This is a genomic window from Bradyrhizobium sp. LeoA1Lang (assembly GCF_055413685.1).
This window is the reverse complement of sequence record NZ_JBVAPG010000071.1, coordinates 1-43741: the sequence shown is the minus strand read 5'-3', so window position 1 is coordinate 43741 and position 43741 is coordinate 1. Positions and strand designations below refer to the sequence as shown.

39 protein-coding genes and 1 pseudogene are annotated in these 43741 nt (G+C 62.0%); 14 read left to right on the top strand and 26 right to left on the bottom strand.

From position 1 onward, the window contains the following. The first annotated feature begins 354 nt into the window (after nucleotides 1-354). Nucleotides 355-1341: a LysR family transcriptional regulator gene (locus ACZYOF_RS23295; RefSeq protein WP_130577877.1), complete on the top strand. Its 987-nt coding sequence runs from the start codon at nucleotides 355-357 to the stop codon at nucleotides 1339-1341. A 36-nt stretch (nucleotides 1342-1377) separates the two neighbouring features. Here the strand turns inward: ACZYOF_RS23295 and ACZYOF_RS23290 are convergent, their stop codons facing one another. Beyond that, a complete protein-coding gene (locus tag ACZYOF_RS23290; RefSeq protein ID WP_463717246.1) occupies nucleotides 1378-1554 on the bottom strand; it encodes a hypothetical protein in 177 nt (58 codons plus the stop codon). On the opposite strand from ACZYOF_RS23290, the gene ACZYOF_RS23285 reads away from it, so the two are divergent. Further along, nucleotides 1471-2289: a LysR substrate-binding domain-containing protein gene (locus ACZYOF_RS23285; RefSeq protein ID WP_463717245.1), complete on the top strand. Its 819-nt coding sequence runs from the start codon at nucleotides 1471-1473 to the stop codon at nucleotides 2287-2289. The genes ACZYOF_RS23290 and ACZYOF_RS23285 overlap by 84 nt on opposite strands. Nucleotides 2290-2376: 87 nt before the next feature. Here the strand turns inward: ACZYOF_RS23285 and ACZYOF_RS23280 are convergent, their stop codons facing one another. Continuing rightward, nucleotides 2377-3075, bottom strand: a complete 699-nt coding sequence (locus ACZYOF_RS23280) for a Crp/Fnr family transcriptional regulator (RefSeq protein ID WP_463717243.1) — start codon at nucleotides 3073-3075, stop codon at nucleotides 2377-2379. Between ACZYOF_RS23280 and ACZYOF_RS23275 the strand changes: the two genes are divergently transcribed. Then, nucleotides 3074-3187, top strand: a complete 114-nt coding sequence (locus ACZYOF_RS23275; RefSeq protein WP_130577874.1) for a helix-turn-helix domain-containing protein — start codon at nucleotides 3074-3076, stop codon at nucleotides 3185-3187. The two genes, ACZYOF_RS23280 and ACZYOF_RS23275, sit on opposite strands and share 2 nt — an antisense overlap. Before the next feature lie 1081 nt (nucleotides 3188-4268). Here the strand turns inward: ACZYOF_RS23275 and ACZYOF_RS23270 are convergent. The 5 genes from ACZYOF_RS23270 to ACZYOF_RS23250 are packed head-to-tail and all read right to left on the bottom strand — an operon-like array spanning nucleotide 4269 to nucleotide 9321. Beyond that, nucleotides 4269-5294 (bottom strand): aromatic ring-hydroxylating dioxygenase subunit alpha, encoded by a 1026-nt coding sequence (locus ACZYOF_RS23270; protein ID WP_130577872.1) that lies wholly within the window; start codon nucleotides 5292-5294, stop codon nucleotides 4269-4271. A gap of 14 nt (nucleotides 5295-5308) precedes the next feature. After that, nucleotides 5309-6670, bottom strand: coding sequence for an amidohydrolase family protein (locus ACZYOF_RS23265; protein ID WP_463717242.1), 1362 nt, complete (start codon nucleotides 6668-6670; stop codon nucleotides 5309-5311). Next, nucleotides 6667-7467 carry an ABC transporter permease gene (locus ACZYOF_RS23260; RefSeq protein WP_463717241.1) on the bottom strand — a complete coding sequence of 267 codons (801 nt, stop codon included), beginning with the start codon at nucleotides 7465-7467 and terminating at the stop codon, nucleotides 6667-6669. The genes ACZYOF_RS23265 and ACZYOF_RS23260 overlap by 4 nt, the downstream gene beginning before the upstream one ends. Next, on the bottom strand, nucleotides 7464-8270 hold the full coding sequence (locus tag ACZYOF_RS23255; RefSeq protein ID WP_463717244.1) for an ABC transporter ATP-binding protein: 807 nt from the start codon (nucleotides 8268-8270) through the stop codon (nucleotides 7464-7466). Before ACZYOF_RS23255 ends, ACZYOF_RS23260 begins: the two co-directional genes overlap by 4 nt. Nucleotides 8271-8325: 55 nt before the next feature. Next, complete coding sequence (locus ACZYOF_RS23250) at nucleotides 8326-9321, bottom strand: ABC transporter substrate-binding protein (protein ID WP_463717240.1); 996 nt, start codon at nucleotides 9319-9321, stop codon at nucleotides 8326-8328. A 255-nt stretch (nucleotides 9322-9576) separates the two neighbouring features. Between ACZYOF_RS23250 and ACZYOF_RS23245 the strand changes: the two genes are divergently transcribed. Then, nucleotides 9577-9975, top strand: coding sequence for a RidA family protein (locus tag ACZYOF_RS23245; protein ID WP_463717239.1), 399 nt, complete (start codon nucleotides 9577-9579; stop codon nucleotides 9973-9975). On the opposite strand, the gene ACZYOF_RS23240 is transcribed toward ACZYOF_RS23245, so the two are convergent. From ACZYOF_RS23240 to ACZYOF_RS23220, 5 genes are read right to left on the bottom strand one after another with little or no spacing between them, the layout of a single operon-like run. Beyond that, nucleotides 9972-10556 carry an NAD(P)H-dependent oxidoreductase gene (locus ACZYOF_RS23240; protein ID WP_463717238.1) on the bottom strand — a complete coding sequence of 195 codons (585 nt, stop codon included), beginning with the start codon at nucleotides 10554-10556 and terminating at the stop codon, nucleotides 9972-9974. The genes ACZYOF_RS23245 and ACZYOF_RS23240 overlap by 4 nt on opposite strands. A gap of 1 nt (nucleotide 10557) precedes the next feature. Then, nucleotides 10558-11913 carry an FAD-binding oxidoreductase gene (locus ACZYOF_RS23235; protein WP_463717237.1) on the bottom strand — a complete coding sequence of 452 codons (1356 nt, stop codon included), beginning with the start codon at nucleotides 11911-11913 and terminating at the stop codon, nucleotides 10558-10560. Continuing rightward, nucleotides 11910-12740: a cysteine hydrolase family protein gene (locus ACZYOF_RS23230; protein ID WP_463717236.1), complete on the bottom strand. Its 831-nt coding sequence runs from the start codon at nucleotides 12738-12740 to the stop codon at nucleotides 11910-11912. The genes ACZYOF_RS23235 and ACZYOF_RS23230 overlap by 4 nt, the downstream gene beginning before the upstream one ends. A gap of 3 nt (nucleotides 12741-12743) precedes the next feature. Further along, nucleotides 12744-13163: a cupin domain-containing protein gene (locus ACZYOF_RS23225; protein WP_463717235.1), complete on the bottom strand. Its 420-nt coding sequence runs from the start codon at nucleotides 13161-13163 to the stop codon at nucleotides 12744-12746. Between the two features lie 19 nt (nucleotides 13164-13182). Next, nucleotides 13183-14010, bottom strand: a complete 828-nt coding sequence (locus tag ACZYOF_RS23220) for a creatininase family protein (protein ID WP_463717234.1) — start codon at nucleotides 14008-14010, stop codon at nucleotides 13183-13185. Between the two features lie 188 nt (nucleotides 14011-14198). On the opposite strand from ACZYOF_RS23220, the gene ACZYOF_RS23215 reads away from it, so the two are divergent. Continuing rightward, entirely contained in the window at nucleotides 14199-15101 is a 903-nt protein-coding gene (locus ACZYOF_RS23215; RefSeq protein ID WP_463717233.1) for a LysR family transcriptional regulator, read from the top strand. 131 nt (nucleotides 15102-15232) lie between these two features. Here the strand turns inward: ACZYOF_RS23215 and ACZYOF_RS23210 are convergent, their stop codons facing one another. The 4 genes from ACZYOF_RS23210 to ACZYOF_RS23195 all read right to left on the bottom strand — a co-directional run bounded on the left by ACZYOF_RS23210 (nucleotide 15233) and on the right by ACZYOF_RS23195 (nucleotide 19971). Then, nucleotides 15233-16300, bottom strand: a complete 1068-nt coding sequence (locus tag ACZYOF_RS23210) for a BMP family ABC transporter substrate-binding protein (RefSeq protein ID WP_207234420.1) — start codon at nucleotides 16298-16300, stop codon at nucleotides 15233-15235. An 80-nt stretch (nucleotides 16301-16380) separates the two neighbouring features. Beyond that, on the bottom strand, nucleotides 16381-17301 hold the full coding sequence (locus ACZYOF_RS23205; RefSeq protein ID WP_463717232.1) for an ABC transporter permease: 921 nt from the start codon (nucleotides 17299-17301) through the stop codon (nucleotides 16381-16383). Next, nucleotides 17298-18404, bottom strand: a complete 1107-nt coding sequence (locus ACZYOF_RS23200) for an ABC transporter permease (RefSeq protein ID WP_130577860.1) — start codon at nucleotides 18402-18404, stop codon at nucleotides 17298-17300. The genes ACZYOF_RS23205 and ACZYOF_RS23200 overlap by 4 nt, the downstream gene beginning before the upstream one ends. Further along, nucleotides 18391-19971 (bottom strand): ABC transporter ATP-binding protein, encoded by a 1581-nt coding sequence (locus tag ACZYOF_RS23195; RefSeq protein WP_463717231.1) that lies wholly within the window; start codon nucleotides 19969-19971, stop codon nucleotides 18391-18393. The genes ACZYOF_RS23200 and ACZYOF_RS23195 overlap by 14 nt, the downstream gene beginning before the upstream one ends. A gap of 379 nt (nucleotides 19972-20350) precedes the next feature. On the opposite strand from ACZYOF_RS23195, the gene ACZYOF_RS23190 reads away from it, so the two are divergent. The 8 genes from ACZYOF_RS23190 to ACZYOF_RS23155 all read left to right on the top strand — a co-directional run bounded on the left by ACZYOF_RS23190 (nucleotide 20351) and on the right by ACZYOF_RS23155 (nucleotide 30571). Beyond that, the gene (locus ACZYOF_RS23190) at nucleotides 20351-21691 is read left to right on the top strand and encodes an 8-oxoguanine deaminase (RefSeq protein WP_463699594.1); all 1341 of its coding nucleotides are present in this window, start codon (nucleotides 20351-20353) and stop codon (nucleotides 21689-21691) included. Between the two features lie 246 nt (nucleotides 21692-21937). After that, nucleotides 21938-23422, top strand: a complete 1485-nt coding sequence (locus tag ACZYOF_RS23185; RefSeq protein ID WP_463717230.1) for a 4-hydroxyphenylacetate 3-hydroxylase family protein — start codon at nucleotides 21938-21940, stop codon at nucleotides 23420-23422. A gap of 17 nt (nucleotides 23423-23439) precedes the next feature. Next, the gene (locus ACZYOF_RS23180) at nucleotides 23440-24633 is read left to right on the top strand and encodes an amidase (RefSeq protein WP_463717229.1); all 1194 of its coding nucleotides are present in this window, start codon (nucleotides 23440-23442) and stop codon (nucleotides 24631-24633) included. Continuing rightward, nucleotides 24630-25547 (top strand): polysaccharide deacetylase family protein, encoded by a 918-nt coding sequence (locus tag ACZYOF_RS23175; RefSeq protein WP_463717228.1) that lies wholly within the window; start codon nucleotides 24630-24632, stop codon nucleotides 25545-25547. The genes ACZYOF_RS23180 and ACZYOF_RS23175 overlap by 4 nt, the downstream gene beginning before the upstream one ends. Then, complete coding sequence (locus ACZYOF_RS23170) at nucleotides 25544-27049, top strand: amidohydrolase family protein (protein WP_463717227.1); 1506 nt, start codon at nucleotides 25544-25546, stop codon at nucleotides 27047-27049. The genes ACZYOF_RS23175 and ACZYOF_RS23170 overlap by 4 nt, the downstream gene beginning before the upstream one ends. A gap of 4 nt (nucleotides 27050-27053) precedes the next feature. Continuing rightward, nucleotides 27054-28511: a SidA/IucD/PvdA family monooxygenase gene (locus ACZYOF_RS23165; RefSeq protein WP_463717226.1), complete on the top strand. Its 1458-nt coding sequence runs from the start codon at nucleotides 27054-27056 to the stop codon at nucleotides 28509-28511. A 40-nt stretch (nucleotides 28512-28551) separates the two neighbouring features. Next, on the top strand, nucleotides 28552-29613 hold the full coding sequence (locus ACZYOF_RS23160; RefSeq protein WP_463717225.1) for a hypothetical protein: 1062 nt from the start codon (nucleotides 28552-28554) through the stop codon (nucleotides 29611-29613). Next, entirely contained in the window at nucleotides 29594-30571 is a 978-nt protein-coding gene (locus ACZYOF_RS23155) for a substrate-binding domain-containing protein (protein ID WP_463717224.1), read from the top strand. Before ACZYOF_RS23160 ends, ACZYOF_RS23155 begins: the two co-directional genes overlap by 20 nt. A 538-nt stretch (nucleotides 30572-31109) precedes the next feature. Here the strand turns inward: ACZYOF_RS23155 and ACZYOF_RS23150 are convergent. The 3 genes from ACZYOF_RS23150 to ACZYOF_RS23140 are packed head-to-tail and all read right to left on the bottom strand — an operon-like array spanning nucleotide 31110 to nucleotide 34365. After that, nucleotides 31110-31550, bottom strand: a complete 441-nt coding sequence (locus ACZYOF_RS23150) for an SRPBCC family protein (RefSeq protein ID WP_130577857.1) — start codon at nucleotides 31548-31550, stop codon at nucleotides 31110-31112. Nucleotides 31551-31560: 10 nt separating this feature from the next. Continuing rightward, the gene (locus tag ACZYOF_RS23145) at nucleotides 31561-33132 is read right to left on the bottom strand and encodes a 4-hydroxyphenylacetate 3-hydroxylase family protein (protein ID WP_463717223.1); all 1572 of its coding nucleotides are present in this window, start codon (nucleotides 33130-33132) and stop codon (nucleotides 31561-31563) included. 6 nt (nucleotides 33133-33138) lie between these two features. Next, entirely contained in the window at nucleotides 33139-34365 is a 1227-nt protein-coding gene (locus ACZYOF_RS23140) for an ABC transporter substrate-binding protein (RefSeq protein WP_463717222.1), read from the bottom strand. Between the two features lie 182 nt (nucleotides 34366-34547). Between ACZYOF_RS23140 and ACZYOF_RS23135 the strand changes: the two genes are divergently transcribed. Beyond that, the gene (locus tag ACZYOF_RS23135; protein WP_463717221.1) at nucleotides 34548-35606 is read left to right on the top strand and encodes a winged helix-turn-helix transcriptional regulator; all 1059 of its coding nucleotides are present in this window, start codon (nucleotides 34548-34550) and stop codon (nucleotides 35604-35606) included. Between the two features lie 8 nt (nucleotides 35607-35614). Here ACZYOF_RS23135 and ACZYOF_RS23130 read toward each other — a convergent pair whose 3' ends face one another. The 7 genes and pseudogenes from ACZYOF_RS23130 to ACZYOF_RS23100 form a co-directional block, all read right to left on the bottom strand. Beyond that, a complete protein-coding gene (locus tag ACZYOF_RS23130; RefSeq protein ID WP_130577853.1) occupies nucleotides 35615-37156 on the bottom strand; it encodes a class I adenylate-forming enzyme family protein in 1542 nt (513 codons plus the stop codon). Nucleotides 37157-37166: 10 nt separating this feature from the next. Next, nucleotides 37167-37916 carry an SDR family NAD(P)-dependent oxidoreductase gene (locus ACZYOF_RS23125; protein WP_463717220.1) on the bottom strand — a complete coding sequence of 250 codons (750 nt, stop codon included), beginning with the start codon at nucleotides 37914-37916 and terminating at the stop codon, nucleotides 37167-37169. Continuing rightward, nucleotides 37909-40310: pseudogene (locus ACZYOF_RS23120) on the bottom strand (xanthine dehydrogenase family protein molybdopterin-binding subunit). Before ACZYOF_RS23120 ends, ACZYOF_RS23125 begins: the two are co-directional and overlap by 8 nt. Continuing rightward, a complete protein-coding gene (locus tag ACZYOF_RS23115) occupies nucleotides 40303-41064 on the bottom strand; it encodes an N-acyl homoserine lactonase family protein (RefSeq protein ID WP_463717219.1) in 762 nt (253 codons plus the stop codon). The pseudogene ACZYOF_RS23120 and the gene ACZYOF_RS23115 overlap by 8 nt, the downstream one beginning before the upstream one ends. Continuing rightward, the gene (locus tag ACZYOF_RS23110; RefSeq protein WP_130582622.1) at nucleotides 41061-41543 is read right to left on the bottom strand and encodes a (2Fe-2S)-binding protein; all 483 of its coding nucleotides are present in this window, start codon (nucleotides 41541-41543) and stop codon (nucleotides 41061-41063) included. The genes ACZYOF_RS23115 and ACZYOF_RS23110 overlap by 4 nt, the downstream gene beginning before the upstream one ends. Beyond that, nucleotides 41540-42403 (bottom strand): FAD binding domain-containing protein, encoded by an 864-nt coding sequence (locus tag ACZYOF_RS23105; protein ID WP_130582621.1) that lies wholly within the window; start codon nucleotides 42401-42403, stop codon nucleotides 41540-41542. Before ACZYOF_RS23105 ends, ACZYOF_RS23110 begins: the two co-directional genes overlap by 4 nt. 45 nt (nucleotides 42404-42448) lie before the next feature. Beyond that, a complete protein-coding gene (locus ACZYOF_RS23100; protein ID WP_463717218.1) occupies nucleotides 42449-43222 on the bottom strand; it encodes an enoyl-CoA hydratase-related protein in 774 nt (257 codons plus the stop codon). Nucleotides 43223-43741 lie beyond the last annotated feature (519 nt).

The following is a 43741-nucleotide window of genomic DNA, read 5'->3' as shown; positions in this document are numbered from 1 at the left end:
ATGCCTATCCTTATCGCCATCCTTACAACTATCTTTTGACATGGTGACCTCGTGACGAAACAATCCACGAGATCTTCCTAGCCGACCAGATCAGCCCTCAGTGCGTGGTCGCCGGATGACGCTCACGGTGAAATCGTATGTTTTGAGATCCGTGATAAGTTCTGTCGATCGGAGCAGGTCGTATGGCGACGCCATGCAGCTCATTTACAATCAACAGATGAGACGAATTCGCGGGCTTTGGAACGCTTGTAATGCGCGCTTCCGTTGATCTAGCGCAATGTCGGACCGTCCGCTTATGACAAACGTTGCGCTCAAGTTAATTCGTCAGTTTTATGTTCGTGATAACCTTGACAAATGACGGCTTCGTTTGCGTCGGGTTTCTCGTCGCAGAGTGATCTGGGGCCGCAACTCATGAAAATTCGTCAACTCCAGATGTTTCTGGCAGTCGCGGAACATCTGAACTTCCGCAAGGCCGCAGAGGAGTTCGGCCTTACCCAGGCGGCACTGAGCCTCGCAATACAGAATCTGGAGGATGAGATCGGCGTGAGCCTGCTGTTGCGCGGCCGCCAGGAGACGCGGCTCACCTACGCAGGAAATATCTTTCGCGCCGAGATCAGCGAGATGCTGGCAACGGCACAGCACGCGGCGGAGCACACCCGTCGCGCCTCTACCGGCATCCTGCAGCAACTCAAAGTTGGCTTTATTTCAACCGCGATCACCGGGCACTTCCTTCCCAAGCTCGTTGCCGAGTTTCGCCAATCTTTCCCGCAGGTCGAGCTGAGGCTGCAAAATCACATCAATACCGAGCAGCTCACCCTGGTCGAAGCCGGCGCCCTCGACGTCGGCTTCATTCGTTTGCCGCTGCTGTTTCCGCACGATGTCGAGATGCTCACGGTTCATAGCGAAGACCATGCCGTGGTTGTATCCAAGGACAATCCATTGGCACAGCAGACGATGATCCGGCCGCGCGATATCGAAGGAAATTCCTTCATCATGTATTCGCGACGCAACGCGCCGGGGTATCACGACATAATCATGCGAACGCTGAACAATAACGGAATCAATCCAGACGTCGTCCAGGAGGTCGGAGAAATGTACACCCTGGTATCATTGGTTTCGGTCGGCATCGGCATCGCCATCGCCCCGATCTCCGCGCGTAACTACAACTTGCCAGGCCTCGCTTTTCTGAGAGCGGACTGGTTACCGGCGGCCGAGATCGGCGTCATCTTGCGCAAGCACACGACACAGACTGAGACCCGTCTGTTCATCGATATGGCCCTTCGCGCCCGCGAAAGTCTGACGTGTGAGCCGGCTGACCTTCGTCATCGAACCAACGGCTAATGACGCCGTCTTTCGCACGATTCAAGGTTACAGACCTCACCCCAAGGACCTGTGTAGATGGAAATCGTTCAACTGCGGTGCTTCCTCGCCGTCGCCGAGGCGCTCCATTTCAGCCGAGCGGCCGAGCATATGCATCTGAGCCAGCCGGCTCTCAGCACGCAGATCGACAAGCTCGAGCAGGAGCTCGGTGTTCTGCTCTTCGAGCGTTCGCACCAGAAGACGACATTGACCGATGCTGGAAGGATCTACCTCAAGGAGGCCCGGGATATCCTGGACATTGGAACGCGCGCTGTCGAGCGGGCAAGGCTGGCAGCCGAGGGCAAGATCGGTCGATTGCGGATCGGGTTCATCTCGACCGCCGCAGCCTATGTGATTCCACCCCTGATCGCCGCTTTTCGCAAGGATTACCCGCGCGTTGAACTCGATCTGCGCCATCATCTGACAGCCGAGCAGCTCGGCCTGATCAGGAGTGGGATGCTCGACGTCGGCTTTTTGCGTCTTCCGCTGCTCGAGCCACGAGGATTGCACACCATCCTCATTCACAAGGAGCCATTCAAGCTGTTCCTGCCAGCGTCGCACCGGCTGGCGACGCAACCGGATCTCGAGCTGTGTCATCTCGACGGCGCAGAGTTCGTCACTTATTCAAAGCGTAACGCACCCGGATACGCCGCAGCGCAATCGCTTGTTCTGAGCGATGCCGGCATTCGCCCTGCGGCCATCCACGAAGCCAGCGACATGTATACGCTGAGCCTGCTCGTGGCAGCGGGGGTCGGCATCGCGATTGCACCAGCGTCGCTGAAAAATTATCGCCTGCCTGGCGTGATCATTCGGGATTTGCCAGGCCTGCAGCCATCCGAGGTGGCGATCGTGCATAGGGAGGGCATCGATCACCCAGCTGCGTTGGCCTTCATACGCTCGGCGCGTTCCATGACTGATTTTTTCAGCTGATGCGAGCGAAAAAGCGTCACGGCGACGCCAATCCTCGGGACCATATGCCGCGAGCCAGGTCAGAGTCGGCGTGAGCGCCCAGGCTTACTATTCTTCTTCGTCTGCGACGGCCGCGAGAGCATACGGCTTGCACAGGACTACGCGGCGCCGCCCGGAGCTGACGATGCCCCGCTCCTCCCACACGCTGACGATTCTGCTGACGGTATACAGGGTGATTCCGACCATTTCGGCGAGGTCACGGCGGGACAGTGGAAACGCGATCTCGATGCCGCGCGCCGTCCGGCGCCCCGACTGATGCGCCAGACGAAGAAGGGTATGACCAATCCGACGCTCGACCCGTTCGGTCGAGACTTCACGCAGACGAATCTGCATCTCGTGGTATCGCCGGCACAGCAGCGCGACGGCATTGATGGCAATAACGGGATAACGCTCCATGATCCGACTGAGGCTGGCACTCGTCCAGCCGATCAAATGACTGTCGTCCACAGCGGTCACGGTGCCGGGATGGGTATCGTTTCCCACAAACGCCGCGCAGCCTGCGACCTCTCCCGGACCAATATAACGGATGATAATCTGCTGACCGCCCTGGGCCATCTGCGAAGCCCGTAGCCGGCCCGCGATCACCAGAAAAAGAGACGTCGTGCGGTCGCCCTGTTGAAACAGGATGTCGCCAGCGGCAAGACGCCTTCGTCCCGCCCAAGCTTGAAGGACCCGGAGCGCGTCCGGAGGAGTCCCCTGGAGCAGTTCGGTCCGAGCGAAGAGATCGAGGTCCGGATAGTAGTCCATGCCGACGACTTTCAGGATCTACGCCGACGACGCCGAGGAAGAACTGTTTCTGCGGACAATCGGTTGCTGCCGGTGGGGTCTACAATCTCTGCCTGGATCAGAGGATCCTTGAGCACGAGCGCGGCGAGCCGAGGAAGCTCTCTCAATTCGATTCGATCAAGGAACTGATCGGCCTGACGGAGCACTCTGACTTCCTTTACGAAGTTCCGCACCACCCGCTGACGCAGGCGGCGATGGACCCGCACAAGGCGTCCTTCGACTTCTTCAAAGGCCGTGCTAGATTCCCGACCTTCCTCAAGAAGTGTCAAAACGATAGCTTCGGCTATCCGGACCCCAAGCAGATCAACTGCGTTTTGCCTTTTCGCCATTGCGCGCTTTCTGTTAGATTTCGGTCCCGCGGCACGGACGGTCCGAGCCACCAGACTCTCAATGCCCGGCCCGCCGCCCATGATGCCTGCGAAGGCGATTCGCTGCGACCTCGCCGAGCAACCAGCCTTGGCGGATCCTTTGCACCGTGCAGGCCCTCGCCTGAGAACAGACCCACGTCTGGCACGCTTATCTTTCCCTCTTTCAGGAGCGGCCTGGCCATCACCGAGTGGCTCGAAATTTCGTGCTCCTACATATCTTCCTTCACATCAACGCGCAGATTTTGTTGACGCGCATTGATGCAACGCAAAACGACTGCCCGCGATGTGTGAGAAACGACAATGTTTACTTCACAGACGGAAGTAAGAACACGAAATTCATGCAGCGACATATATCGACTCTGACGATGAATGAACGCTCACCCGATAAGCAAGAGTAATGTTCTTAGTGGCTACAACGGGGCTGCGTGTACCGAAAACCCTATCCGAGTTGCTGACGTGATAGAATCGCCTAAGCTGGCGGAATGTTCGGGCGCCTGTGTTTCGTCGTGGCGGTCTTGGCCTGTCCATTCAAGTCGAAAATCCGGCTTGTGGCTGAGAACGTAGCGCTTCGACATCAGTTGATTGTCTTGAGGCGCATCGGTCGTTGGATAAGGATGCGCCGGTCTCTCGTCCGGTTCAGCCGACCGGCAGCATCAAATCGACGGCGATCCTTGGCGGACTCCATCACCACTACGTCCGGGTTTAGGTTTTCGGTACACACAGGTCGAGCTATCGTTAAGATAGACCATCTGCACCTAGCTGCAATCGTATTCTCTGAACCTTGCTTTAAGCCAGTTGGGGCTTAGGCTGCTCCTCCTCATCATGCGCTCGCAGGAGTTCAAGTAGTCGCTTGCGCATGATCATGCCCGGCCGGTCCGATGGCATGTGCATTTCGATCTTCCGGCTCATATCCACTATAGCGTCGGGGTCGGTCGATTCGAGCATGTCGCGGTCCTCAGCGATGATCGCGGCATCCCAGTCGATCAATTCCTGGGTCGAGCAGTCGGCCTCGGTGTCGTTACGGAAGAGGATCTGAACGACCTGTATTTGGCCGTCGGAGATCGGCGTCGCGCAATTGAAGATGATATGCCGGATGCCCGATGGATACTCCATGTCGAGCCGCCTGCAGAACGGCATGAACCATTTGTTACGCTGGTGTCGCTTCGTGACCGGATCAGTCGTGCCGCTGATCCGATGGGCACTCGGCGGATTGCGAACGGTGATGACGGTCTCGGCGTCGAAGCCTTCGTCGGTCTCGACGATCTCGTATTTCTCTGGCTTGGGCTGATTGATGTTGCCGAAAGTGCCCTTGTGCACGAAAGCGAAGTGGGCGTTGTCGAAGGAGTTCTCCATCAGCCGCAGCGCAGCGGTATTCCATTTTTCGTAGAACTGGTGGATGCGGCGATAATCCGGACGACCATCCTCGGGAACTTCGGGAATGTCGCGCAACGGTTCATCCAGCGCGATCCAAACATAGCCGTATCGCGCCCGCGCCCGAAATGACTGCGCTCGCGCCTCAGGAACGGGCTGCTCGAACGGGAACTGCGGGATCATCACGAGCTTGCCGTCACGATCATACTCCCAACCATGGTAGCCGCAGACGATGTTGCCGTTTTTGCACCAGCCCTTCGACAGTTTCGCGGTGCGATGACAGCAGCGGTCTTCGAGCGCCGCCGGCTGTCCCTCTGCATCGAGGAACAGCACGATCGGTTCACCGAGCAGGGTGAATGGCTTTGGACCATCCTTGAGATGCTCGAGCGGCACGGTCGCATACCAGAAGCGGCGAAGTACCGGCTGTTTGGTGCTGAGCATGATTTCCTCCGCTATCAGGCCGCCATCCGCTCGACCACGCGGAGGGCATCGGATCTGAGTTTTGCGATATCGAGGCCTGGAATGGCGCCGTCCTCGACCACGATGCGGCCACCGACCAAAAGGTAACGCACATGCGCGCTGCCGGCGCAGGTGACCGGCGCGATCATCGGATCGTGCATGCCGAAGTGCCGCGGCTGGTTCAGATCGAAGATCGCGATGTCGGCCTGCTGTCCCGGCGCAAGCGTGCCGATCTCCGGGAAACCGAGGACGCGGGCGCCGCCGGCGGTCGCCCAGTGCACGACGTCTTCGGCCGTCACGGCATGCGCGCCCTTCACGGCGCGATGCGTGTGCCAGCAGCTATGCATCTCGCTGATCATGTCGGCCGCCTCGTTGGAGGCCGCGCCGTCGACACCGAGCGAGACCGCGCCGCCAAGCCGCGCCATGTGATCGGCCGGCGCGACACCGGAGCCGAGGCGGCAGTTGGATTGCGGGCAATGCGCCATGCCGGTCCCCGTGCTTGCGAGCATCTCGACCTCCCCGGGATCGAGATGGACGAGATGTGCAAACCAGATGTCGGGCCCCAGCCAGTCGTGGTCGGCGAGCCATTCCACCGGACGCTTGCCGTGGACCGAGAGGCAGAAGTCGACATAATCAGCGGTCTCGGAGAGGTGGCTGTGCAGCCTGAGCTTCATCCGCCGCGCCGCCGCGATCACCTCTTTCAGTTCGCCGGGGTCGAGTGACCAGGTCGGGGTGGTTGGCGCCAGCGCCACGCGCGTCATGCTGCGCGGCGATGGATCGTGGAAGCGCTGAGCGCAGGCTTCGACGGATTTCAGCATGGAGTCAAGCGTTTCCACCGGCATCGGCGGAAAGTCGTCGGCGTTCATGTGGCGCCCCTTGGTGGCACCGCCGCGGCAAAACACCAGGCGGATGCCCAGGTTGCGCGCGACCTCGAAGATCACATGCGCGGGATCGAACCTGAAGGTGTCGCTGAAGAGATAGTGGTGATCGGCGGCCGTTGTCGTTCCCGACAACAGCAGTTCGGACAGCGCGATTCTTGCGGCGACCGCCAGCGCCTCCTCGTCAAGCTTCGACCAGAGCCTGTAGGGCGCCGCGCGCAGCCAGCCCGCGAGCGGAAGGTTGATGCCGGCTATGACGCCCTTCATCACGCTCTGGAACATGTGATGATGGGTGGAGATCAGGCCTGGATAGATGACGCAACCGCGCACATCGAGCCGCTGCTCATCCGGCTGCGGCTCGAGCGCGCCGATCTCGGCAATGACGCCGTCGCGGATGCGGATGGCGCCCGTCGCGCGCATCGCGGCGCCCGGCAGGCCGGTGAAGATCCCGACGGCGTTCTCGATCAGCATCGCAGTCATGTCTCGGTCCTTATTTCGCTTTCGTGCCAGTTCGACAAAGCGAGTCTAGAGAGCACCACCATCGCGGCGAACAGCACGACGCCGGTCAGTGTGATTAGGAACAGCGCCGCGAACATGCGGGGAATATCGAGCGTGAAGCCTGCATCGAGGATTTCGTAGGCAAGCCCCGACGAGCGGCCGCCGGTGCCGGCGACGAATTCGGCGACCACAGCGCCGATCAAGGCGAGCCCGCTGGAGATTCGCAAACCGCCGAAGAAATAGGGCAAGGCCCCGGGGATTCGCAGCTTGAGCAGGGTCTTGAACCGGCTGGCGCGGTTCATCCGGAAATAATTGGCGAGCCCTGGATCGACGCTGCGCAAGCCGAGCGTGGTGTTGGAGATGATCGGGAACAGCGCCACCAGCGTGGCGCAGATCGTGAGCGAGAGCTGCGTGTTCTTGACGAGAATGATGACGAGCGGCGCGATCGCGACGACCGGCGTCACCTGCAGCAGCACCGCATAGGGGAACAGGCTGATCTCGATCGCGCGGCTTTGCACGAACATGAACGCAACCAGCGTTCCGATGATGACCGCCGCGGCAAACGCCTGCAATGTCACGCGCAACGTGACCAGCAATGCACGGAACAATGACGGTCCATTGTTGACGAAGCTTGTGAAGATGTCGCTCGGCTTCGGAAACAGATAGACGGGAACGGATGCGAGCCGGAAGCCGACCTCCCACAGCACGAACAGCGCGATCCCCACCCCAAGCGGAGCGGCGATCCGCACAAAAGCCTCGGACTGCAGCAACGGCTTCATGAGACACCTGCCGATGCGGAAGGCAGCGACGCCTCGGCGAGCCAGGTCGAAAGCTCCCGGCAATAGGCGGCGAATTTCGGGCTATCGCGAAAGCCCTCGCCACGCGGCTGCGGCTCGTCGATGGTCATGGTGCGGAAGATGCGGCCGGGATTTGCCGCCATCACGATGATGCGGGTCGACAGGAACACAGCTTCATAGATCGAGTGGGTCACGAACACCGTCGTCAGCTTGCCTTCCCACCACAGGCGGATCAGGTCGGCGTCGAGCTTGTTACGCGTGAACTCGTCCAGCGCGCCGAACGGCTCATCCATCAGCAGCAGATTTGGCTTCGTCACCAGCGCACGCGCGATCGAGACCCGCATCTTCATGCCGCCGGAGAGCTGGCGCGGGAAATGCCTGGTGAAAGCCGAAAGGCCTACCTGTTCGAGCGCTTCGGCCACCAGCGGCGCTGCCTTGGTCTTGGTAACGTTGGACAGCTCCAGCGGAAGCCGAACATTGGCCTCGACCCGCGCCCAGGGCATCAAGGTCGGCTCCTGAAAGACGAAGGCGAACCGCCTGCCCTCCTGCCCGACCTGCGAGAAATTTCCGCGCCACCACAACAGCCGGCCGTCCGATGGCTCGATCAGGTTGGCGATCAGTTTCAGCAGCGTGCTCTTGCCGCAGCCGGATGGGCCGATCAGCGTCAGGAACTCGCCGTCAGCGATCGACAGATTGATCGGCGCCAGTCCGCGCGTGCCGTTCGAGAACACTTTCTCGGCCGACAGCACTTCGACCGCCGGCGGACGTTCGCCGCCCGTCACCATCCGCTGTCCGCCTTCATCAAGCGGCTTGCCCGGCAAGAGAGCGTTCATCGGCCCACTATTGCACTCCGATCTTCAGGTCCTTAACGAAGCGATCGTCATAGGCCTTGTGCCAGTCCACCTTGGGATCGAGCAGGCCGCCCGCGACCAGGAAATCGTAGATCTGCTTGTAGCGATCCTGAGTGATCACGCCGATGCCGAGCTTTGCGGCATCACCGCCGTCGATGGCCTTGTTCTCCTTCAGCTTCTCGAGCGCGAACGCGATCTGTCCGTCGGTCATCTTCGGGTTGTCGGCCTTGATCAGCGCATTGGCCGGCGCCGGATTCTTCAGATAGTCGCGCCAGCCCTCGAGCGAGGCCTTGACGAAGCGCGCCACGACGTCGGGCTTCTCGGCAATCATCTTCTCGGTGGTGACGATCGTCGAACCATAGGGCGGATAGCCGCCGTCGGCGAGCAGGAAGAACTTCACCTTCTCGTGCTGCTGCTCGGCCTGGTAGGGCTCGGACGACGGATAGGCTTGCTGGGCCATGCTCTTGTCGGCGAAGAAAGGCTGCAGGTTGAACGTGTAAGGTCGGATCTGGTCGTCGGTGAATCCGTATTTGGCCTTGAGCCAGGGCCAGAACGTAACGCGAGAGGAACCTGCGATCAGGATCGGCTTGCCCTTGAGCGCCGCGATGTTGGCGACATCGTCATGCGTCATCAGTCCCTGGAGGTCGAATTGAAAGGACGAGGCGACTGCGACCAGCGGCAGGTTCTGCTCCCGTCCCTTCAGTACCTGGATGTCGTAGCCCATCAGGAAATCAGTCTCGCCGGCGAGCAGGAGCTGCGAGCCGTTGACCTGCGGACCACCCATCTTGATGGTCACGTCGAGGCCGGCTTTCTCGTACAGCCCGGTCGCCTTTGCTTCATAGAAGCCGCCATGTTCGGCCTGCGCGAACCAGCTCGTCAGGAACGTCACTTTGTCCGCGGCGAACGTCGATCCCATCGAGCCGAACAACGCGCCGGCGCCGACCAGGGCGATTGCGACCGTTCGCGGCAAGAACTTCATGGCCATTGCGGCTCCCCGTTATGGCCGGCGTTGCGCCCGGCCCATGATCCCAAACCGGCATTGCCACGTGACAATCCGCCCTCAATGGAGGCCAAGGATGCACAGCCGCCTGTCGCCTGAAAGCATTTTTATTCGAGCAATCCGTTGCCTTTGAAGCAACAGCGTCGATCGTCGAGTTCTAGGAGGGAGCGCAGCGTATGTGGTGGAAGTAGCGGGCAATCGGCGTTACGCTTTGCGTTCTGCTAACAGTCGTCTCCGGGGGTGACCTTGCGTCCGCTTTCTCCAGCTTCGATCAGGCCGCCCTTTGCGCGCTACAGCCACGGCATTTCCGTTGCACCAAACCATCGCCTCGTCGTCACCTCGGGCCAGCTCGGCATTGCCACCGACGAGACGATCCCGTCGCAGTGCGAGCAGCAGGCTGATCTGTGCTTTGCCAATATCGCGGCCATCCTCGCCGAGGACGGCATGACGCTCGCAAACGTCATCCGGCTCAATGCATACGTGACCGCCCGCGAGCACATGCAGGGTTATATGCGCTCACGCGACCGGCATTTTCAGGGAATCCCGCCGACTTCGACCCTGGTGATCGTGTCCGGCTTCACGCGTCCGGAATTCTTCGTCGAGATCGAGGCGATCGCCGCGGCGCCCGAGCGCAGTTAGAACCGCGCCATCTCGCGCCGTATCTTGGCGAGGAAGCGGCCGCGCCGTGCATCCGTCGCGACATTCATGTGATAGAGCGCGTAGTAACTCACCGACGCTTTCGAGCCGGTGAACCAGCGCAGGTAGCGCTTGATGATCCGGCGCGGCGGGTCAGCCATGCCGATCGCCTGCCAGCGCGGGCGGCCGTAGGTCGAGATGCCGGTGATACGGCGGATATGCATCAGCATCGGCTTGGCATGCGACGGTTCCGACAGATCGAGCGCAATGCCGGGACCGAACATGCGGTCGAACCAGCCCTTCAGCATCGCCGGCGGCCCGAAGGACCAAGTAGGGAACTGCACGACCAGCGCATCCGCGGCCATCAGGCGGTCGGCATAGGCCTGGTTGTTGGCGCGGTTGCGCGCGGGGTCGTGATAGTCGCGCCGGCGCTCCGCCGTCAGCACCGGATCGAAGCCTTCAGCGTAGAGATCGAGCAGGTCGACGGCGTGGCCCGCCTCGGCCAGCCCGGCCAGCGCCTCTTTCCGGATCGCCGCATGGAAGCTTTCGCTCAGCGGATGGCAATAGACATAGAGCACCTGCATCTCACGGCCGCTCCGGCACGAAGCTGCGCATCTTGCCGGGGTTGAGCAGGCCGTAAGGATCGACCTCGTACTTGAAGCCGAGCTGATCGGCATCGGCGCGCTTATAGCGGCTGCCGTCCTCCACCGTGAAGACATGCGGATTGGCGATATGGACGCCGCGCGCCTCGTGCAGGCTGATGATCTCGCTCAGCCTGTCCGCATTGGTGTAGCGCACGACAGGCAGCCCGCTGCAGGTGACGCGGCCGCCGAAGCGGATGAACTCCAGATGCTGCAGCACCTCGTCCGGAAACAGCTTGCGCATCTCGACCACCTTCTCCATCAGCCGGTCATGCGGATAAAGACATTGTAGATAGGTGACCGAACGGTCGGTCTTCAGGACCTGCAGCGTGGTGTGGTTCCAAGTGTATTCATAGAGCGGCACCTGGCCCGGGCTCTCGTCGGTCGGCGTCTCCAGCGTGACGGCGCCACGGCCGGCCAGCAGCGACTTGAAACTCTCGAGCGACGGTTCTGCGATCATCGCGATCAGGATGCTCTTGCCGTCGGGACAGTACGCCTTCAGCGCACCGAAATAGGACGGCAGCGGTGCGGTGATCGGCGACAGCAGCTTCTTGACGATCCCATCCGCCAGCGCGGCCTCGTAGCCGAACGCCGCAGCGTCGACGAAATCGTCGAACGCAACGACGACATCGATCCATCGCCAGGCGGGCGCGAGCGGCATCTCGAGTTCGGTGATGATGCCGGTGGTGCCGTAGGCGCGGTTGATCTTCTGCGCCGCGTCGCCACGCAACTCGATGACGCGCGGCTCTTCCTCGACCGTGACCACGCGCGCGGCGAGGATATTGCCGGGCTCGCGCAGGCCACCATGAACGACCGAGCCGATGCCGCCCGATCCGCCCGCCACGAAGCCGCCGATCGTCGCTGTGCGCTTGGTGGAGGGATGCATGCGCAGCTCCCAGCCGCGGGGCTGCAGCTCGGCATCGATCGTGTTCAGCTTCGCGCCAGCGCCGACCCGGATCACGCCGGGCTTGACCCATTTGGTACTGTCGAGCGCTAAGACGTCGAGCAGCACGCCGCCGCGCAGCGGCACCGCCTGGCCGTAATTGCCGGTGCCACCCGCGCGCACTGTGACCGGCACGCGATGACGCGCGCAGGCGGCGGCGACGCGGATGACGTCGGCTTCGTCCCGCGGCGAGGCGACGAGATCGGCCGACATGCCGTTCAACTGCTCGTTCAGCACCGGGCTGTACCAGAAGAAATCGCGCGAGCGCCGGCGCACGACCTTGGGATCGGTAACGACAGGTACGTCACCGAGATCGTCGATGAGTCGTGCGAGGGTGTCGGACGAAAGCTCGTTCATGGCATGATCTTCGCTGCTTGCTGCCCGCCTTCGCCGAGCCCCGCGACGATCGTCTGCGAGCTCAGGACGAAGCCGAAGCATTGGCGCACATTGTAGAGGGTCGCCGCGAGGCAATAGTCCGGCGATGTGGTGGCCACGCAATCTTCCAACAGCAGGCAGTCATAGCCGCGGAAGTTGGCGTCCTGTAGGGTACACAACACGCACTGGTCGGCATTGACGCCGGCAAACATCAGCGTGGTGACGCCGAGATTGCGCAGGATGCTGTCGAGTTCGGTGTCCTGGAAGCCAGACATCCGATACTTCGCAACCTGGATATCGGACGGATCGGTCTCGAGTTCATCGACAATCGCCGCCGACCAGCTTCCGCGCTCGAGCACCTTTGCGCCGGAGCCAGGCAAGGGATCACCGAGACCGACGCTGCGACCATCGGGGTTATAAACGTGCAGAAGCGCCGGGCTGAGATTAAGCCGGTCGGGCCTATTGCCCCAGTTGACCCAGATCACCGGCACATCATGGTCGCGCAGCAGTGGCAGCAGCCGGCGCAGCGGGGCGATCGGCCGGCGCGCCGAGGCGACATCCACGCCGATATGCGCCAGCCAGCCGTTCGGGTGGCAGAAGTCGTTCTGCATGTCGACCACGATCATCGCGGTGCGCGCGAGATCAATGGTGATCAGCTTGCCGTCTGCCTGCAGGGTGACCGGCTTTGGCGGCGTGGGATCGCGCACCAGGTCGGCGCGGGCCGCTGACACGCGCCAGCGATTGTGCGCGCTTGATCCGAGCGGCCAAAGCGCGTCGTCCTCGCCAGCGTGGCGTGGCGCCGAACTCATCGGCTATTGCCCTTGCAGGATGCGGATGTCCTCGGCTTCGAGCTCGACGCGCTCGCCGCCGCGGATCAGCTCGGCAAAACCCTGATTCGGCGTCATCACCGTGAGCGTGTAGAGCTTGCCGACGCCGGTGTTCTCGATCACATGCTCGGAGCCCGGATGCAGCAGCAGCGAGTCGCCCTTCTTGATCGCCACGGTCTTGCCGTCGCAATGCGCAACACCCTCCCCGTGCAGGACGTGGAAGAATTCATGCGCCCGGCTATGCTCGTTCGGCGGCGTGGCGCCGCCGACCTTGAATATCTCTATGACGAAGATGTTGTCGATCCGGTCGGTCTCCTGATCGAACAGCATTACGAAGTAATTGGTGTCCTTCGGTGAAATCCGGAAAGCTTTCGCCTGTGCAAGGTCTACGGCGCTGAATGCCATACGTTAAAGCTCCTTATGGTCATCCGCGCCGCGACCCATCGAATGCCGTATGGGTCGCGATGCGCGACAATGGATAGCGGCTGATCTCCTCGATCAGCTTGATAAGCCGCGCAGCAGAGCGCTCGACGACCAGCCGGCCAAGCTCGGCAGTAGCCTTGGTGGCGTCGCCGCAGGCGCCCTTGGGATGCAGGTCCTGCGCCTGCCACCCGAACCTGGCGCCGGCTTCCGGACCGAGCATTTCCGACTCGCGTTCGATCTCGACCGACAGCGGGACGAAGTTCTCAGCGTGATGCATCTCTACGAGTTCGGGATGCAGATGCAGCATCACACTGGTCTCGCTCTGACCGCCATGAATGCCATGCCGATTTTCCTCGGGCGGAAACAGGGCATCCAGGTCGATCAGCCGCGGCCACATCACGCTGACGGCGAACATGTCCAGCTTGACGCGCAGATCGCGGCAGACGATCTCGAGTAGCTGCGGCTGCCCGCCGTGCGAATTCACGAACAGAATCTTACGGACGCCAGCGCGATGGACGCACTCGCCCAGTTCGTACCAGACGCGCCCGAGTGTTTCGTGCGACAATGTCAGCGTGCCGGGAAATGCCAGATGCTCGTCGGACTTGCCGACCGGCATCATCGGCAACACCAGTGCCATCAAATCCGGCGGCATCAGTTCAACGGCTCGGGCCACGATGCCCGCATTGATGGCGGCATCGACCCTGACGGGCAGATGCGGCCCATGCTGCTCGACGGCGCCGACGGGCAGGATCGCGACCACCCTCTCCGCGTCGAGTTCGGCGAAATCCTTCGTGCTCAGATCCGACCACCAATGCGACTTCAGCTTCATTCTTTCATTCGGCTCCAACGGCTGGTCGTCCGGAGGCCTGCAAAAGAGCCCGGCGCAGTTTGCCTGCTATTCAGGCTTGCGATTGTGCACGCGCCACGATCACTTGAAAGCGCTTTAATTCGGCAAGTCCGTTGCCTTTTAGGCAACGCGAGTCATCTGCTCCGAAGGCGCAACAAGGTAGAAGGGAAATGCTTCACGGTCGGCTGTTGAACTATATCGACGAGGTTGCGCGGACGGGCTCGATCCGCAAGGCCGCCAATCATCTGAACGTCGCGGCTTCCGCCATCAGCCGCCAGATCCTGGCGCTGGAAAGCCAATTGGGCACGCCAATTTTTCAACGGCTCCCAAAGAAGCTGGTCCTGACCGCTGCAGGAGAAGTTCTGATCGGCCACGTCAGGCAAACCCTGAAAGAACTGACGCGCGCGCAAACCAAGATCGAGGAACTCAAGGGGCTGCGGCGCGGCGAGATCACCATGGCGATGATGAGCGGGCTCGCGTCGAACCTGGTCCCTGGAACGGTAAAGGCGTTCCGGATCGCCAATCCAAGGGTCAAGCTCAACCTGATGCTGTTCAACACGGGCGAGGAGATTCAGTTCGCTGTCGCCAACGGCGAAGCCGATCTCGGCATCGGATTCGACTTTAGCAAGGACGGCAATCTGAAAGTCCTGGCGCGCGCCGGCGCCAAGCTCGGTGCCGTCATGGCACCGAACCATCCGCTTGCGAAGCGAACCGGTATCCGGCTGAGCGACTGCATCGACTATCCACTCGTCGTTGCCGACGACACGAGCGCGATCAGGCCTTACTTGAACACCGCGTTTACGCGCGTCTCACTGGATCTGCAGCCGATCATCGAGACCAATGCCATCGAGATCATGAGGCACTCCGCGATGGTCGACAACGGGATCACCTTTCTCACGCCGTTCGATATCGAGTTTGAGCGGCGGGCGGGGCGCCTCGTCTACCTGCCGGTCCGCGAACTCTCGCACGAGTCCCAGACTTTGATGCTGATCGGTCACGAACGGGGAAGCAGCGCGATCGCAAGCGTGCTGGCGGAATTGCTCAAGACGATGATGCACGAGGCGAGCGGATGAAGGCTGTCTACGCCGGCCCATCGAGGACGAATTGGTCCTATCGGCCGCCCTACAGCGCAAAGTGCAGGTGGTCTTGCCGCGAGACACCCGCACTTCGTTCGCTGACTTGTCGCCCGCCCGACGGTTAAGCCCTATTTTGGAACGGTACCCTCGACCCCTTCAACGTACCAATTGAGCGAGCTGAAAGTGGCCTCGGACATCTTGCCGCCGGCGGGAACCATTTCCTTGCCGGTGTTGTCCTTGATCGGTCCGGCAAATGGATTAAGCGTGCCCGCGATGATCGCCGCCTTCTTTTCCTCAAACACCTTCACAACTTCTGGCGGGATATCGGGATTGAGCGGAGCCATCACCACCAATCCTTCCTTGAGACCCCAACGGATGCGCCGATTACCGGTCCAGGTGCCATCGAGCACCTTCTTGGTTTCGTCGATGTAATAACCGCTCCAGTCCTCCGTCGAACCAGAGAGCTGGGCTTTCTTGCCGAAGCTCGACATATCGGCATCGATGCTGAACGCATAGGTGCCCTTCTCCTGCGCTGCCTGGATCGAGGCCGGCGAGTCCGTGTTCTGAGCGACGTTGTCCGCACCCTGCGCAATCAACGTGTCTGCCGCCTGGCGCTCCTTGCCGGGATCATACCAGGTGTTGACCCAGATCGGCTTTACCTTGATCTTCGGATTCACGGCTTGAGCACCAAGGGCCATCGCGTTGATATTGCGCATGACGCTCGGGATCGGGAACGAACCGATGAAGCCAAGCGTGTTCGTCTTCGTCATAAGCCCGGCGATCGTGCCGATCAGGTAGAAGCCTTCCTCGAAGCGCGGCTCGTAGACCGTGATATTGGCCGCCGTCTTGAAGCCGTTGACGTGCTCGAACTTGACGTCCGGGAACAGCTTGGCGACCTTCTGAAGCGGCTCCATGTAGCCGAACGAAGTCGCAAAGATCAGCTTGTTGCCGTCGGCTGCGAGCTGACGGAAGACGCGTTCGGAGTCCGCGGTTTCCGGGACGTTTTCCACGAAGGTGGTCTTGATCGCAGAGCCCATCGCCTTCTCAAGCGCCAGCCGGGCCAGATCGTGTTGCTGCGTCCAGCCTCCGTCGCTACGCGGTCCCAAATAGACGAAAGCGACCTTCAGCGGCTCGGCAGCCGGAGCCGCAACGGGTGCGGCCATCGCCAAACCCACGGCCGTGGCCATGGACCACATTTTCAAGAACGTTCTTCGTTGCATAACGCCTACCTTTGTCTGGAGCTTGAATTGCTGAAGCCGCACCGCGAGGCCCCTGATCACGCGGCCGAATGGAAACTCCGGCCAAGGGAAGCCGGTTGGTTCAACAAGATGGTCTTGGGATCGCGGCAGATGATCACCAGCACGATGATCGTCGCCGCGTAAGGCAGCATCGACAGGAACTCGGTCGGGATCGGCAGACCGAAGCCCTGCGCGAACAGTTGGAATTGCGTGACACCACCAAAGAGATACGCACCGACAACGATGCGTGTCGGCTTCCACGTGCCGAAAACCACGAGCGCAAGCGCGATCCAGCCCTTGCCGGCGGACATGCCCTCGACCCACATCGGGGTCTGGACCAGCGACAGATACGCACCCGCGATGCCAGCCATCGCCCCGCCGAACATCACAGCCAGGTAGCGCGTCTTCAGGACGGACTTGCCGATCGAATGCGCGACGCTCGGCGACTCGCCGATCGCCCGCAGCGTCAGGCCGGTGCGCGACTTCGTCAGAAACCACTGCACACCGACGAACAGTGCAATGGAGAGATAGACCATGATGTCGTAGTGAAACAGGAGATCGCCCACCACGGGAATGGCGGTCAGCCCGGGAATGGTGATCGGCGTCAGCCGGTTCACCGGCAGGCCGGCGTAGTTGTAGCCAACGAAGGCCGACAGGCCGATGCCGAACAAGGTGAGCGCGAGGCCGGTGGCGACCTGATTGGTCTGCAGGTTGAGCGTGAGAAAGCCGAAAAGCAGGGACAACGCGACAGCGGCGCAGGCCGCAGCGACGAAACCAAGCGCAGCGCTGCCGGTCGCATATGTCGTGGCGAAGCCGGTCACCGCACCGATCAGCATCATGCCCTCGATGCCGAGATTGAGGACGCCGGACCGTTCGACGACGGTTTCGCCAAGAGCCGCGTAGATCAGCGGCGTGGCCGCGACCACGGTGCTGGCGATCATCGGGACAATGGGATTCATGCGGCGGTCTCCGCCTGTACCGGTGGTTTCAAGGTATTGGCCTCGACCGGCGCAACGCGTTTCAGCCGGAACGTGATGAACAGATCGGCGGCCAGGAGGTAGAACAGCAACAAGCCTTGGAAGAGACCAGTGATCGCGGACGGCAAGCCCATTCCCATCTGTGCCGCCTCGCCGCCGAGATAAAGCAGCGACATCAACAGCGCGCCGAACACGACGCCGATCGGATGCAGCCGGCCGATCCAGGCCACGATGATGGCGGCGAAGCCATAGCCGGGCGATATCTGCTGTTGCAGCCGGCCGATGGGACCGGCGACTTCGCACACGCCGGCGAGCCCGGCGGTGGCGCCACAGATCATCAGCGCAATCCAGATGTTGCGCTTTTCCGAGAAGCCGGCATAGGCCGCCGCGGCAGGAGCCAGCCCCGCGACCTGCATCCGGAAGCCGGCAAAGGTCTTCTGCGAGAATATCCAGGCCACCAGTGCCAGCCCGAGCGCATAGACAATGCCCCAGGTCACCCGTGTTCCGCTGATGAGGATCGACATCGTCTCGGCATCGCCGAAGCCTTGCGACTGCGGATAGTTCAGCCCCTGCGGATCGCGCCATGGCCCGTGCACGAGCCACGACAGCACCAACTGGGAAATGTAGACCAGCATCAACGTGACGAGAATTTCGTTGGTGTTGAACCGGGTTCGAAGAAAGGCGGGAATCGCGGCCCAGGCCATCCCGCCGAGCACTCCGGCCAGTAGCATCAATGGCATCGCAAACGCAGATTCGCTGTCGCCGAACCAGAGTGCGACGCCGCCGCCGGCGATCGCTCCCATGGTGAGCTGTCCTTCGGCGCCGATGTTCCAAACATTGGCTCTGAAGCCCAAGGCGAGACCCAATCCGCAGAGCAGCAAGGGCGTCGTTTTCAGGAGCAATTCCCCGATGCCGTAGGTGGTCGACACCGGCTTGACGAAGAACAGATAGAACGCCTCCACCGGATCCTTGCCTAAGACCTTGAACAGCACGAATCCGGTTACGAGCATACCGACCGCCGCCAGCAGCGGCGAAGCGACGCTCATGATGGACGACGGCGTCGCGCGCCGCTCAAGCTTGAGCATCGGCCGTCTCCAGATGCGCGTTTGCGGAAGCTCCTTGGCTCTCCGCCCGATCGCCGAACTTGCCGCTCATCCATGTCCCGATCTGCTCGATCGATGTCTCCGCGGGCTTGACCGGCGGCGAAAGACGTCCATCGGCGATCACCGCGAGGCGATCGCTGATGGCGAAGAGTTCATCCAGTTCCTCTGAAATCACCAGAATCGCGACGCCCTGATCGCGCAGATCGATCAGGGCCTGCCTGATCAATTGCGCCGCGCCGACATCCACGCCCCAGGTCGGTTGCGCCACGATCATCATCTTGGGCTGCAGCATCGTCTCCCTGCCGACGATGAATTTCTGAAGATTGCCGCCGGACAGGCTAGAGGCGACCGATTGGTCGCCGCCGCATTTGACCTTGAATCGCTCGATCACGTTCTTTGAAAAGGCCTCCATGACCGACGGATGGATGATGCCCCTCTGCACCATGCCCTTTCGCGCTCCGGTCAGAAGCGCGTTCTGGGCCAGGCTCATCGGCGGCACCGCGCCGCGTCCAAGCCGCTCCTCCGGAACGAAGGTCAGGCCAAGCGCGCGCCGCTGCGCCGGATTGAGATTGCCGGCCGGCTGCCCCAACAGCTCGATCATGGAAGCCGGGCTCAAGCGCTCGCCCGAGAGCGCCGTCATCAATTCCTTCTGGCCGTTGCCGGAGACGCCGGCGATACCGAGGATCTCACCGCTGCGCACCGTCAGGTCGATCTCCTTGAGCGACGTCCCGAAAGGATCAGGCGAAGCCAGCGACAGACGCTCGACCTTCAGTCTTTCTTCTTTGGCTTCGCGCGGCGTGAGGCGGCATTCCGCCAGTTCGCCGCCAATCATCATCCGCGCCAGGCCTTCATTGGTCTCATTGCGCGGAATAGCCGTGCCGCTGACCCGTCCGCCGCGCAGCACAGTTGCGGTATCACAGAGCGCGCGGATTTCATCGAGCTTGTGGCTGATGTAGAGGATGCTGCATCCTTCCGCCGCCAGCCGGCGTAGCGTCTTGAACAGGGTAAGGACGGCCTGCGGTGTCAGCACTGACGTCGGCTCGTCCATAATCAGGAGCTTCGGCTCCTGAAGCAGGCAGCGAACGATCTCAACCCGTTGTCTTTCGCCCACCGACATGCTGTGAACCAGCCGATAGGGGTCGACGGGCAGTCCGTACTTCTCCGATACTTCTGTTATCCGTGGCGCCAGCTTCGCGGTCGGAACAGGCTCATCCAGCGCGAGTGCGATGTTCTCCCAGACCGTCAGCGTCTCGAACAGCGAGAAATGCTGGAACACCATGCCGATGCCCATCCGCCGCGCCTGTGCCGGCGCGGCGATGGTTTCATACTGATCGTTCCACATGATGGTGCCGGCGTCCGGCTTGGTGACGCCGTAGATCATCTTCATGAGCGTGCTTTTGCCGGCACCGTTCTCGCCCAGCACGGCGTGGATCTCGCCGGGACGGATGCTCAGCGAGACATCGTCGTTGGCGACGACACTGGGATAGCGCTTGGAGATACCAGTCAGCACCAGACGCGGCTTCAGATTGGCAAATCCAGACTGGTCCATGTCTCCGATGAGCCTCGATCCCGTAAAAGCACGGATCTCGCCGCGCTCATGGTGAACACAAGCAAGCTGCGCGCCAAGTCGCTGCAAGGGGAGGTCCGGGGCACGGCGGAATCGACAACCGACAGGCGCCTCGCTCACCCACCGCCGCCGCGAGGTTGACGGCTGGCACCGCATTTCGCTGAGCGATGTCGCGGCGGTGCCTTACCGCGGAATGAGCTTGATAGTGTCTGGCATCCGTCTTGCTCTCCGACCGATCGGATTTGCGGAGGTCGAGAATGCCCTATGTCAAAACGCGTGATGGTGCCCGCCGAGCTGTTTCTTGCAGCGGAATCAAACCGCTCACTCGCGCACAAGAAGCCGGTTTAGCGGCGCTCATCCGATGAAGACCTGGATTCGCGATCCGATTGCCATGCTGGCGGATGGCGGCAAGCGCGGGCTTGTCATTGAGGACGGAAAGATCATCGAACTGGTCGGATCGGACGGCCCGACAACGCCATGCGATGAGATATTCGATGCACGCCGGCACGTGATCATTCCCGGCCTCGTCAATGCGCACCACCACTTCTTCCAGACACTGACGCGCGCCCACCCTCAGGCGATCAACAAGCCGCTGTTCCCCTGGCTCAAGCAGCTCTACCCGATCTGGGGCTCCCATCTCGACCGCGACCGCTTCCGGCTCGCGGTCCGTGTGGCGCTGACCGAACTGTTGATGTCCGGCTGCACCACGGCCTCCGACCATCTGTTCGTTTTTCCGCAAGACATGGCTGACGCCGTCGATATCGAAGCGGAGGAAGCCTCTCGGCTTGGAATGCGGATGACGCTGACGCGCGGCGCCATCAATCTCGGCTTTGCGAACGGAGGCATCGCCGACGAACGATTGATGCAGGATCACGATACGGCGATCGCCGATTGCGAACGGGTGCTGGCGAAGTATCACGATCCTCGCGAAGGCTCGCTGCTGCGCGTTGCATTGGCGCCGTGCGCGCCGTTCAACGTCACGCGCCAGATGATGATCGACACGGCAACACTTGCTTCGAAGCATCACTGCCTGCTCCATACTCATCTCGGCGAAACGCATGATGAGGATGATTACTGCCTTCACCATTATGGCTGCCGTCCGCTCGACTATCTCGAACAGGTCGGCTGGATGAACGAACGCGTCTGGCTCGCACACGGCATCCACTTCAATGACGCCGAAATCTCGCGGCTGGGCGCGCACGCCATGGGCATCTGTCACTGCCCGACCTCGAACATGGTGCTATCGTCGGGCATCTGCCGGACCAGGGATCTGGAAGCTGCGGGCGCGACCATCGGCCTCGGTGTGGACGGCTCTGCCTCGAACGACAGTTCGAACCTGATGGAGTCGGTGCGCCACGCATTCCTGCTTGGACGGCTCGCGTACGACGCATCCGCAGTCACCCACCTCGATGCGTTCAGGTGGGCGACGGAAGGCTCCGCCCGATGCCTTGGACGCAGTGATATCGGCAAGATCGAAGTTGGCCGTCAGGCCGACCTTGCCTGCTTCACGCTGGAAGAATTGCGATTTTCAGGAGCCGGAGACCCGATCGCGGCTCTGGTTCTCTGCGGCGCGCATCGAGCGGACCGCGTCATGATCAAGGGCAAATGGCGCGTCACGGATGGCGCACCGGTCGGGATCGATGTCGCTCAGCTCAGATACGAACATGGCAGGGCTGCGGCGGCGTTTCTCGCCAGCATCTAGCTGCCGAGTAGCGACGCATGAAGGAGCTGGCCGCATGCAACTGCACACAATTTTCGCGTCTCCATGCTCAATTCCTGACCACACCATTCGATAGCGGGCGAAAAACTCTGGAATAGCCGGCGATCGCACTGCCCAACGGTTCAGCTTGACCACCGATCTTCGCGAACACTAGTGTCAATGACGCTTCCGGCTGCAATGGGTAAATGCCTGGCGTCGGATTCCAGCACAATTTTGCGGAGTCCTTGCATGGCCAAAGACGGAAACGCCTATCTTTCAAGTTTGCGCGACGATCGCTCGATCTACATCGACGGGCGAAAGGTCGCGGATATCACGACCGACCCCAGCTTTCGCAACGTCATCGAGACCGTCGCCGGCCTGTACGATTTCCAGGCCGCGCCGGAAAACCTTGATCTGATGACGTTCCAGTCACCGACCAGCGGCGAGCGGGTCAATCTGGCGTGGCAGCTTCCGAAGACCTATGGCGACCTCGTGAGGCGGCGACAGGCCATCGAGACATGGTCGACACTGTCATGCGGCATGATCGGCCGATCGCCCGACCATGTGGCGTCCACGCTCGCCGGCTTCCGGATGGGACTTGCAGCCTTCCGCGACCATCACCCCGCCCGCGCGGCCGCACTGGAATCCTATTTCCAGTACGCCCGGGACAACGATCTCTTCCTGTCCTACGTCATCATCAATCCGCAATCGGACAAAGGCAAACCAGCGGGCGAGCAGCCGGATCCACATCTGGTGGCTTCCGTTGTCGACGAGGACAGCGGCGGCATCACCATCCGTGGCGCCAAGATGCTGGCGACCAGCGGCGTGATGGCGAACGAGCTTCTGATCTCGGGTTTTCAAGCGTTGCAGGCGGGCGACGAAGCCTACGCTTTCACGGCTGTCGTGCCATTGGGCGTCAGGGGATTGACGCTGATGTCCCGCCGCAGCTACGAGCAGAATGCCACTTCGACGTTCGACTATCCGCTCTCTTCCAGGTTCGACGAGAACGATGCCGTCGTCCACTTCGACGACGTCAAGATACCCTGGGACCGCGTCTTCGTGTTCAAGGACCTGAAGATGGCCCAGGCCCAGTGGCACGACACCCGTGCACATGTCTTCCAGAACTATCAATGCATGGTCCGCTTGATGGTGAAGTTGAGATTCCTGCTGGGAGTGGCGCGCAAGATCGCCGAGACCAACAACATCATCAACTTTCCGCAGGTGCGCGAGGCTTTGGGTCTGATGGCTGCGAAGGTGAGCAACATCGAAGCGCTCGTGATCGCGATGGAGATGAAGGGCGAGATTTTCGGCGAGTTCTACGTGCCGGACCGATCCCTGCTCTGCACGGCCCAGGTCATCGCGCAGAACACCTATCCGGAGATCGTGGAAGCGATCCGTTCGCTCTCGGGCGGCGGCATGATCATGGTGCCCTCTTCCTATGCCGATTTCGCAACCCCTGAAACCAATGCCATCATTCACAAGACGCAGCGTTCGCCGATCACGACGTCGGAGCAGCGCGTCAAGCTGATGAAGCTTGCCTGGGATGCGGTCGGTTCCGAATTCGGCTCACGCCATCTGCAATATGAAATGTTCTATTCCGGCGCACCGTTCGTGACGCGCGGAAACAGCTTCCGGTTTTTCGACTGGGATAGTGTCAAGGGCTCCGTCGACCGGTTCATGAGTTCCTATGATCTGCCGAAAGGCGATCTGAAACTTTCGGATGCCGCAGAGTAGCCGGGCAGTTGCGATCGATGGTCAGTGCGGAAGAGATCAGGCGTCTGGCATTCGTGGGGCATGGCCCCTCTTCGCTCAGGCTGGTCGAGCATGGGCCGCTCTCGGACCTTTCTTTTGCGGCCAAGGACCTGATGGATGTGGCCGGATACAAGACGGCGTGGGGAAATCCGGACCGGTTGCGGGGCGCCGATCCGGCCGTCGCGACCGCGCCGGCCGTGCTGGCCTCGTTGATGGCTGGCGCGCACCTCGTTGGAAAGACGCATACCGACGAAATCGCCTGCGGCATGTTCGGAATGAACCCGCATTTCGGGGTACCGATCAATCCAAAGGCACCGGCGCGCGTACCCGGCGGATCGTCCAGTGGTTCGGCCTCTGCCGTCGCGGCCGGCTTTTGCGACTTCGCGCTTGGCACGGATACGGGCGGTTCGATCCGCGTGCCCGCAAGCTTCTGCGGTCTCTATGGCCTGCGCACGACTTACGGCCGTTTGTCGGTCGCCGGCATCATGGCGATGGCGCCAAGTTTTGATTCCGTCGGCTGGCTTGCGCGCGATGCGGCGACGATGAAGCGCGTTGGCGAGATCTATTTTGGAGCGAGCGGCCCGTTCAAGCCGACCCGCCTGCTGCTCGCGCGCGACGCGTTCGACGTCCCCGTGCGCGAGATCGGCGAGGCGCTTCTGCCTGTAGCAAGGTCGCTGGGCGGCGCGACTGAAGTTACCTTGTTCGAGGAAGGGGTCGAGTTCTGGCTCGACACATTCAGGCCGCTGCAACTCCACGATCTCTGGTCCACGCTCGGCGCGTGGGCCACAATGCCGGGCCGAACGTTGAGTCCCGCGGTGGCCGAGCGGATCGAGCTTTCATCGCATGTCGATCCCGCAAAATTCTCGGCCGCGGCGGTGCGTCGCGAACAACTGACGGACCGGCTGGTATCGCTGTTGGGAAACGATGGCGTGCTGATGATTCCGACCGCGCACGATCTTCCGCCACTTCGCGAGGCCCCGGTTTCGGCGCAGATCGAATTCCGTGAAAAGACGCTGGCCCTCACCTGTGTCGCGAGCCTGTGCCGGCTGCCACAAATCAACATCCCGGCAATCACCATCGATGGCTGTCCGATCGGACTGTCGTTCATCGCGGGGCCACGGCGCGATCAGCTTTTGCTCGATCTTGCCGTCAGGATCGGCGATGCCTTGCCGGCAGCTTCGGGCGCGCAATGAAAGCCCACGACGAACGGGATTTCATCGGTTACGGCAGAAGGCCGCCAAGGCCGCGTTGGCCCAACGACGCACGGCTGGCAATCGTCATCGTCCTCAACGTCGAAGAAGGCGCCGAACCATCGATGCCCGATGGCGACGGCGCAACGGAACTGGCGCTGACCGACGGCATCGCGCAGGAGGTCCCGACGGGAATGCGGGATTTCGTCGCCGAATCGCTGTTCGAATATGGCGCGAGGGTCGGCTTCTGGCGGATCGTCGACACCATGGCCGAACGCAGCGTCCCGCTCACCGTCAACGCCTGCGCACAAGCCTTGTTGCGCAACCCCGACGCTGCGGAGGCGATCAAGACACACGGTTTCGACCTGTGCTGCCATGGCGACCGTTTCGTCCGGCATTTTCTGATGAGCGAAGCCGAAGAACGAAGCGCCATTGGCCGCGCCGTGGCCGGCTTCGAGCGGGCGGTCGGACGCCGTCCGCTCGGCTGGCAGAGCCGCTATTCGCCGAGCCGGCATACCCGCGCGCTTCTGGTCGAGCATGGCGGCTTTCTCTACGATTCCGACAGCTATGCTGACGACTGGCCTTACTGGGTAAGGGTCGGCGAACGTCCCCATCTTGTCATTCCACACAGCTTCACCAACAACGACAATCGGCTTGCGACCGCAAAACTCGGCACGGCAAACGATTTCTTCGACCATCTTTCGTCGGCCATGCGCGTCCTCCATGAGGAAGGCCGCCGTCACCCGCGCATGATGACGATCAGCCTGCACAGCAGGATTTCCGGCCAGCCGGCCCGGTTCGAGGCCATCACCCGGTTTCTCGATTTTGCGGCGAAGCACGAAGCCGTCTGGTTCGCCGGCCGTAGTGACATCGCCCGGCACTGGATTACGACCCATCCCCCAGGACAAGATCAATGACGGCGCAGGAACGTCTCTTGCTAGCGGGAGGCCTCGTCGTCGATCCGGCATCCGGAACGGTCGATCGAAAGGATCTGCTGATCGAAGACGGCAGGCTTGCCTGGATCGGAACAACCGGCGGGGCACCTTCGCATTCAGCAACGCGGCGCAATGTCAGCGATCGGCTGATCGTTCCCGGTCTCGTCAACTCCCACACCCATGGCCACGCCAATCTGATGAAGGGCATCGCCGAAAGGTGGACACTCGAGGCGTCGCTGACGAACGGACCATGGCTCGCCGGCCCGCGCGATCCGGAGACGATCTATCTGTCGACGCTGGTCGGCGCCATCGACATGCTGACGAAGGGCTGTACCGCCTGTTTCGATCTGCTCTACGAGTTTCCGCGGCCGACGGTGGAAGGCTTCATGGCGGCGGCGCGAGCCTACGCCGATGCCGGGATGCGCGCCGCGCTCGCGCCGATGATCGCCGACCAGACCCTGTTCCAGTCGATCCCGGGACTAGCGGACGCGCTGCCGCCGGATTTGCGCGCGTCGGTGGGCAACTTCTCCCTCGCAAGCGGCGAAAGGACGCTTGCGGCCATCGAAGAAATCGTGACCACGCGAGCGCAACTCCCCAAGGGCATCTCGATCGCCATCGCGCCGACGATCCCGCATCACTGCTCGGAGCCTTTCCTGCAACGCTGCATGGAGATCGCCGACCGCCACGGGCTGCCGATCCATATGCATATCGCAGAGTCGCGGCTACAGGCGGTCGCCGCCCGCAAGATCTATGGCCGCTCCCAAGTCCGCTATCTTGCCGACCTCGGCATGCTCCGGCCCAAATTCACGGCGGCGCACGGCGTCTGGCTCGACGATGACGACCTCGACCTGCTCGCGGAGCACGGCTGCTCGGTTGCGCACATTCCCGCAAGCAATTTCCGACTCGGATCTGGCATCGCCCATGTCAGGCCGATGCTGGCGCGCGGCATCAATGTCGGGCTGGCGACCGATGGCGCAAACTCCTCCGACTCCCTGAGCATGCTGCAGGCGATGCGGCTTGCCTCCTTCTCAGCCCAGGTTTTCGCCGGCCCACGTGACGAATGGCTGCAAGCCAGCGAAGTCGTCAGGCTCGCGACCCGAGGTGGCGCGCAGATCCTCGGTCTCGGGGCCTGTGGGCCGATGGAACAAGGAGCGTGCGCCGACCTCGCCCTGCTTGATCTGAACCACATCGATTTCATTCCCGCCACCAATCTCCTCAACCAGCTGGTGACAAGCGCGGACTCCGCCGCGGTGACGGACGTCATGGTCGGCGGCCAATTCAAGGTCGTCGATCGGAAGATCGTTTCGATCGACACGCGGGAACTGCGCAGCCGGGTCGCTGAAAGCCTCGCGAGGCTCTCGGCCGCAACGTGCGACGCCCGCACCGTTGCCGGCCGGCTCGAACCCCATGTCGTGGCTTTCGCCCAGTCGATGGCGCAGGAGCCGCTTTCGATCGAACGGCGTATTCCACTGGAGGCGAGATAGCCTGATGCTTGCGACGAATAAAGCAAGAGACGCTCTGATCGAGCTCGAACGGCGTGTTCGCTTTGAGCTGGATTGCCTCGGCTACCCGGCCCGGCAATGGACGATTCCGCATAACCACGAGGGCGAGCCCGTGCACGACGCCGTCATTGTCGGCGGTGGCCAAAGCGGAACTTCGATCGCCTTTCGCCTCCTGCGCGAGCGGGTGACCAACGTTCGCGTGCTCGACAGGAATCCTGCCGGTCTCGAAGGTCCGTGGCTGACATTCGCCCGCATGCGCACGCTGCGAACGCCAAAGACCGTGACCGGCCCGGATCTCGGTCTTCCCAGCCTCTCGGTCCGTGCCTGGTGGGAAGCGCTCTACGGCGCGACCTCCTGGGAGGAATTGAACAAGATCCCGCGCGAACTCTGGCAGGCCTATCTGACCTGGGTGCGCAACACCATCGGCGTGGAGGTGAGCAACGGGGCCGAGGTAACCGATATCGAACCGCTCGCGGGCGGCCTGCTCGCGGTCCACGCGCGCCGCAATGGTGCGACGGAGAAGCTGCTGGCCCGCAACGTCGTACTCGCCACCGGGATCGAAGGGTCCGGCCGGTGGTCCGTGCCCGACGTGATCGCGAAGGCATTGCCGCGAGAGCGCTACGCCCATACGGCGGAGCCGATCGATTTTGCCGCACTGGCCGGAAAGAAAGTCGCCGTGATCGGCGCCGGCGCCTCGGCGTTCGACAACGCCGCCATGGCGCTCGAGAATGGCGCGGCCTCGGTCCATCTGTTCGCTCGGCGAAACAAGCTTCCGACCGTCAATCCCAATCGCTGGATGGAGTTCGCGGGCTTCCTGCGCCATTTCGGCGATCTCGATGACGCCCGCAAATGGCGTTTCATGAAGATCATTTTCGACATGAACCAGCCGCCCCCGCAGGACACGTTCGACCGGTGCGTTCGTCACAGCAATTTCTTCGTGCAGCTCGGCTATCAGCTTGAGCGTGTCGGTTTCGATGCCGGGAAGATTTCGCTGACCAGCCCGGGGCGAACGAAGACCTTCGATTTCCTGATCGCTGGCACCGGATTTACCGTCGATCTCGCCGCGCGGCCAGAATTGGCCCGCTTCCACGACAAGATCACCCGCTGGTCCGATCGATATCAGCCGCCGGCAGGCGAAGAACACCCGCAGCTCGGCGCCTACCCTTACCTGTCACCCAGTTTCCAGTTCACCGAGAAGGTCGCGGGATCGGCGCCGTATCTCGCCAACATCTTCAGCTACACGTTTGCGGCGATGCCGAGCCTTGCCTGCTCCGCTGGCATTTCCGCCCTGAAATTCGGCCTCGATCGTATCGCCACGGGCATCAGCCGCGGCCTGTTCGTCGAAGACGCCGACGCCCATCTTCAGTCGCTTCTCGACTACGACGAACAAGAGCTTGACCCCGCTGCTCTGCTTGAGCGCGAAACTCGGGGAAACGCCGCATGAGTGATACCCGCCCCTGCAAAGCTACAAGGAACACTTCGCCATGGTGAGCGTCGAGGACCGATCCAAGCGCATCCTGGAGTCAACGCTGAAGATACAGAGCCCCTTCGAGCTCGACCAAACGCTTTGTCTTTACAGTCCGCAGGACAATGTCGACTCGCTGAAGCATTCGCGCATCGCCGAATGGCTGCAATTCATCCAGAACGAATATGAGCCTGAGCTGCCGTCCGCGCGCCGTCACGTGCTGCTGTTCATGCCCTGCACCAAGACCAAGCCGTATCCGTTTTCGTCCGAACATATGGCGATCAACCAGCGGCTGCTGGATGAAGGCTTCCGTCCGACGCAGCGCACATATCTTCCGCAGGAATTGCAGGCTCGCCTCGAATCTCCATTTTCGCCGGAAGTCTTGAATCTCTCGCCGCTCGCCAATGACAGCGGCACGGTGCTGCACCGAATGGTGATCTCGGAGCCCATGGCCGTCGTCCCCTACGAGCATATCGTCGAATATCGCGGCAAACCTTCGCCGGCGGTAGCCTATGACGATCCCGGCCTGTTCGAGAACCGGGGCAACGCCGTGTCGCCCTGGAGGGCGGACTCGACCGCAGTGCAAGTCACGGCGACCCGCTGGAAATGGGGCGACGAAGAGCGCCGGCACTATGTCATGATGCACAACGAGATGGCACGCATCCTTGCCGACGTCGTCGCGCGGATCGGCCATCACTATAGCGACATCATTTCATGGGTTGCGCCGGGCCTGACCCATCGCAGCTTCGTGCTGTCGCGCGGCGAGCGCGCCGTTCATCACGTCACGACCTCGCGCAAGGTTGGCAGCAAGCGCATGGAACTGATCGGTGCCAACGACCATCTTGCCGTAGGGCAGAAGATCGCCTGCCTGCCCATGCCGGACGACTGCAAGCTGGCCATTCAGCGCCTGTCGCGTCGGCTGGGGATCGACATCTCGAAGGCAACCGCCATCTACGCACGCGGCGGCGCCAATGCGACGCCGCTCGCATTGCCGGAGCTGTTGGACGTTCTCGTCAAGCGGCTGAGCTCCAGCGACCTCAAGGCCGAAGAAAGCAGAAAATATGACAGCCTTGTCTCTTAAAATAGGGCTCAGCGACTCCGATCGCACCCGACCGATCGCGAACGGCGAAGTATCGATCGCCGGCGTCGATGCCAATGTGACGTTGATGGGCGTGCAAGCGCTTTTCAACAAGCAGCTGACGGAACATACCTTCGATTGCTGCGAATTTCCGATCACTTCCTACCTGAGGTCGCTCGAACGCCCGGAGCGGCCTTATGTGGCGGTACCGGTGTTTCCCTCGCGACACTTCCGCTTCTCGAACGTCTTCGTCAACGCGTCAAAGGGGATCAGGACACCAGCCGACCTCGCCGGCAAGCGTATCGGCGTGCCCGTATTCGACATGGCAGCCGCAGTCTGGCTGCGTGGTATCTTTCAGGATTATTTCGGACTGCCGCGCACCTCGCCGATCTACGTGTCGGGCGGCCTGGAAAATGCCCGCAGCGGCGACGAGCATCCGCAATTCTATCCCGACCGCTTCAAGCACGAGCAAAGGAATGACAAGAGCCTCGCCGTCTTGCTGGCGGAGGGCGAGATCGATGCGCTATACACGGCGCGAGCACCGAGCACCTGGCGCGCTCCTATGGTGACCCGCCTGTTCGAAAATCCCATGGAGGCAGAGCTCGCGTATTTCTCCAAGACCGGCATTTTTCCACCCATGCACCTCATTGCCATCAAGCGAACCATCGCCGAGTCCAACCCCGGCCTGGCCGTAGCCGTGTTCGATGGTTTCGCCAAGGCTCAAACGATCGCCAGAGAGCGGCTGTTCGATTCGGCGGCGCTGAGTACGATGCTGCCGTGGCAGCTCGAGAACCTGATGTTCACCGAGCAGCAACTCGGCAGCGACTACTGGCCAGTTGGCCTCGCAAAGAATCGCTCAACTCTCGACGTCATCAGCCGCTACATGTTCGAAGATGGCCTGACCTCCAGAAAGCTTGCACCCGAAGAGCTCTTTCCTCAACCAGATTTCCTTGCCACTTAGCAAGTCGGAGAAGACCGAATTCGCGGAACGTGGCCGCGAACTCCCGAAGAGAGTCCGATTCCTCAAGTCAAGGCAGAGCCAGATTTCATCCCGTTTGCGAGTAAGCGGTCAAAAACGCGGGTATACGGGTGAGCTGCAAAGCGTCAGCGGGCCGCCTAAGCGTTGCCACCCATTTAGCTGGCATCTCGCTCCGAATCAGGAATTGTACAGGGCGCTGTACAGACCTTTGTGCAGGACTAAATAAGCCCGCTCCGAAGACAGCGGAACTGTCTGTTGCAATGGGGGATTTTGGCGGTGACGGAGAGAGTGTCAGTCAATCCCCATTGAAAGATAGAGTATTTTCGACTCTGCTGGGCCAAAACCTACCATTTGAGCCACGCCGGAAACTGAGAGTTTCGCCTCCGATAATAGTTACATCGCGATACCCACTATCGCTGGATCCCAGTTCGCGTACCGGAGGGCGGCCTAACTTGCGACATGGCGACTTGATAGCCAACCAAAACCCGCCGTTCGTGCGCGATCCATTGCTGAACCCCAGTTAGAGCGCTCGTGCAAAATTTGCGAAGAATTCATCCGCGAGTTTTTTGGCTGTGCCGTTGACAAGCCGCTGGCCCAGCTGCGCTAGCTTCCCGCCGATCTGTGCATCGACGTGATAGCTCAACAGGGTACCGCCGTCGCGTTCGAGCAGATCGACTTTGGCGCTGCCCTTCGCAAAGCCGGCCACACCACCCTCACCTTCTCCCGAAATCTTGTAGCCTTTCGGCGGGTCGAGATCGCTCAGGGCGACCTTCCCTCTGAATCGCGCGGACACGGGGCCGACCTTCATCCTGGCAACCGCACGAAAGCCCTGATCATCGGTCTTCTCCAATTCCTCGCAGCCGGGAATACAGGCTTTCAGAACCTCAGGATCGTTCAGCTTGGCCCACACCACGACCCTCGGGGCGGCAAGCTGGATCTCTCCGCTCATGGTCATTGCCATTGGAGTTCTCTCAGTGCGTGCGCGCTCGGGCGGGAACGGGTGCGAACACCCTCGCCATGTAGGTCACCAGATCGTCGGTGATCTCGGCGCGGGATGCGGAGGCGATGCCGGCCAGTGTCCTGGCCAGTTCCTTCTTGAACTCGATCTGCATCGCGCGGGCGATCTGGATGCGCTGGGCTTGCGGCGAACCCGCCCCATGCATGGATTCGGTCAGATAGCCCACGGCATTCCTGCCGAGCGTCATGTTCTCCACCAAGCGCAGAATGCGGATCCTGTCTTCAGTTGCGATCTCGGACCGCCCCTTCAGGTACTTTTCGATCATCGGACCGACCGTTTCATGCCTGAGCTCTCGCTCCGACGGCAAGGTCACCATCAGTCCGCCAGCGAGGTCCTGCGCCAGCCGGCCGATCTCGTAAGGCAGCCGCGTGACGTGGTGCTTGCAGACGTTCGCGAGCATCTCGTCCGGCAGATAGGCGCCGGATTTCATCTCCGTACCCTGATGGCTCGCCGCGACGCCTGTGCCGTAGATCGTCTCGTTGAGGTGGGTCATCTCGACGAGCTTGTCGCGGATATGGGACGCGCGTTCGACACCGTTATAGTCGGCAATCGTCGCCGCCGCGCCGATCAGGACATCGCCGACGCCGGTTTTGCAGACATAGCTGCGGCGGTGATAGCAGGTGAAGCGCTCGACCAGCGAGGCCGCGAACTCCGCCTCGCTGTCCATGAAGATGTGCTCGAAGGGAATGAACACATCCTCGAACACGATCATTGCTTCCTGGCCGGCAAACCGCGCATTGCCAGCGTCGATGTCGCCGTCCTCGGCGCTACGGGTGTCGCAGGATTGCCGGCCGTAGATATAGGTGATGCCTTTCGCATCCACCGGCACGGCGCCGACGATCGCATAGTCCTTGTCGTCCACCTCCAGCCTCATCGTCGGCATGATGATAAGCCAGTGCGAGTTTATGCAACCGGTCTGATGCGCCTTGGCGCCACTGATATAGACGCCCTGCAGCGTGCGCCGTGTGACGTGGACGAAGAGATCGGGATCGGCCTGCTCCGAAGGCGACTTGCCACGATCACCCTTCACGTCGGTCATCGCGCCGCCGATCACGAGGTTCGACCTCTGGATCCGGGCCAGGAACTCTTTGAACCGGCCGTGGTAACCGGTGCCGTGCTTCTGATCCAGATCATAGGTCACCGAATGCAGCGCGTTCAGCGCGTCCATGCCGACGCAGCGCTGGAAGCAGGTGCCCGTCAACTGTCCGAGCCGGCGCTGCATCTTGTTCTGCATCACGAGATCACCGGGGCTGGTCGCGATATGCAGGAAGCGGTTGATGCGCTCGCCGGTCAATGGCGAGAGCGCCGCTGCAAGTTCCGGATTGTCGTTGGCGAGGTCGTAGGTTTCGGCCACCGCGTTGATCGAGGGCCGGATGATCGGATGGTCGACCGGCTCCGTGACCGCCTCGCCCATCAGATAAACCCTGAGCTTCCGGCCCCTCAAGCTCGCGATATAGTCGGCGCCGGTACGGATCGGCTCCCGGGTTAGAGTGGCGAGACCATTGGCGGCGACGTCCTGATCCATCCAGACTTACCCCTTCTTGACCAGCGGGCAGACGCTGTCCTTGAGCGGGCGGAACGCCTGGTCGCCGGGGATCACCTCGCGGAGCTTGTAGTAATCCCAATCGCCCTTGGACTCCGACGGCTTCTTCACCTCGTACACATACATGTCGTGCACCATGCGCCCGTCCTCGCGGATGCGGCCGTTCTTGGCGAAGAAGTCGTTGACCGGAATTTCCCGCATTCTGCTCATCACGGCCTGGGCCTCGTCGGTGCCGGCCGCCTCGATCGCCTTGAGATAGTGGATGGTCGAGGAGTAGTCGCCGGCGTCGCCCATGTGCGGCATCCGCTTCATGCGCTCGAAGAAGCGCCTGGACCATGCGCGCGTCTCGTCATCGCGATCCCAATAGAAGGCGTTCGTCAGCACGAGCCCCTGCGCTGAGCTCAGTCCGAGGCTCTTGATATCGGTGATCCAGACGAGCAATCCTGCAAGCGTCTGCCCTCCCTTAGTGATCCCGAACTCCTGCGCGGATTTGATCGCATTCACCAGGACGGTGCCCGAGCCCGCAAGGCCGATGACCTGAGCCTTTGACGCCTGTGCTTGCAGCAGGAATGAGGATTGATCGAATGTCTCGATCGGGTACCGTGTCAACCCGACGATCTCTCCACCCAGGCCCTTCACGACCGCGGAGGTATCGGCCTCCAGCGCATGTCCAAAGGCGTAGTCCGCGGTGAGGAAGTACCAGCTCTTCTGACCGGCCTTCAGCAGCGCGCTGCCCGTGCCGCGCGCGAGCGCGTAGGTGTCGTAGGCATAGTGAACGCTGTTGGGCGTGCAGGCATCATTGGTGAGGCGCGACGATCCCGAGCCGTTGATGATGGCGATCCTGTTCTTCTCTTTCGCTAGCTGGGAGACGGTGAGCGCGATCGAGGAATTGATCAGGTTGGCGACCATGTCGACGTGAGCGACATCGAACCATTTGCGCGCCAGTCCGGAAGCCGTGTCCGGCTTGTTCTGATGATCGGCGACCAGCACCTCGATCGGTCTCCCCAGCACCTTGCCGCCAAAGTCCTCGACGGCCATCTTCACTGCCGTCACAGCCCCCTCGCCGGATTCGTGGGAGAACTGGCCCGACATATCCGTGAGCACGCCGATCTTCACGGCATCGTCGGACATCGCGAGGCTCTGGGCGCCGGCAGGGTTTGCGAAAACGACTATCGCCGCGGCTGCGACCAGGAATTTCTGCACTCCGGCCTTCATGAGGTTCCTCCCAGGGAAAATGGACGCGGTGCGATCCGCTTATTACATGCATAACTAGACTTTTATTACATGCGTAACTAGACTGATTTTTCGAGGGAGTCAATCGCGCCGATGTGTTAAACGGGCCCCGACTTTAGAAGGCGGCCCGCGAATGGCGGCTGCGCAGACGGATTGTCCAGGGAATGCCTGCCACCGCGAAGCTCCAGACGACGAAGCCATCGGCCCGGCCGGCTGCGAAGGCGAGCAAAGCCCAGGCCGGTAAAGCTCAGGTCGGCACCGCCCGGCGCGAGCGGAATTGTTCGGTCGCGCGCACGCTCGACATCGTCTCCGACGCCTGGGCATTCCTGATCATCCGCGAGGCGTTCTTCGGCGCGCAGACGTTCGAGGCCTTTCGCACGGCACTCGGGATTCCCCGCGCGACACTGACCGATCGCCTGCGCAAGCTGACGCAGCTTGCGATCTTTCGGCAGGTCGCGCCCGGATCGTCGCTGCGCAAGGAATATCGTCTGACCAAGATGGGCTTTGATCTCTATCCGAGCTTCATCGCCCTGATGCAGTTCGGCGACCGCTGGCTTGCCGGCGGCAGGCCCGCGCCGCTGACGCTGGTCCACATGAGCTGCGGTTGCGACAGTCATCCGATCGTTGCGTGCTCGCATTGCGGCGAACGCGTCACCGCACGAGATGCGAAGTATCGCGATGGGCCGGGCGCCGGGCGCCATCCGGCCAAGGCCGGCCGCAACACCAGGCGCGCCTCCGACGGCAGCCGCTTCTCGCTCGGCCGTCCGAGCTCGGTGTCGCGCGCGCTGGAGATCATCGGCGACAAATGGAGTTTTATGGTCGTGCGCGAGGGCTTCTTCGGCAATCGCCGCTACGACAAGATCCTGACCGAGCTCGAGATCGCACCGAATATTCTGACCGACCGGCTGAACCGGCTTGTCGCAAGCGGCGTGTTCTACCGCAGGCAATATCAAAGCTCGCCCGAGCGCTATGAATATCTCCTCACCGACATGGGGCGTGACCTCTACGGCCCCTTCATCACCATGCTGCAATGGGGCGACCGTTGGCTGTCGAAAGGCAAGCCGCCGCTGCTGCTCACCCACCTCACCTGCGGCCACGTTTTTCATGCATCGGTGAATTGCGACCGCTGCAAGCAGCCGATCGTCGCCGCCGACATGCGCTACAAGCTGACCTACGATCCCAAGGCCTTTGGCGCCCTGGGACCGCGCTCCGTCGACTCCTGATTGGCGGATTACGCCCGGCCCAACGCCTCGACCAGCTTGAAGCGCATGATCTTCCCCGAGCTTGTGCGCGGGATCTCCGACACGAGATGGGTGGCTTCGGGGATCTTGTAGGATGAGAGATGGGCCTTGCAGTGGGCCATCAGCGAAGCAACATCCAGCTCATTGGTCTTGGCCACAACGAACAGACACGGCACTTCGCCGAGCGTCGCGTGCTTGATGCCGACGACCGCGCAATCGGTCACCTGCGGGTGCCGCACCACGACTTCCTCGATCTCCGCTGGCGCGATGTTCTGGCCGCCGCGGATGATCAGCTCCTTGATGCGGCCCGTGATCGTGAGGTAACCGCTGGCGTCCGATTTCGCGAGATCGCCCGTATGGTACCAGCCCTTGCGCAACGCGGACGCCGTCTCCGCGGGCTTGTTGTGATAACCGCGCATCAGGTTCGGTCCGCGCACGATCAGCTCGCCCTCCTCCCCGATAGCGACATCCTCGAGCGAAGATGGATCGACGATACGCACGGCGAGGCCGAGCACAGGCAGCCCGCATGAGCCCATCGGCCTCGCGCCGTGCAGCCAGTTCATGGTGACCATAGTGGAGGTTTCGGTGATGCCGTAGCCATCGAGCAGCCGCGTGTTGAAGTGCTCCTCGAGCGCCTTGTTCAGCGTCGCCGGCATGATGGCGCCGGCGGAGATGCAGAGGCGGATGGACCCGAGGCGTTCGACGCCGGTCTCCTGCGCACGATGCAGGAGATAGTGGAACATCGTCGGCACGCCGGGCAGAACGGAATATTTCCCGGTCTGCAGGAGATCGAGCGCCTGCTGCGGCGAGAACCTCTCCATGATGTGCTCGCTCGCGCCGACCGCGAGCACGGTGAGCACCGAGAGATTGAGACCATAGGAGTGGAACAGCGGTAGCGGCGACAGAACGACGTCTTTCTCGGTCAGCTCGCAGATCGGCGCCCAGCATGAGGCGGCGATCCACAGCATACTGCGCAGCGATAGCAACACGCCCTTGGCCCGGCCCGTCGTGCCGGAGGTGTAGATGATAAAGGAAGAACGGTCGATATCGTCGGGATCGAGTGGCCTGGCGGCGCTGCCTGTTGCGAGGTCAGCCAGCGCCATCCCCGCTTTCGCCGCGTCGGTGCCGGCAAACATGATTGTCGGCGAGATTCCGGCATCACGGCAGATCTTGCCAATTAGCTCCTTCCTTGCGGCCGCGGTGATGACAAGACTGCAGCCGGCATCGGTCAGGCGATAGCTGATCTCGCCTTCCGCCGCATCGAAGCTGATGGGCACCACGACCGCGCCGGCGCGCAAGGCCGCGAAGCAGGCTTCGATCCAGTCGACGCCGTTCGGCAGATAGATCGCAACCTTGCCGCCTTCCTTCAGCCCGGCCTTCGCCAGATTGGCCGCGATCGCAGCGGTGTGTTCGGCGAGGTTCGCATACGTCACCTCCCGCGACGAATCCGAATACGCCACGTTCCCGGGCCGCTGTTTGGCGTGACGATCGAGGAGAGTTGCGATCGGCGCGATCAAATCAACCTGCAGCATCGTCGTTCTCCTAGACCATGCTGTATCCACCGTTGACGCTGATCACCTGTCCGGTGATCCAGCTTCCGGCATCGGATGCGAGCAGCGTCACCAGCGGCGCAACGTCGGACGGCAATCCCAGCCGGCGGATGGCGTAGGCCTTGACCAGCTTGTCGCGGTTGGCGTCCACCCATGTCTTGTCGTGTGCGGTCTCGATAAGGCCGAGCGAGATCGAATTGGCGGTGACGCCCGAACGTCCCCATTCGCGGGCGAGCGATTTCATCAGCGCGATCGTGCCGGCGCGCGCGGCGGCCGCGAGCGCAAGACCGGACTCGCCGACCCGCGAGGAGTCTCCCATGATGGAGATGATGCGGCCGCGACCTGATGCCTCCAGCAGCGGTCCGGCGCTGTGGGAACAGTTCAGCGCGCCGTAGAGGCAGGTGTCGATCTGCTTCTTCCAGTCCTCGGGCGTGCTTTCGCTGAAGCGCTTGCGGAACACCAATCCGGCGTTGTTGACGAGGATGTCGAGTCCGCCGAAATCGCTCCTGATGCTTTCGACCATTTTCCTGACGACGTCGGCGTCCGAAATATCCGCTTGATAGGCCTTGGCCTTGCCGCCGCCCTTTGCAATCTCGGCGACAACAGCCTCAGCCTCGGCCTTCGAGCTGTGATAGTTGATCGCGACGCTCGCGCCCTTTTCCGCCAGCATCTTCGAGATGGCGGCGCCGACGTCCCGTCCGCCTCCCGTCACGAGGGCGACACGTCCCTTGAGATCACTCATCAGCTTGTCCTCTTGATTTGAGCCTGGCCTGCTCCAGGAGCCGAAAGATGCGTTCTGGAGTCATCGGAAGAATGGAAACATCGATATCGAGCGGCGACAGCGCGTCGGCGATCGCGTTCGCGACGGCAGCCGGTGCGCCGATCGTGCCGCCCTCGCCCATGCCGCGGAATCCGCCGGCCACCGCCGACTCGCTTTCGATATGGACGACGTCCATGACCGGCACTTCGGGCGCGGAGGGGATCACATAGTCGACCAGGCTCGCGCTCAGGAGCTGAGCGTCATCGTCGTAGATCAATTCCTCGAACAGCGCCGCGCCGATGCCCTGCGCCACGCCGCCATGCACCTGGCCGTCAACGATCATCGGATTGATGATCTTCCCGCAATCCTCTGCGACACGTATTTCAGAATTCGTACGAAGCACGTCGCCGGGTCGATCTCCACCGCGGCGATGTGGGTGGCTGCCGCGGTCGTTCCATTGATGGGATCGTAGGTGTAGGCCGCGCTCAATTCCTCGCGCGCTTCGACCGGCAAGGTCTTCATGTCGGAATAGACGGCCTTCGCGACTTGCTTGAACGTCACCGCGCGATCGGTGCCGATGACGACGGCCTTGCCGTCGCTGACGTCGATATCGTCCTGATTGGCTTCCAGGAGATACGAGGCGACGCGCCTGATCTTGTCCCGCAGCAGAAACGACGCATGCTTGGCCGCGCCGCCGCCTAGCACGGCGCTCCGGCTCGCATAAGTGCCGGTCGACATCGGCACCTCATCGCTGTCGCCCTGGATCACGCGGACATCCTCGAACCTTGCGCCGAGATCGTCGGCGACGATCTGGGCCAGCGTGGTTTCGAGCCCCTGCCCGTGAGAGGCGACCCCGAAAGCCGCGGTGATGGCGCCGGTCGAGTCAATGGTGATCTTCGCCGTCTCCGAGCCGGTATTGATCGGCATTCCCGGCGCCACCGCGATCCGCGAACCAATTCCGGTCAACTCGGCATAGCTGGCGATGCCGATGCCGAACAGGCGTCCCTGCTTGCGCGCATCTGTTTGTTGGGCGCGGAGCTGTTCGTAACCGGCAGCCTCGGCAGCCGCGTCCAGGCATTCGACGAAACCCGTCTTGTCCCAGATGATGCCGGACGCAATCCGATACGGGAATTCGTCGGGCTGCACCAGATTGCGGCGCCTGATCTCGAGCGGATCGAGGCCAAGCACCCTCGCGCCAAGATCCATCAAACGTTCGGTGACGAAGGCGGAGATCGGCCGGCCTACTCCGCGATAGGGACCGGTCGGCGGCTTGCAGGTGGCGACGCCGCGCACGACACCCCGATAGGAGGCGATCTTGTAGGGGCCGGGAAGGAAGCTGACGACCTGGACCGGCTCGAGCCCGCACGTCCACGGATAGATCGAATAGGCTCCGACATCGCCGATGACATCGGCCTGCAGCGAGGTCGCAACGCCGTTTGCGTCGAATCCCATTTCGGCATCGACGATCTCGGCAAAGGCCTGGCTGGAGCTGCTGACATCTTCCAGGCGATCCGCCGTCCATTTGAGCGAGCGGCCGAGCTTGCGCGCCGCGATGCAGATCAGGAGTTCCTCCGGATAGAGCGAGCCCTTCGAACCGAAACTTCCGCCAACATCGGGCGCCACCACGCGCAGGCGATGACCGGGAAGGCCGAGCGACTCGGAAATTGCGTCACGGACGATCCCGGGAATGTTCGACGACGTGTAAAGCGTGATGGCGTCGCGTCGCTTCTCGTATTCGGCCGTATAGCTGCGCGGCTCCATCGCAAGAGGCGCCTTGCGGGTCATTTCAAACCGACCGCCGACCTTCACCGCGGCGGCCTTCAAATCAGCGGCAACGTCGCCCTTCTTGAATTCGCGCGCGATCAGGACGTTGCTGCCCGCCTCCTCGTGCAACAGCGGCGCGTCATCGGCAACCGCGAGTTCTGCGCGCGAAATCGCGCCGAGCGGCTCATAGTCGACCTCGATCAACTCGATCGCATCCTCCGCGAGATAGCGCGAGGTGGCGATGACGGCTGCAACGGCCTCGCCGACATAGCGGACCTTGCCGGAAGCAAGAGGAAGGATCGGCGTCGCGTAATAATTCGGCATGCGCGAGACCGGAATCACCGGCTTGAAGTCCCCCGCGATGCCATCCGCCGTGAACACGGCGACCACGCCAGGCGCTGCCTGCGCGACGGTGGCGTCGATGCGGGAGATCCGCGCATGCGGCTGTCCGCTCCGTAGAAAGGCGACATGAAGCGGCCGGTCCGGCTTGCGGTCGGCTGAATATTCGCCGCGCCCGGTCAAGAGGCGTGGGTCCTCCGTGCGCTTGATGGGCGCGCCGACGTTCCGGGGACGCAACACATCCGACGGCTGAGCACGCCTGTCGCTACTCATAGCCATCGTTCCCCTTGCGCAGGCCCTGCCATTGCTGGTCGTCATGGCCGCAAATCACTGCCGCGCCGGCCTTCTCGATCCGCCGCACTTCCGCGAACGTCTTCAATTGCTCGTCGACATTCCAGGTGTTGCGGGGCGGAGTATCGGCATCGAGATTTCGGCGCAGGCTGACCGCATCCGAAGCGAGCAGGAACTGACCATCACGGTCGAGGCTCACCAGCGCGCCGAGCGAGCCAGGCGTATGGCCCGGTAGCGGCACCAGCACGACGCTGGAATCCCCGAAGACATCCTTCTCGCCGTTCAGCGGCTCGATCGGCTGTCCGTAGTCCCAATCCGCGCGCAGGTAGCCCGCGGTTTCGGCGCCTGGCGCCTTAGCAGCTTCGATCTCCTTGGTGTGAGCGAGGATCGTCGCCTTGCGGAAGAACTGATTACAGCCGCAATGATCAGGATGGAAATGGGAATTGACGACGATATCGATGTCGTCCGCCTCCAGCCCGACGCAGGCGAGACTCGGCAGCAAGGTCTCGTTCGCGCTCATCAGCGGCTTCATGACCTTGGCGAGCAGACCCCAGCGCTCCTCCACATTGTCGACCACGGACGGGTGACAGCCGGTATCGAACAGCACATTGCCCTGCTTGTGCCGAATCAAGGCACTACTCACGGGAAGATCGATCATTTCGCTGCGGTCGGCGCCGGCGACATAGATGCTCTTCTTCATGCGAAGACGTCCGGCGGCGAGGAAATTCAGCTTCATGATGTTTTCTCCGCGCGCTGCGCAGCCGCACTCCTGATCGCCGCGACGATGTTCTGATATCCGGTGCAGCGGCAGAGATTGCCCGACAGCCCTTCCCTGATCTCGTCGTCGGTCGCGAGCGGATATTTCCGGAGCAGATCCTCGCCCGTCATCAGCATCCCGGGCGTGCAGAAGCCGCATTGAAGCCCGTGGTGCTCACGAAACTGGGCCTGCAGCACATTGAGCATTTCCGGCGTTCCGAGCCCCTCCACCGTCGTGATCTCGGCGCCATTGGCCTGCACGGCAAGCGTCAGGCAGGAGCGCACACTGTCGCCATTCATCAGCACAGTGCAGGCACCGCAAACCCCGTGCTCACAACCGACATGCGTCCCCGTCAGTCCGAGTGTGTCGCGCAGGAAGTCCGACAGCAGCAGGCGCGGCTCGACGTCCGCGATGTCGTATGTCGTGCCGTTGACGGTCACCGATACGTTCGTGCTCATCGGATCACCTCACTCAATGCCGTCTGCATGGCGCGCCTTGCCAACTGTCCCAGCAAATGCTGGCGGTACTCGGCCGATGCGTGAAGGTCGCCATTGGCGGAAACGCTGGCCGTCACGAGTTCCGCAAATCGATCCGGTGTTTGGTCATTGACCTCGATCGCACCAAGCTCTCGTTCCACTTCCCTGAGCCGGAGCGGCGTATCAGCGACGCCCATTACCGCAACGCGCGCGTCGTCAATTCTGGCCTCGCTCCGCCGCACCGAGACGGCGATGCTTGCAAGCGCGAAATCGCCGAAACGGCGCGCCGCCTCCTCGAATGCGCAGCCGTTGTGTTGCAGGATCGGAAATTCGATCTCCACCACGATCTCCTCCGGCTCCAGGCAATTGGTCAGCGCGTCGACGAAGAAGTCTTCCGCAGCGATGGCACGCCGGCCCGACGGGCCGTGAACGCTGAGTTCGGCGCCATAGAACAGGGACAGCATCGGCAACTCGGCCGCGGGATCGGCATGCGACAGGCTGCCGCCGATGGTGCCGCGATTGCGGATCGCAAGGTGCGCCACATGCCGCATGGCCGCTGCCATCACCGGCAGTTTTGAGGCAATCAGCGGCGACTGCTCGATCTCGCGATGCCGCGTCAACGCGCCGATCGCGACGCGATCACCTCGCAGCTCGATGAACGACAGCTCCTTGATGCCGTTGAGATCGACAAGCACTGCCGGCCGCGCCATCCGGAAATTCAGCAGCGGCAGCAGGCTTTGGCCGCCGGCGAGGACCTTTCCTTCGCCATTGGCCGCACGCAGCGCTTCGACCGCGCCATCCACTGTCGTCGGCGCGACATAGTCAAACTTGGCAGGCTTCATCGCGCTCGCCCTCCAAGGCTGGTTTCCTTCCCCGCTCGGCCATTCTCATGCGCCGCGAAACCGCGGAGGCCTTTTTTCCGCGAAGGCTCTTCGGCCTTCTTTGAAGTCCTCGCTGTCGGATGCAGCATCGATGAGCTGCTGCGCCTTCGTCAAATCAAGAGCCCCGGCGCCCATCGAAATCCCGTTCAGCATGTATTTGGCGCCCGCGATCGAGAGCGGCGCATTGGCGGCGAGGCGCTGCAAAAATCGTTCGGCCGCAAGCACGGCATCGTCATGGATCTCGTCGATCAGTCCCATCGACATCGCCTGCTCGGCCGGATAGCGATCGCCGGAATAGAGAACGCGTCTGGCGTTCGCGAGGCCGGTCAGCGCCAGCAGCCGCTGCACGCTGTGAACGCCGTAGATGATGGAGAGCTTGGCGGACGGGATCCCGATAGTTGCGGTCAGATCCGCGAAGCGGAAGTCGCAGGCCAGCGCGAGATGGCAGCCGCCACCGAGACAATAGCCGGAAATGGCTGCGACGACAGGCTTTCCCAGCGCTGCGATCGCGCCGGAACAGGCATCGACCGCGACCTCGTAGTCGGCACTCTTGCGCCTGTCGTCCCGGATCGTGTCAAACTCGCTGATATCGGCCCCGACGGAGAAATCCCTGCCTTCACCCCTGAGCACGACCGCGCGGACGTGCCGGTCGCCGGCAAAGCGCGCGAAGATTTCGGACAAGTCACGCCACATCGCCAGCGTCACGGCGTTCTTCACCGCGGGCCGATTCAATGTGACATGCGCGATGTTGTCACGCCGCTCGATCCTGATCGTCTCCAACGTCGCTCCTCTGGCGCTCGATCATCCGAATGCTCGGGGCGTCCCCGGCAAAAGCAGGTTGCCACCCGGCCAACCGTTACTTGCATAAGTAGACTAATTTGTTACGACGCGTCAAGCCGTGTTCAGAGTCGACGCGTGCCGTGCGGAACGCGGCGCACTAGCCAGCGGAACTTGATAGACCACCCGAGAAAATAGCTTGCTTCGCGCTACAGCCGCTCGCACTGCATCAAGCGTATGAAATCTCACAACATCGTAGGCTGGCGTGGAAAATAATCGGAAGGCGTGGGGGAAGCGACTCGCCCCCGACCCGAACATTCCGGCTCTGCAGCGAGTTGACGCCGCGCGGAGAGAGTGTCAGTCAACTCCCATTGAAAGATAAAGCATACTTGACCTGGTGCCGTCCGAAAAGCGGTTGGAATTGAAAGTGGCGTAGTCTCCGGGGTGATCAACCTCGAATCACCCGGCGTTGACGCGCCGGGCTGGAGACCACGCCATGACAAGCGTTACCACGAAGGCTTT

Excerpts from the sequence above, each read along its gene's own strand:
- ACZYOF_RS23230 (WP_463717236.1), bottom strand. The coding sequence starts at position 12,740 with ATGAGTTCGGCGCCACGCCACGCTGGCGAGGACGACGCGCTTTGGCCG.
- ACZYOF_RS23155 (WP_463717224.1), top strand. The coding sequence starts at position 29,594 with ATGACAGCCTTGTCTCTTAAAATAGGGCTCAGCGACTCCGATCGCACC.
- ACZYOF_RS23125 (WP_463717220.1), bottom strand. The coding sequence starts at position 37,916 with ATGAGTGATCTCAAGGGACGTGTCGCCCTCGTGACGGGAGGCGGACGG.
- ACZYOF_RS23275 (WP_130577874.1), top strand. The coding sequence starts at position 3,074 with ATGCCGACGACTTTCAGGATCTACGCCGACGACGCCGAGGAAGAACTG.
- ACZYOF_RS23190 (WP_463699594.1), top strand. The coding sequence starts at position 20,351 with ATGAAGACCTGGATTCGCGATCCGATTGCCATGCTGGCGGATGGCGGC.
- ACZYOF_RS23205 (WP_463717232.1), bottom strand. The coding sequence starts at position 17,301 with ATGAATCCCATTGTCCCGATGATCGCCAGCACCGTGGTCGCGGCCACG.
- ACZYOF_RS23235 (WP_463717237.1), bottom strand. The coding sequence starts at position 11,913 with ATGAACGAGCTTTCGTCCGACACCCTCGCACGACTCATCGACGATCTC.
- ACZYOF_RS23255 (WP_463717244.1), bottom strand. The coding sequence starts at position 8,270 with ATGGTGACGGGCGGCGAACGTCCGCCGGCGGTCGAAGTGCTGTCGGCC.
- ACZYOF_RS23135 (WP_463717221.1), top strand. The coding sequence starts at position 34,548 with ATGCCTGCCACCGCGAAGCTCCAGACGACGAAGCCATCGGCCCGGCCG.
- ACZYOF_RS23270 (WP_130577872.1), bottom strand. The coding sequence starts at position 5,294 with ATGCTCAGCACCAAACAGCCGGTACTTCGCCGCTTCTGGTATGCGACC.
- ACZYOF_RS23140 (WP_463717222.1), bottom strand. The coding sequence starts at position 34,365 with ATGAAGGCCGGAGTGCAGAAATTCCTGGTCGCAGCCGCGGCGATAGTC.
- ACZYOF_RS23280 (WP_463717243.1), bottom strand. The coding sequence starts at position 3,075 with ATGGACTACTATCCGGACCTCGATCTCTTCGCTCGGACCGAACTGCTC.
- ACZYOF_RS23295 (WP_130577877.1), top strand. The coding sequence starts at position 355 with ATGACGGCTTCGTTTGCGTCGGGTTTCTCGTCGCAGAGTGATCTGGGG.
- ACZYOF_RS23285 (WP_463717245.1), top strand. The coding sequence starts at position 1,471 with ATGCATCTGAGCCAGCCGGCTCTCAGCACGCAGATCGACAAGCTCGAG.
- ACZYOF_RS23195 (WP_463717231.1), bottom strand. The coding sequence starts at position 19,971 with ATGGACCAGTCTGGATTTGCCAATCTGAAGCCGCGTCTGGTGCTGACT.
- ACZYOF_RS23225 (WP_463717235.1), bottom strand. The coding sequence starts at position 13,163 with ATGGCATTCAGCGCCGTAGACCTTGCACAGGCGAAAGCTTTCCGGATT.
- ACZYOF_RS23150 (WP_130577857.1), bottom strand. The coding sequence starts at position 31,550 with ATGGCAATGACCATGAGCGGAGAGATCCAGCTTGCCGCCCCGAGGGTC.
- ACZYOF_RS23200 (WP_130577860.1), bottom strand. The coding sequence starts at position 18,404 with ATGCTCAAGCTTGAGCGGCGCGCGACGCCGTCGTCCATCATGAGCGTC.
- ACZYOF_RS23170 (WP_463717227.1), top strand. The coding sequence starts at position 25,544 with ATGACGGCGCAGGAACGTCTCTTGCTAGCGGGAGGCCTCGTCGTCGAT.
- ACZYOF_RS23105 (WP_130582621.1), bottom strand. The coding sequence starts at position 42,403 with ATGAAGCCTGCCAAGTTTGACTATGTCGCGCCGACGACAGTGGATGGC.
- ACZYOF_RS23130 (WP_130577853.1), bottom strand. The coding sequence starts at position 37,156 with ATGCTGCAGGTTGATTTGATCGCGCCGATCGCAACTCTCCTCGATCGT.
- ACZYOF_RS23250 (WP_463717240.1), bottom strand. The coding sequence starts at position 9,321 with ATGGCCATGAAGTTCTTGCCGCGAACGGTCGCAATCGCCCTGGTCGGC.
- ACZYOF_RS23145 (WP_463717223.1), bottom strand. The coding sequence starts at position 33,132 with ATGGATCAGGACGTCGCCGCCAATGGTCTCGCCACTCTAACCCGGGAG.
- ACZYOF_RS23165 (WP_463717226.1), top strand. The coding sequence starts at position 27,054 with ATGCTTGCGACGAATAAAGCAAGAGACGCTCTGATCGAGCTCGAACGG.
- ACZYOF_RS23115 (WP_463717219.1), bottom strand. The coding sequence starts at position 41,064 with ATGAAGCTGAATTTCCTCGCCGCCGGACGTCTTCGCATGAAGAAGAGC.
- ACZYOF_RS23260 (WP_463717241.1), bottom strand. The coding sequence starts at position 7,467 with ATGAAGCCGTTGCTGCAGTCCGAGGCTTTTGTGCGGATCGCCGCTCCG.
- ACZYOF_RS23185 (WP_463717230.1), top strand. The coding sequence starts at position 21,938 with ATGGCCAAAGACGGAAACGCCTATCTTTCAAGTTTGCGCGACGATCGC.
- ACZYOF_RS23265 (WP_463717242.1), bottom strand. The coding sequence starts at position 6,670 with ATGACTGCGATGCTGATCGAGAACGCCGTCGGGATCTTCACCGGCCTG.
- ACZYOF_RS23175 (WP_463717228.1), top strand. The coding sequence starts at position 24,630 with ATGAAAGCCCACGACGAACGGGATTTCATCGGTTACGGCAGAAGGCCG.
- ACZYOF_RS23210 (WP_207234420.1), bottom strand. The coding sequence starts at position 16,300 with ATGTGGTCCATGGCCACGGCCGTGGGTTTGGCGATGGCCGCACCCGTT.
- ACZYOF_RS23180 (WP_463717229.1), top strand. The coding sequence starts at position 23,440 with ATGGTCAGTGCGGAAGAGATCAGGCGTCTGGCATTCGTGGGGCATGGC.
- ACZYOF_RS23110 (WP_130582622.1), bottom strand. The coding sequence starts at position 41,543 with ATGAGCACGAACGTATCGGTGACCGTCAACGGCACGACATACGACATC.
- ACZYOF_RS23220 (WP_463717234.1), bottom strand. The coding sequence starts at position 14,010 with ATGAAGCTGAAGTCGCATTGGTGGTCGGATCTGAGCACGAAGGATTTC.
- ACZYOF_RS23240 (WP_463717238.1), bottom strand. The coding sequence starts at position 10,556 with ATGCAGGTGCTCTATGTCTATTGCCATCCGCTGAGCGAAAGCTTCCAT.
- ACZYOF_RS23160 (WP_463717225.1), top strand. The coding sequence starts at position 28,552 with ATGGTGAGCGTCGAGGACCGATCCAAGCGCATCCTGGAGTCAACGCTG.
- ACZYOF_RS23215 (WP_463717233.1), top strand. The coding sequence starts at position 14,199 with ATGCTTCACGGTCGGCTGTTGAACTATATCGACGAGGTTGCGCGGACG.